The organism is Kosakonia sp. S42, from assembly GCF_016624785.1.
Lineage (GTDB): Bacteria > Pseudomonadota > Gammaproteobacteria > Enterobacterales > Enterobacteriaceae > Kosakonia > Kosakonia cowanii.
The window spans coordinates 230,687-286,236 of the sequence record NZ_JACVTW010000004.1 but is presented as its reverse complement, the minus strand read 5'-3'; the positions used below and the strand labels follow the sequence as shown (position 1 = coordinate 286,236).

General features: G+C 55.6%; 58 protein-coding genes, 1 tRNA gene and 1 pseudogene (2 of these 60 running past the window's edge). 32 read left to right on the top strand and 28 right to left on the bottom strand.

Annotated features, from left to right (window positions below):
- Position 1, top strand: a tRNA-Ala gene (locus tag IAE50_RS08550); it begins 75 nt to the left of the window's first position.
- Positions 2 to 178: 177 nt separating this feature from the next.
- Positions 179 to 2,350, top strand: coding sequence for an EAL domain-containing protein (locus IAE50_RS08545; protein WP_200580039.1), 2,172 nt, complete (start codon positions 179 to 181; stop codon positions 2,348 to 2,350).
- 43 nt (positions 2,351 to 2,393) lie between these two features.
- On the opposite strand, the gene IAE50_RS08540 is transcribed toward IAE50_RS08545, so the two are convergent.
- Positions 2,394 to 3,581 (bottom strand): NupC/NupG family nucleoside CNT transporter, encoded by a 1,188-nt coding sequence (locus IAE50_RS08540; protein ID WP_023479798.1) that lies wholly within the window; start codon positions 3,579 to 3,581, stop codon positions 2,394 to 2,396.
- A 353-nt stretch (positions 3,582 to 3,934) separates the two neighbouring features.
- Between IAE50_RS08540 and IAE50_RS08535 the strand changes: the two genes are divergently transcribed.
- Entirely contained in the window at positions 3,935 to 5,182 is a 1,248-nt protein-coding gene (locus IAE50_RS08535) for an Nramp family divalent metal transporter (RefSeq protein ID WP_200133442.1), read from the top strand.
- A 316-nt stretch (positions 5,183 to 5,498) separates the two neighbouring features.
- Here the strand turns inward: IAE50_RS08535 and IAE50_RS08530 are convergent, their stop codons facing one another.
- Both IAE50_RS08530 and mgrA read right to left on the bottom strand, forming a co-directional pair.
- Entirely contained in the window at positions 5,499 to 5,846 is a 348-nt protein-coding gene (locus IAE50_RS08530; RefSeq protein WP_023479767.1) for a DUF2502 domain-containing protein, read from the bottom strand.
- 124 nt (positions 5,847 to 5,970) lie between these two features.
- On the bottom strand, positions 5,971 to 6,969 hold the full coding sequence (gene mgrA, locus IAE50_RS08525; RefSeq protein WP_200580038.1) for an L-glyceraldehyde 3-phosphate reductase: 999 nt from the start codon (positions 6,967 to 6,969) through the stop codon (positions 5,971 to 5,973).
- 267 nt (positions 6,970 to 7,236) lie between these two features.
- Here mgrA and glk point away from each other — a divergent pair, with 267 nt between their 5' ends.
- A complete protein-coding gene (gene glk / locus IAE50_RS08520) occupies positions 7,237 to 8,202 on the top strand; it encodes a glucokinase (RefSeq protein WP_023479899.1) in 966 nt (321 codons plus the stop codon).
- Here glk and IAE50_RS08515 read toward each other — a convergent pair.
- Both IAE50_RS08515 and IAE50_RS08510 read right to left on the bottom strand, forming a co-directional pair.
- Positions 8,199 to 8,927 carry a LytTR family DNA-binding domain-containing protein gene (locus tag IAE50_RS08515; protein ID WP_200580037.1) on the bottom strand — a complete coding sequence of 243 codons (729 nt, stop codon included), beginning with the start codon at positions 8,925 to 8,927 and terminating at the stop codon, positions 8,199 to 8,201. The genes glk and IAE50_RS08515 overlap by 4 nt on opposite strands.
- Before the next feature lie 11 nt (positions 8,928 to 8,938).
- Positions 8,939 to 10,624 carry a sensor histidine kinase gene (locus tag IAE50_RS08510; RefSeq protein ID WP_094421427.1) on the bottom strand — a complete coding sequence of 562 codons (1,686 nt, stop codon included), beginning with the start codon at positions 10,622 to 10,624 and terminating at the stop codon, positions 8,939 to 8,941.
- Positions 10,625 to 11,010: 386 nt separating this feature from the next.
- Between IAE50_RS08510 and alaC the strand changes: the two genes are divergently transcribed.
- Positions 11,011 to 12,252 (top strand): alanine transaminase, encoded by a 1,242-nt coding sequence (gene alaC / locus IAE50_RS08505; protein ID WP_042716508.1) that lies wholly within the window; start codon positions 11,011 to 11,013, stop codon positions 12,250 to 12,252.
- Between the two features lie 61 nt (positions 12,253 to 12,313).
- Here alaC and ypdK read toward each other — a convergent pair whose 3' ends face one another.
- On the bottom strand, positions 12,314 to 12,385 hold the full coding sequence (ypdK, locus tag IAE50_RS08500; RefSeq protein ID WP_099458783.1) for a membrane protein YpdK: 72 nt from the start codon (positions 12,383 to 12,385) through the stop codon (positions 12,314 to 12,316).
- A 462-nt stretch (positions 12,386 to 12,847) separates the two neighbouring features.
- On the opposite strand from ypdK, the gene hutI reads away from it, so the two are divergent.
- From hutI to IAE50_RS08450, 10 genes are all read left to right on the top strand, one after another.
- A complete protein-coding gene (hutI, locus tag IAE50_RS08495) occupies positions 12,848 to 14,074 on the top strand; it encodes an imidazolonepropionase (protein ID WP_200133440.1) in 1,227 nt (408 codons plus the stop codon).
- Positions 14,071 to 15,027 (top strand): formimidoylglutamase, encoded by a 957-nt coding sequence (hutG, locus tag IAE50_RS08490; RefSeq protein WP_200133439.1) that lies wholly within the window; start codon positions 14,071 to 14,073, stop codon positions 15,025 to 15,027. The genes hutI and hutG overlap by 4 nt, the downstream gene beginning before the upstream one ends.
- Before the next feature lie 40 nt (positions 15,028 to 15,067).
- A complete protein-coding gene (locus tag IAE50_RS08485) occupies positions 15,068 to 15,805 on the top strand; it encodes a histidine utilization repressor (protein ID WP_200580036.1) in 738 nt (245 codons plus the stop codon).
- A gap of 139 nt (positions 15,806 to 15,944) precedes the next feature.
- Complete coding sequence (gene hutU / locus IAE50_RS08480) at positions 15,945 to 17,630, top strand: urocanate hydratase (protein ID WP_200580035.1); 1,686 nt, start codon at positions 15,945 to 15,947, stop codon at positions 17,628 to 17,630.
- Positions 17,627 to 19,162 carry a histidine ammonia-lyase gene (gene hutH, locus IAE50_RS08475; RefSeq protein WP_200580034.1) on the top strand — a complete coding sequence of 512 codons (1,536 nt, stop codon included), beginning with the start codon at positions 17,627 to 17,629 and terminating at the stop codon, positions 19,160 to 19,162. The genes hutU and hutH overlap by 4 nt, the downstream gene beginning before the upstream one ends.
- Positions 19,163 to 19,261: 99 nt before the next feature.
- Entirely contained in the window at positions 19,262 to 19,618 is a 357-nt protein-coding gene (locus tag IAE50_RS08470; RefSeq protein WP_375286721.1) for a putative T6SS immunity periplasmic lipoprotein, read from the top strand.
- Positions 19,619 to 19,713: 95 nt separating this feature from the next.
- Complete coding sequence (locus tag IAE50_RS08465) at positions 19,714 to 20,346, top strand: DNA-binding protein (RefSeq protein ID WP_200580033.1); 633 nt, start codon at positions 19,714 to 19,716, stop codon at positions 20,344 to 20,346.
- Positions 20,347 to 20,537: 191 nt separating this feature from the next.
- Entirely contained in the window at positions 20,538 to 23,753 is a 3,216-nt protein-coding gene (locus tag IAE50_RS08460) for a molybdopterin cofactor-binding domain-containing protein (protein WP_200580032.1), read from the top strand.
- 11 nt (positions 23,754 to 23,764) lie between these two features.
- On the top strand, positions 23,765 to 24,229 hold the full coding sequence (locus tag IAE50_RS08455) for a (2Fe-2S)-binding protein (RefSeq protein ID WP_042716525.1): 465 nt from the start codon (positions 23,765 to 23,767) through the stop codon (positions 24,227 to 24,229).
- A 13-nt stretch (positions 24,230 to 24,242) separates the two neighbouring features.
- On the top strand, positions 24,243 to 24,875 hold the full coding sequence (locus tag IAE50_RS08450) for an NTP transferase domain-containing protein (protein ID WP_200580031.1): 633 nt from the start codon (positions 24,243 to 24,245) through the stop codon (positions 24,873 to 24,875).
- A 6-nt stretch (positions 24,876 to 24,881) separates the two neighbouring features.
- Here the strand turns inward: IAE50_RS08450 and IAE50_RS08445 are convergent, their stop codons facing one another.
- Positions 24,882 to 25,757: a LysR family transcriptional regulator gene (locus IAE50_RS08445; protein ID WP_200580030.1), complete on the bottom strand. Its 876-nt coding sequence runs from the start codon at positions 25,755 to 25,757 to the stop codon at positions 24,882 to 24,884.
- Between the two features lie 115 nt (positions 25,758 to 25,872).
- On the opposite strand from IAE50_RS08445, the gene IAE50_RS08440 reads away from it, so the two are divergent.
- A complete protein-coding gene (locus IAE50_RS08440) occupies positions 25,873 to 27,102 on the top strand; it encodes an alpha/beta fold hydrolase (RefSeq protein WP_200580029.1) in 1,230 nt (409 codons plus the stop codon).
- A 53-nt stretch (positions 27,103 to 27,155) separates the two neighbouring features.
- Here the strand turns inward: IAE50_RS08440 and IAE50_RS08435 are convergent, their stop codons facing one another.
- The 3 genes and pseudogenes from IAE50_RS08435 to IAE50_RS25955 form a co-directional block, all read right to left on the bottom strand.
- Entirely contained in the window at positions 27,156 to 28,094 is a 939-nt protein-coding gene (locus IAE50_RS08435) for an omptin family outer membrane protease (protein ID WP_042716531.1), read from the bottom strand.
- Between the two features lie 230 nt (positions 28,095 to 28,324).
- On the bottom strand, positions 28,325 to 29,050 hold the full coding sequence (locus IAE50_RS25960; protein WP_375286744.1) for a mechanosensitive ion channel family protein: 726 nt from the start codon (positions 29,048 to 29,050) through the stop codon (positions 28,325 to 28,327).
- 107 nt (positions 29,051 to 29,157) lie between these two features.
- Positions 29,158 to 29,578: pseudogene (locus IAE50_RS25955) on the bottom strand (hypothetical protein).
- Between the two features lie 214 nt (positions 29,579 to 29,792).
- On the opposite strand from IAE50_RS25955, the gene IAE50_RS08425 reads away from it, so the two are divergent.
- Positions 29,793 to 30,806 (top strand): NAD(P)-dependent alcohol dehydrogenase, encoded by a 1,014-nt coding sequence (locus tag IAE50_RS08425; RefSeq protein WP_200580059.1) that lies wholly within the window; start codon positions 29,793 to 29,795, stop codon positions 30,804 to 30,806.
- 62 nt (positions 30,807 to 30,868) lie between these two features.
- Here the strand turns inward: IAE50_RS08425 and IAE50_RS08420 are convergent, their stop codons facing one another.
- Positions 30,869 to 31,771 (bottom strand): pyridoxal-phosphate dependent enzyme, encoded by a 903-nt coding sequence (locus IAE50_RS08420; protein WP_200580027.1) that lies wholly within the window; start codon positions 31,769 to 31,771, stop codon positions 30,869 to 30,871.
- A gap of 86 nt (positions 31,772 to 31,857) precedes the next feature.
- Positions 31,858 to 32,268 (bottom strand): VOC family protein, encoded by a 411-nt coding sequence (locus IAE50_RS08415; RefSeq protein WP_200580026.1) that lies wholly within the window; start codon positions 32,266 to 32,268, stop codon positions 31,858 to 31,860.
- 281 nt (positions 32,269 to 32,549) lie between these two features.
- On the opposite strand from IAE50_RS08415, the gene IAE50_RS08410 reads away from it, so the two are divergent.
- Entirely contained in the window at positions 32,550 to 33,254 is a 705-nt protein-coding gene (locus IAE50_RS08410) for a hypothetical protein (protein WP_200133464.1), read from the top strand.
- Complete coding sequence (locus IAE50_RS08405; RefSeq protein WP_200133424.1) at positions 33,251 to 33,652, top strand: hypothetical protein; 402 nt, start codon at positions 33,251 to 33,253, stop codon at positions 33,650 to 33,652. Before IAE50_RS08410 ends, IAE50_RS08405 begins: the two co-directional genes overlap by 4 nt.
- Positions 33,653 to 33,736: 84 nt before the next feature.
- Here the strand turns inward: IAE50_RS08405 and IAE50_RS08400 are convergent, their stop codons facing one another.
- Together IAE50_RS08400 and IAE50_RS08395 are read right to left on the bottom strand one after the other, a co-directional pair.
- Positions 33,737 to 34,225 (bottom strand): DinB family protein, encoded by a 489-nt coding sequence (locus IAE50_RS08400; protein WP_094421397.1) that lies wholly within the window; start codon positions 34,223 to 34,225, stop codon positions 33,737 to 33,739.
- A gap of 196 nt (positions 34,226 to 34,421) precedes the next feature.
- Positions 34,422 to 34,568, bottom strand: coding sequence for a hypothetical protein (locus IAE50_RS08395; protein ID WP_157737680.1), 147 nt, complete (start codon positions 34,566 to 34,568; stop codon positions 34,422 to 34,424).
- A 176-nt stretch (positions 34,569 to 34,744) separates the two neighbouring features.
- On the opposite strand from IAE50_RS08395, the gene IAE50_RS08390 reads away from it, so the two are divergent.
- Positions 34,745 to 34,960 (top strand): hypothetical protein, encoded by a 216-nt coding sequence (locus IAE50_RS08390; RefSeq protein WP_094421395.1) that lies wholly within the window; start codon positions 34,745 to 34,747, stop codon positions 34,958 to 34,960.
- A 39-nt stretch (positions 34,961 to 34,999) separates the two neighbouring features.
- On the opposite strand, the gene IAE50_RS08385 is transcribed toward IAE50_RS08390, so the two are convergent.
- Positions 35,000 to 35,875, bottom strand: a complete 876-nt coding sequence (locus IAE50_RS08385) for a LysR family transcriptional regulator (protein ID WP_200580025.1) — start codon at positions 35,873 to 35,875, stop codon at positions 35,000 to 35,002.
- A 108-nt stretch (positions 35,876 to 35,983) separates the two neighbouring features.
- On the opposite strand from IAE50_RS08385, the gene IAE50_RS08380 reads away from it, so the two are divergent.
- Positions 35,984 to 36,850, top strand: a complete 867-nt coding sequence (locus IAE50_RS08380) for an SDR family oxidoreductase (protein ID WP_200580024.1) — start codon at positions 35,984 to 35,986, stop codon at positions 36,848 to 36,850.
- A gap of 45 nt (positions 36,851 to 36,895) precedes the next feature.
- Here the strand turns inward: IAE50_RS08380 and IAE50_RS08375 are convergent, their stop codons facing one another.
- A complete protein-coding gene (locus tag IAE50_RS08375) occupies positions 36,896 to 37,207 on the bottom strand; it encodes an EthD family reductase (RefSeq protein ID WP_023479732.1) in 312 nt (103 codons plus the stop codon).
- A gap of 115 nt (positions 37,208 to 37,322) precedes the next feature.
- On the opposite strand from IAE50_RS08375, the gene IAE50_RS08370 reads away from it, so the two are divergent.
- Together IAE50_RS08370 and IAE50_RS08365 are read left to right on the top strand one after the other, a co-directional pair.
- Complete coding sequence (locus IAE50_RS08370) at positions 37,323 to 37,766, top strand: acetyltransferase (RefSeq protein ID WP_200580058.1); 444 nt, start codon at positions 37,323 to 37,325, stop codon at positions 37,764 to 37,766.
- Between the two features lie 153 nt (positions 37,767 to 37,919).
- Positions 37,920 to 38,693, top strand: coding sequence for a hypothetical protein (locus tag IAE50_RS08365; RefSeq protein WP_200133420.1), 774 nt, complete (start codon positions 37,920 to 37,922; stop codon positions 38,691 to 38,693).
- Positions 38,694 to 38,754: 61 nt separating this feature from the next.
- On the opposite strand, the gene IAE50_RS08360 is transcribed toward IAE50_RS08365, so the two are convergent.
- Entirely contained in the window at positions 38,755 to 39,498 is a 744-nt protein-coding gene (locus IAE50_RS08360; protein ID WP_200580023.1) for an alpha/beta fold hydrolase, read from the bottom strand.
- A 138-nt stretch (positions 39,499 to 39,636) separates the two neighbouring features.
- Here IAE50_RS08360 and IAE50_RS08355 point away from each other — a divergent pair, with 138 nt between their 5' ends.
- On the top strand, positions 39,637 to 40,101 hold the full coding sequence (locus tag IAE50_RS08355) for a hypothetical protein (protein WP_200580022.1): 465 nt from the start codon (positions 39,637 to 39,639) through the stop codon (positions 40,099 to 40,101).
- A gap of 16 nt (positions 40,102 to 40,117) precedes the next feature.
- Here IAE50_RS08355 and IAE50_RS08350 read toward each other — a convergent pair whose 3' ends face one another.
- Positions 40,118 to 40,522 carry a helix-turn-helix domain-containing protein gene (locus IAE50_RS08350; protein ID WP_042716556.1) on the bottom strand — a complete coding sequence of 135 codons (405 nt, stop codon included), beginning with the start codon at positions 40,520 to 40,522 and terminating at the stop codon, positions 40,118 to 40,120.
- A 72-nt stretch (positions 40,523 to 40,594) separates the two neighbouring features.
- Here IAE50_RS08350 and IAE50_RS08345 point away from each other — a divergent pair, with 72 nt between their 5' ends.
- Positions 40,595 to 41,080, top strand: a complete 486-nt coding sequence (locus IAE50_RS08345) for a DUF2938 domain-containing protein (RefSeq protein WP_200580021.1) — start codon at positions 40,595 to 40,597, stop codon at positions 41,078 to 41,080.
- A gap of 18 nt (positions 41,081 to 41,098) precedes the next feature.
- Here IAE50_RS08345 and IAE50_RS08340 read toward each other — a convergent pair whose 3' ends face one another.
- Both IAE50_RS08340 and hprR read right to left on the bottom strand, forming a co-directional pair.
- Positions 41,099 to 42,454, bottom strand: coding sequence for a heavy metal sensor histidine kinase (locus IAE50_RS08340; RefSeq protein WP_200580020.1), 1,356 nt, complete (start codon positions 42,452 to 42,454; stop codon positions 41,099 to 41,101).
- Positions 42,447 to 43,127, bottom strand: a complete 681-nt coding sequence (hprR, locus tag IAE50_RS08335; RefSeq protein WP_200133415.1) for a response regulator transcription factor HprR — start codon at positions 43,125 to 43,127, stop codon at positions 42,447 to 42,449. The genes IAE50_RS08340 and hprR overlap by 8 nt, the downstream gene beginning before the upstream one ends.
- 135 nt (positions 43,128 to 43,262) lie before the next feature.
- Here hprR and uraH point away from each other — a divergent pair, with 135 nt between their 5' ends.
- Both uraH and IAE50_RS08325 read left to right on the top strand, forming a co-directional pair.
- Entirely contained in the window at positions 43,263 to 43,673 is a 411-nt protein-coding gene (gene uraH, locus IAE50_RS08330) for a hydroxyisourate hydrolase (RefSeq protein WP_042713806.1), read from the top strand.
- A 6-nt stretch (positions 43,674 to 43,679) separates the two neighbouring features.
- Complete coding sequence (locus IAE50_RS08325) at positions 43,680 to 44,210, top strand: heme-binding protein (RefSeq protein ID WP_200580019.1); 531 nt, start codon at positions 43,680 to 43,682, stop codon at positions 44,208 to 44,210.
- 142 nt (positions 44,211 to 44,352) lie between these two features.
- Here IAE50_RS08325 and IAE50_RS08320 read toward each other — a convergent pair whose 3' ends face one another.
- The 3 genes from IAE50_RS08320 to IAE50_RS08310 form a co-directional block, all read right to left on the bottom strand.
- Entirely contained in the window at positions 44,353 to 45,384 is a 1,032-nt protein-coding gene (locus IAE50_RS08320) for a methionine synthase (RefSeq protein ID WP_200580018.1), read from the bottom strand.
- Between the two features lie 26 nt (positions 45,385 to 45,410).
- Entirely contained in the window at positions 45,411 to 46,388 is a 978-nt protein-coding gene (locus tag IAE50_RS08315) for a DUF1852 domain-containing protein (protein ID WP_200580056.1), read from the bottom strand.
- Between the two features lie 460 nt (positions 46,389 to 46,848).
- Positions 46,849 to 47,232, bottom strand: a complete 384-nt coding sequence (locus IAE50_RS08310; RefSeq protein WP_042713800.1) for a helix-turn-helix domain-containing protein — start codon at positions 47,230 to 47,232, stop codon at positions 46,849 to 46,851.
- A gap of 99 nt (positions 47,233 to 47,331) precedes the next feature.
- Here IAE50_RS08310 and IAE50_RS08305 point away from each other — a divergent pair, with 99 nt between their 5' ends.
- Positions 47,332 to 48,060, top strand: a complete 729-nt coding sequence (locus tag IAE50_RS08305) for an SDR family NAD(P)-dependent oxidoreductase (protein WP_200580017.1) — start codon at positions 47,332 to 47,334, stop codon at positions 48,058 to 48,060.
- A 254-nt stretch (positions 48,061 to 48,314) separates the two neighbouring features.
- Positions 48,315 to 48,554 (top strand): biofilm development regulator YmgB/AriR family protein, encoded by a 240-nt coding sequence (locus tag IAE50_RS08300; RefSeq protein ID WP_200580016.1) that lies wholly within the window; start codon positions 48,315 to 48,317, stop codon positions 48,552 to 48,554.
- A gap of 20 nt (positions 48,555 to 48,574) precedes the next feature.
- On the opposite strand, the gene IAE50_RS08295 is transcribed toward IAE50_RS08300, so the two are convergent.
- Positions 48,575 to 48,847 carry a hypothetical protein gene (locus tag IAE50_RS08295; RefSeq protein WP_200580015.1) on the bottom strand — a complete coding sequence of 91 codons (273 nt, stop codon included), beginning with the start codon at positions 48,845 to 48,847 and terminating at the stop codon, positions 48,575 to 48,577.
- A gap of 127 nt (positions 48,848 to 48,974) precedes the next feature.
- Between IAE50_RS08295 and IAE50_RS08290 the strand changes: the two genes are divergently transcribed.
- Positions 48,975 to 49,445: a GNAT family N-acetyltransferase gene (locus IAE50_RS08290; RefSeq protein WP_042716214.1), complete on the top strand. Its 471-nt coding sequence runs from the start codon at positions 48,975 to 48,977 to the stop codon at positions 49,443 to 49,445.
- 87 nt (positions 49,446 to 49,532) lie between these two features.
- On the opposite strand, the gene IAE50_RS08285 is transcribed toward IAE50_RS08290, so the two are convergent.
- The 4 genes from IAE50_RS08285 to IAE50_RS08270 form a co-directional block, all read right to left on the bottom strand.
- Positions 49,533 to 51,773 carry an immunoglobulin domain-containing protein gene (locus IAE50_RS08285; protein ID WP_200580014.1) on the bottom strand — a complete coding sequence of 747 codons (2,241 nt, stop codon included), beginning with the start codon at positions 51,771 to 51,773 and terminating at the stop codon, positions 49,533 to 49,535.
- Positions 51,774 to 52,271: 498 nt separating this feature from the next.
- A complete protein-coding gene (locus IAE50_RS08280; protein ID WP_200580013.1) occupies positions 52,272 to 53,099 on the bottom strand; it encodes an MBL fold metallo-hydrolase in 828 nt (275 codons plus the stop codon).
- 13 nt (positions 53,100 to 53,112) lie between these two features.
- Positions 53,113 to 53,439: a hypothetical protein gene (locus IAE50_RS08275; RefSeq protein ID WP_200580012.1), complete on the bottom strand. Its 327-nt coding sequence runs from the start codon at positions 53,437 to 53,439 to the stop codon at positions 53,113 to 53,115.
- Positions 53,440 to 53,443: 4 nt separating this feature from the next.
- Positions 53,444 to 53,977, bottom strand: coding sequence for a sugar ABC transporter (locus IAE50_RS08270; RefSeq protein WP_200580011.1), 534 nt, complete (start codon positions 53,975 to 53,977; stop codon positions 53,444 to 53,446).
- 153 nt (positions 53,978 to 54,130) lie between these two features.
- On the opposite strand from IAE50_RS08270, the gene IAE50_RS08265 reads away from it, so the two are divergent.
- On the top strand, positions 54,131 to 55,030 hold the full coding sequence (locus IAE50_RS08265; RefSeq protein WP_200580010.1) for a LysR substrate-binding domain-containing protein: 900 nt from the start codon (positions 54,131 to 54,133) through the stop codon (positions 55,028 to 55,030).
- A 96-nt stretch (positions 55,031 to 55,126) separates the two neighbouring features.
- A protein-coding gene (locus IAE50_RS08260) for a hypothetical protein (protein WP_232045304.1) crosses the window boundary here: on the top strand, positions 55,127 to 55,550 show its 5' portion. Its footprint extends 26 nt past the window's final position; the window shows 424 of its 450 coding nt (coding positions 1-424); its start codon is at positions 55,127 to 55,129; the stop codon falls past the right edge of the window.

The following is a 55,550-nucleotide window of genomic DNA, read 5'->3' as shown; positions in this document are numbered from 1 at the left end:
AAAATTTGAACCCTCGCGTTTACGCGGGGGTTTTTTGTTTCAGGTTTTCTCTACGCTGTTGTCTGATAAAGATGCATCTCTGCTATTTTCTCGCCCATTTCCCTTGCTTGCTTCACTCTTTCAATAAACCTATTATTCATGGTAATTATTTTTTAACCACCAGAGCCGACATTATTTTATGAAATCCGGTTACGTGAAGCCGTTTCTTCTGGCGTTAATGATGTGCTTGGTGGCCATTCCCGTAGCCCGTTATATTTCGCCGAAAACGGTCGTTGATGGCGGCAATATTTATCTCGCCTGGTTACCCTTAAGCGTTACGCTGGCGCTGCTGCTGTTATTTGGTCGTCACGCCATTGCGCCGCTCATTATCGGCTCCGCCATCATTAATGAGATTGCTTTTCATCTGCCTTTCGACGAAGCGGCAGTGCTGCTCTTCTGCCAGCTGTTTATTCTCTTTATCGTGTGCGGCATTGTTCGCTGGCAGCTTGGTTCGCGCTGGCGTTACGGTATTCCCAATAAAAATATGGGGGTACGCATTTTATGGCTGGGATTTATTGCGCCCGTCGGGATAAAAGTATCGATGTATCTTGCCGGGGAGTGGCTTAATTATCCGGTCTATCTCTCCAATTATTTCGGCAGCGGTTCGTTAATATTCTCAATAATCGATATTCAGAGTTTGATGTGTTCGGCGTTGATTTTCACCATGATTGTTTATTATCCGATGCGCATGATCCTCAATCCGCGCTTCGAAAAAGTGTGGTGGCGTCGTAGCGTTATTCCCTGTTTTAGCAAAAGAAAACGTTTATTTAGCCTGGGCTGGCTGGCGACATTAATCACCGTTGTGGCGCTTCTATGCGCACCCTATAAATCAGATCTGATTGCCGGTTATCTGGTACCGGTGATCTTTATTATCTTCAACTTTGGCTGTAGCCGCCTGCCGGGCACGTTTCTGACGCTGAGCTGGTCCATTTCGGCTTTCCTGTTACTGGCCTATAACAACAACTTCTTTCATGGCGTACGAGCGGATTACTCGCTGGCATTTGTCATGTCAGTGCTGATCTGTTTCACCGTCTGCCTGCTCTATAACATCCGCGTTTTCAACCGCAGCCTGTGGCTAAAGCGGCGCTGGCAGGCGCAAGCGATGAGCGATCCCCTCACCGGGTTGCCCAATCTGCGCGCGCTGGAAAGAGAAGTGGAGCGCCAGCCGGGCAGTATCGTCTGCTGCCTGCATATGAAAAATCTCGATTTCCTCAGCCGCCACTTTGGCATGATGATGCGCGTACATGTGAAGCGCAGCGTCACCCGCACGCTGCAACCCTGGCTGCGTGAAGGAGAGCATTTCTTTCAGCTGCCCGGTAATGAATTACTCCTGCTACTCAGTGGGCCAGAAACCCTGGCGCGCCTGCACTCGATGCTGGATCGCCTTAACAGCCAGCGCATCTGCTGGAATAAGAACCCGCTGGAGATTGAGTTCGGTGCCTCGTGGGGCGAACTGCAGGGCAACCGGGAGGCGTTGCAGCAGACGCTCGGCCAGCTGAGCTGGCTGTCAGAGCAGACGGACAGCGAAAATCGTGTGCTGGCGCTCACTAACAGCCTGGCGGAAGTGAATACCCAGACCACTGAGCGCGTGCTGCAACTGGAGAGGGTGAAACGGGCGCTGGAGGAGAGCGGGATTACGCTCTATGCCCAGCCCATCGTCGATGCCAATGGCGAGGGCTATCACGAGATCCTCTCAAGGCTGGTCAGCGATGGCCATATCATCATGCCCGACCAGTTTATTCCGGTGATTGCCCAGTTTGATCTCGGTTCGCGCTTCGATATGCAGGTCGTCGAAACGCTGCTGAAATGGATGCAGGCGCATCCGCAGCCCGCTGCAAAGGCGCGTTTCTCCCTCAATCTGATGCCGCTGACCCTGATGCAGCAATCCTTCGCTACCCAGTTTCTTGCACTGTTTGCGCGCTACGGCATCGCCGCGCAGGCGGTGATTATTGAAATTACCGAGGAGCAGGCTTTTTCCCACTCGGAAGTGAGCATCCGTAATATCACGCGCTTACGCGAGGCGGGGTTTAAGATCGCTATTGATGACTTCGGCACCGGCTACGCCAACTTCGAGCGTTTAAAGCGCATCAAGGCGGATATCATCAAAATCGACGGCTGTTTTGTGCGCGATATCCTCACTGATCCGCAGGATGCGATGATCGTGAAAGCGATATGCGATCTGGCAAAGGCCAAAGGTCTGACGGTGGTGGCCGAGTACGTGGAGAGTGAGGCGCAGCGCGAGCTGCTGCTCAATGCGGGCGTCGACTATTTGCAGGGCTATCTGCTCGGCAAGCCGCAGCAGCTGGCATAAAAAAACCGGGGCATGCCCCGGTTTTTGTTAAAGCATATTCGAATCAGATAACCAGCGCCGCGATCGCCGCAGAGAGCACGCTCACCAGCGTCGAACCGTAAACCAGCTTCAGACCAAAGCGGGAAACCACGTTGCCCTGCTCTTCGTTCAGGCCTTTGATCGCGCCTGCGATAATGCCGATAGAGGAGAAGTTAGCAAAGGATACCAGGAAGACCGAGAGGATACCTTCCGAACGCGGAGAGAGGGTGGAGGCAATTTTCTGCAGATCCATCATCGCCACGAATTCGTTGGAGACCAGTTTAGTCGCCATGATACTCGCTACCTGCAACGCTTCATGAGCCGGTACGCCCAGCACCCAGGCAACCGGGTAGAAGATGTACCCCAGAATGCCCTGGAAGGAGATGCCCAGCACGGCTGCGAAGAGGGCGTTCAGGCCGGAAATCAGCGCGATAAAGCCAATCAGCATCGCCGCAACGATAATCGCCACTTTGAAACCTGCCAGAATGTATTCACCCAGCATCTCAAAGAAGCTCTGACCTTCGTGCAGTTTCGCCATCTGCAGGTTCTCTTCGCTCTCATCCACGCGGTACGGGTTGAGCAGCGAGAGCACGATAAAGGTACTGAACATGTTCAGCACCAGCGCCGCGACGACATATTTCGGCTGCAGCATGGTCATGTAGGCACCCACAATTGACATCGAAACTGTCGACATTGCTGTCGCGGCCATGGTGTACATGCGGTTGCGTGACATTTTGCCGAGGATATCTTTATAAGCAATAAAGTTCTCAGATTGACCCAGAATCAGGGAGCTGACCGCGTTAAACGATTCCAGTTTACCCATGCCGTTCACTTTCGACAGCACCGTACCGATGGCGCGAATCACAATCGGCAGGACGCGAATGTGCTGCAAAATACCAATCAGCGCAGAGATAAAGACGATCGGGCAGAGCACTTTCAGGAAGAAGAAGGCCAGGCCTTCGTCATTCATTTTGCCGAAGACGAAGTTGGTGCCTTCGTTGGCAAAGCCGAGCAGTTTTTCAAACATCTCGGAGAAGCCTTTTACGAAGCCAAGGCCGACATCAGAGTTGAGGAAGAACCAGGCCAGCACAACTTCAATCACCAGCAGTTGAATAACAAAGCGGATGCGGATCTTTTTGCGATCGCTGCTCACGAGCAAGGCAAGCAGCGCCACAACAGCAAGCGCCAGGACAAAGTGCAGAACGCGGGACATATTTGCTCCAAATATGAGACGGGTAGGAATTTCGTGCACATTCTATGTAACAAGACAAAAGAAAACGAGATCAAAGGCACACTATATTAATGTCCTGTGACCAGACTCAAAATTAGTGATCAAACATACAATTCAGGTATGTTAATAAAGGCCGTGAAAAGTTGCGTCACGCTGCTAGACTCATAACATAACGCTGCGGTAAATGTTGTCGCCGCCGTCACCATCCTTGGCATTCAACCCTTCTATTGTTTCAGGCTATCAGAGAAATCAAGTAAACCCATCCTAACGATCTTGATAATCATTCTCATTTTGGTAGCATCAAACATAGCAAAGGCTATATTTAGGGGCAATAAATGAGCAGTAGTCGCGTGGAGAGCAGTAACGGACGGGCAGCACGCAAACTCCGGTTTGCGCTGATGGGGCCTGCATTTATCGCTGCTATTGGTTACATCGATCCGGGTAACTTTGCCACCAATATTCAGGCGGGCGCGACCTTCGGCTACCAGCTTTTATGGGTAGTGGTGTGGGCGAACCTGATGGCGATGCTCATTCAGCTGCTTTCTGCCAAGCTCGGTATTGCGACCGGCAAAAATCTCGCGGAGCAGATCCGCGATCACTATCCGCGCCCGCTGGTGTGGTTTTACTGGGTGCAGGCGGAAATTATCGCCATGGCGACGGACCTCGCGGAGTTTATCGGCGCGGCGATTGGCTTCAAGCTGATCCTCGGCGTGTCGCTGATGCAGGGCGCGGTGCTGACCGGGATCGCCACCTTCCTGATCCTGATGCTGCAAAAGCGCGGGCAGAAACCGCTGGAAAAGGTGATTGGCGGCCTGCTGCTGTTTGTCGCGGCGGCCTATATCGTTGAGCTAATTTTCTCGCAGCCGAAGCTGGCGGCGCTGGCAAAAGGGATTGTTATTCCTACGCTTTCAGGCACTGATGCGGTGTTCCTTGCCGCCGGGGTACTGGGCGCGACCATTATGCCGCACGTCATCTATCTGCACTCCTCCCTGACGCAAAACCTGCATGACGGTACGCGCCGGGAGCGTTATTCCGCCACCAAATGGGATGTCGGGCTGGCAATGACCATTGCCGGATTTGTTAACCTGGCGATGATGGCGACAGCTGCGGCGGCATTTCACTTTAATGGACACACCGGGGTGGCCGATCTCGACCAGGCCTATTTAACGCTGGAGCCACTGTTAAGCCATGCCGCGGCGACTATTTTCGGCCTCAGTCTGGTGGCTGCGGGTCTCTCTTCGACTGTCGTTGGTACGCTGGCCGGGCAGGTGGTGATGCAGGGGTTTGTCCGGTTCCATATTCCGCTGTGGGTACGCCGTACCATCACTATGATGCCATCGTTTATTGTTATCTGGCTGGGGCTGGACCCGACGCGAATCCTGGTGATGAGCCAGGTGCTGCTGAGCTTTGGTATCGCGCTGGCGCTGGTGCCGCTGCTGGTGTTTACCAGTAATGCAAAATTGATGGGCGAACTGGTGAATACCGTGCTGGTAAGACGCACTGGCTGGGTGATTGTCGCGCTGGTGGTGTGCCTGAATGGCTGGCTGCTGGTGGGAACGCTTGCCGAGTTGATGGGTAAATAACGCCCGGTGGCAATGGGCGTATCGTTTCTGCGGCTTGAATGCCCGATGGCGCTGCGCTTATCGGGCCTACGAATCTTGTGCGGTTTGAAGGTTCGGTGTTGAATGCCCGATGGCGCTACGCTTATCGGGCCTACGAATCTGGTGCGGTTTGACGGTTTGATGCTGAATGCCCGATGGCGCTACGCTTATCGGGCCTACAAAAATTTATCGGCGCACAAAACTTTTCGGGGGCTGGATCGCGTAGGCCGGATAAGGCGTTAGCCGCCATCCGGCACTTTACGTTTCACCGGGTAATCAAACTACCTGCGAAACACAATTAATGGTGGTGTCCATGCCCGTGACCGCGACCCGGTCCACGGCGATCGTCACGATCGTTCCAGCCTTCGCGATAGCCGCGCTCATAGGCGTCACGCTTGTCCCAACCACGTTTATCCCAGCCACGATGCCAGCCGCGGTCATGTTTATGCCAGCGGTGATCGCGCCACTCATAATTATTGTTCCAGTAATTGCGGTCGCGCCAGCGGCCGCCGTCCCAGTAGTTACCATAATTATCGCGATCGCCGATCTGCAATTTAACCGACGGCAACAGGGTGATTTCTCCAGCATTGGCGGCCAGCGGCGCAAAAGCCAGTAATACTGCTGCCAGAATCAGTGACCTGAACATACTCTTCTCCTTCACGATCGGGCCGGGGAGGCCTGTGGCGGCAATATTACGGGGCGCGCAAACCCCGTATTAGTGGCGGAACTCCTAAATCATCGTTAAGAGCACGTTTTGCTAAATCGCTCGCTTACTGCGTGCCGGCGAGAATGGCGTCAATCTCCTCGCACTCCTGGGCGCTAAATGTCCGGTTCTCCAGCATCCCCACCGCATCGTCAAGCTGGCTGGTCTTACTGGCACCAATCAGCACCGACGTCACTTTCCCGCCGCGCAGCACCCACGCCAGCGCCATCTGCGAGAGCTTCTGCCCGCGGCGCCCGGCCACGGCATTTAGCGCCCGCACCGTCGCCAGTTTCTCTTCGGTGAGTTGATCCGGGTTGAGGAAGCGGCTGCCGCTCGCCGCGCGCGAATCCGCCGGGATCCCTTGCAGATAGCGGTCGGTCAACTGCCCACCAGCCAGCGGCGAAAACGCGATACTGCCAACGCCTTTTTCCTGCAACAGATCCAGCAGCTCGCTCTCGACCCAGCGTTCAAACAGCGAGTATTTCGGCTGATGGATCAGGCACGGCGTGCCGAGATCGTTAAGGATCTCGATCGCTTCCCGCGCCTGTGCCGCCGGGTAGTTCGACAGCCCGACATAGAGCGCCTTGCCCTGGCGCACCAGGTGATCGAGTGCGCGCATTGTCTCTTTCAGCGGTGTCTCGGGATCCGGGCGGTGATGATAGAAAATATCGACATACTCAATGCCCATGCGCCGCAGGCTCTGATCGAGGCTGGCAACCAGATATTTGCGCGATCCCCAGTCGCCATAAGGGCCGTCCCACATGGTGTAACCGGCTTTGCTGGAGATAATCAGCTCATCACGATAGGGGCGGAAATCCTCCTGCATGATGCGCCCAAAGTTGCTCTCGGCCGAGCCGGGCGGTGGTCCGTAGTTATTCGCCAGATCGAAATGGGTGATGCCGAGGTCAAAGGCGTGGCGCAGCAGCTGTCGGCTGGTCTCAAGCAGTGTGGCATCGCCAAAGTTATGCCACAGCCCGAGCGACACCAAAGGCAATTTGAGCCCGCTCTCGCCGCAACGGTTATAGGCCATTTTTTCATAACGTGCGGGGTCCGCCAGGTAAATCATGCAAATACTCCTGATAAAAGGGGAAGCGATAAATTCCAGGCACAAAAGCGCGCCATGTTGCGCACTATTTCAGCGCACAAACGCACTCCAGGTATCTCCTTGTAACGCACTGCGGCAATAAGGCAGTAATCAGTCTGAAAGCTTAGGGCTAATCTGTGATGTAGATCGATAATAAAGGGGCACTCGTGATATGGTCGTTGTCGTTACAGCGCCTTGAATTTACAGTGTGCCAAAGATTTATTCTGACTTTAGCGGAGCCGTAGAAGAATGAAAAAATATGCTTTAGTGGGAGACGTGGGCGGCACCAACGCGCGCTTAGCGTTGTGTGATGTCGAGACCGGCGACATTTCCCGGGCGAAGACCTATTCAGGTCTTGATTACCCGAGCCTGGAAGCGGTCGTTCGCGTTTACCTCGAAGAGCACGAGGTGAGTGTGGAAGATGGCTGTATCGCCATCGCTTGCCCCATCACCGGCGACTGGGTGGCGATGACCAACCACACCTGGGCCTTCTCCATTGACGAAATGAGGCAAAACCTCGGCTTCGCGCATCTGGAGATCATCAACGATTTCACCGCCGTTTCAATGGCCATCCCGATGCTGAAAGCGGAACACCTGATTCAGTTTGGCGGCAACGCGCCGGTTGAAGGCAAACCGATTGCCGTTTACGGTGCCGGCACCGGTCTTGGCGTCGCGCATCTGGTGCATGTGGATAAGCGCTGGGTGAGTCTGCCGGGCGAAGGCGGCCACGTCGATTTTGCACCGAACAGCGAAGAGGAGGGAATTATCCTTGAGGAGCTGCGGGCTGAAATTGGCCACGTCTCCGCCGAGCGCGTGCTCTCCGGCCCCGGGCTTATCAACCTCTACCGCGCGATTGTCAAATCAGACGGTCGCCTGCCGGAAAACCTGCAACCAAAAGATATTACCGAGCGTGCATTGTCGGACAGCTGCACCGACTGTCGCCGCGCGCTGTCGCTGTTTTGCGTGATTATGGGCCGTTTTGGCGGCAACCTGGCGCTCAATCTCGGCACGTTTGGCGGCGTTTACATCGCGGGTGGCATCGTGCCGCGCTTCCTTGATTTCTTCACCGCCTCCGGTTTTCGCGGCGGCTTCGAAGATAAAGGGCGCTTCAAAGCCTATGTGCAGGATATTCCGGTCTACCTGATTGTTCACGATAACCCAGGCCTGCTGGGCTCCGGCGCACATCTGCGCCAGACGCTGGGTTATGTCCTCTAAAGATTCATCAGTTGCCTGAATTCTTTTACCTTGCTGCGGCTGACGGGCACCTGAAAATCGAGGTCCCGCAGCCGCAGAATATAGGTGTTGTTAAACCAGGGTTCGATCTCGCGGATCTTGTCCAGATTAACGCAGTATGAGCGGTGGCAGCGGAAGAAGTGCGCCGTTGGCAGCTTGCTGCAAAACTCGGTAATATTCATCGGCATCACGTACGATTCCCGCCTGGTATAGACAAACGTCATCTTCTCGTGCGCTTCTGCGTAATAGATGTCGTGAATACTGGTGACAATAATCCGCTCATCTTTTACCAGGTTAATGGTGGCGTTTTCCCGCGATTGCGGGCTGCTCGCGGTACCAGCCTGCTGCTGCCAGGCGCTCTCCAGCTTCTGCAACATATTGACGATGCGTGACTCCTGATAGGGTTTCAGGATGTAGTCGAACGCTTCCAGTTCAAACGCCTCGACCGCATGCTCTTTCCACGCGGTGATAAAGACAATAAAGGGTTTATGAGCGAACTGGCTGATATTCTGCGCCAGCAACACGCCATCCAGCGACGGGATGTTGATATCGAGAAAAATGACGTCCACGCGGTTGTGCTGTAAGTACTTCAGCACGTCGAGACCATCATCGAACGTGCCGACAATCTCCATCTGGCTGTGTTCGCGAATAAGCCAGCTTAGCTCCTGCTGCGCCAGGAATTCATCTTCTACAATGATGACTTTCATCTTCTCTCCGGTCAGGGCAACAGCGTCGCGCGCGACGTCTGGCGGGGCACATAAAAGGCGATTTCGGTGCCCGGCGTCAGGCGGCGAATATGCAGCCCTTCGCCATACAGTAGTTTCACCCGCTGATGAACATTCAGCAGACCAATTTTATTCCCCGGCATTTCGTCTGCTTCGACGCGAGCGATCATTTCTGGGGCAATGCCATTGCCGGTATCGCGCACCGCAATGCGCACCCTGTTGCCGCACTCTTCCACGCTAATGGTGACCACGCCTTTGCCTTTGCAGGGCTGAATACCGTGGACAATCGCATTCTCTACCAGCGGCTGGATCAGCAGGCTCGGGATCACGCAGCTCACCTCTTCATCGATATCATAGATAACCGTCAGCTTATCGCCGAAGCGCGCCTGCTCAATGGCGATATAGTCCTTGATTTGGTAAAGCTCTTTTTTAATGTCGATCTGCTCATCATCTTTTAATTCAATGTTATAGCGCAGATAGCGCGACAGATTGTAGATCAGCTGGCGCGCGGTATCGGGATTGAGGCGAATGGATGAGGAGATGGCATTCAGGGCGTTAAAGAGAAAGTGGGGGTTAATTTTACTTTGCAGTGCGCGCAGCTCCGCTTTATTGGCCATCTCGCGCAGCTGTTCGGCGCGGGAGACTTCTAACTGCGTTGAGATAATCTGCGATAAGCCGACCGCCATATCCTGTAACGCGGAGGTAATCTGATGTGCATGGCAGTAGTAAATTTTCAGCGTTCCGGTGACGATGCCCTGTTCGCGCAGCGGGATCACCAGCATGGAGTGGATCTCCGGCGTGCGGTGCGCTTCATCATTGTTTTTAATGATAATTTCACCGGTGGTAATCGCCTGCTGGGTGGTCGGGCTAATAATATCATCGTTGTCGAGGTAGTTATTTTCGCCCACCCCGACATAAGCCAGCACGTGATCAACGTTGGTGATCGCCACCGCATCGGCGTCAATATCGCGGCGAATGATGTCGCACACCTGGCGCAATGACTCGCTGTTCACATTGCGAAATAGCGGCAGCGTTTTATTGGCAATATCCAGCGCCAGCCGCGCCTGCCGCCCGGCAATTGCCTCTTTTTCCCCCTCAACGCTCTGCACCAGCAGCACAATAAAGCCGATACAGACGGTGCCGAAGATCATCGGCGCGCCGATTTTCGCCACAATATCCAGCCCCAGCGCGGTAGAGGGCGCCCAGATCACCACCAGCAGCATGGTCAGGCTTTCGCAAATCATCCCGCCGATGATCCCGGCGCGCCAGTGCTGGGCTTTGGGAAACTTTCGGTTAATCAGCCCCGACATCACGCCAGCGATAATACTGGTGATAAAACAGGGCACGGCGGTCACCCCGCCGATATCAATCAGGTAACGGTGCGTCCCGGCGATAATGCCGGTAATAATGCCGACCCACGGGCCAAACAGGATGCCGCCGGACATCACGGCAATAATGCGCACGTTGACCAGCGATCCCTCCACCGGCACGCCGGACCAGGTGCTGAACAGCGCAAACAGAGAGAAGATCGCTGTTACGCCGAGCAGCTCTTTCGGTGAGTGGGCGGTTTTATGCAGCAGCTCGCGAAACAGGCGGATGCGGATCAGAAAGAAGAGGCAGATCAGCATCAACGCCGCGCGGTCAAAAACCGCCAGCAACATGTCGAATATTTCGTGCACGGGGGACTCATGTGATAGAGGTCAAAGGGCTATGATAAAAAACCCGGCGGCAGATCACCAGTTAACCATTGATTAGATGAATGGGGAAAAACCATTTTTTAAAAAGGGGCTTAAAAGATATCCGACGCAGGGCCGGAATTACGATAACCCGGCTGGGTGTAAGGTAATTTTCTTTTTATCATCTTGTTAATGAAAAGCTACTCTCATGCTTTTAAGCGGCAATCACTTTTCGGTTGCTCAAATGACGTTTCCTCTTTTTCGCTCCCGCACTATTTTTTCGTTTCCCTCTCGACAGCGGGAATTTAATCAGGCTATGTTCTGAACAGGCTGCACATGCAGCGACGTCGCTCGGACGGTCCGGGCGCTAACGTAACTTCGAGGAATCTATGGCTGACTCCAGTCCTGAACGCCGTTTCACGCGTATCGATCGTCTTCCCCCCTATGTGTTTAATATCACTGCTGAACTGAAAATGGCTGCGCGACGCCGCGGCGAGGACATTATCGATTTCAGTATGGGCAACCCGGATGGCGCCACTCCGCCGCATATCGTGGAAAAACTCTGCACCGTGGCGCAGCGCCCCGATACGCACGGGTACTCCACCTCGCGCGGTATTCCGCGTCTGCGGCGGGCTATTTCACGCTGGTATCAGGATCGCTACCAGGTGGATATCGACCCGGAAACGGAGGCGATTGTCACCATCGGTTCGAAAGAGGGGCTGGCGCACCTGATGCTGGCAACGCTGGATCACGGCGATACCGTGCTGGTGCCGAACCCGAGCTATCCGATCCATATCTACGGCGCGGTGATCGCCGGTGCGCAGGTGCGATCGGTGCCGCTGGTAGAAGGGGTCGACTTCTTTAACGAGCTGGAGCGGGCGATCCGCGAAAGTTACCCGAAGCCGAAGATGATGATTTTAGGCTTCCCGTCGAACCCGACCGCGCAGTGCGTGGAGCTGGAGTTCTTCGAGAAAGTGGTGGCGCTGGCGAAGCGTTACGATGTGCTGGTGGTGCACGATCTGGCCTACGCCGATATCGTGTTTGATGGCTGGAAAGCGCCGTCCATTATGCAGGTACCCGGTGCGCGCGATGTCGCCGTTGAGTTCTTCACCCTGTCGAAAAGTTACAATATGGCGGGCTGGCGCATTGGCTTTATGGTCGGTAACCCGACGCTGGTCAACGCGCTGGCGCGTATCAAAAGCTACCACGATTACGGCACCTTCACGCCGCTACAGGTTGCGGCAATTGCCGCGCTGGAAGGGGATCAGCAGTGCGTGCGCGATATCGCCGCGCAGTATAAGCGCCGCCGTGATGTGCTGGTCAAAGGGCTGCATGAAGCGGGCTGGATGGTGGAGATGCCGAAAGCATCGATGTACGTCTGGGCGAAAATCCCGGAGCAGTATGCGGCGATGGGCTCGCTGGAGTTTGCGAAAAAGCTGCTGAAAGAGGCGAAAGTGTGCGTCTCGCCCGGCGTCGGCTTTGGTGATTATGGCGATACCCATGTGCGCTTTGCGCTGATTGAGAACCGCGATCGTATCCGCCAGGCGGTGCGCGGCATCAAAGCGATGTTCCGCGCTGACGGCCTGCTTCCCGTAACGCCAAAAGGGGCAGCGGAAGAGACCCAGCCATAACAATCAGCCATAAAAAAAGGAGCCGCATGGCTCCTTATTTTTTTCTGCGCTATGGCTCAGGCTAGATCATCAGGGCGAATGTGCCGGCCCACACGATAACCATCACCGATATGCCCATAAAGAAATATTTCACGTTCATCGCTCCGCACACAAAGTATGCATTAATGATCTGTCAGGACTGAGTATAGAGAGGTGAAACTACGCCAAAACGAAAATGAGAATTTTCTCCCTTTCGGCCACAGCGCCATCTCAGAATTTCGGGTGATTTCATCACCAAACGGGGGCTAATGTACGCTTAATTTTTTGCCCTTACAAGAGCCTTTTTTCTATTTAATTTTAGCAACTTACAGAGTGTCGGGCTTTGGCGACACAATACTTTCACTGCTAAATAAATTGCCCTTGGGCGACGATTTTTTTGCCCTGCTGAAACGCTTCATTTGCGGTTGAAATATAAGGCGAATTTTATGTGGTGCGTCACAGTTTGCTGCTTGCAGCCATGTTATTGGCGGCACTGCCCGCAGCAAACGCGCCGCAGAGTTGACAAGCGAATCATTATGCAAATAAATGTCTATACAACACATGACAAGAGAACCATATGATTGAGCTGACCTCTGACGATCGTCTGTGGCGTAACGCAACGCTTGCGACCATGGATCCCACGCGAGCAGAACCCTATGGCCTGCTTGAGCGCCATGCCATCGTGGTGCGCAACGGGCAGATCCGGGCAATCGTGCCGGAGAGTGAATTGCCCGCGCACGCGCCGCAGAGCAGCGATCTGCAGGGCCGTCTGGTGACGCCCGGTTTAATCGACTGTCATACTCATCTTGTTTTTGCCGGAAACCGCGCCCAGGAGTGGGAGCAGCGGTTAAACGGTGTTTCGTATCAACAGATTAGCGCCGAAGGCGGCGGGATCAGCTCAACCGTGCGGGCGACGCGAGAGTGTCACGAAGACGAACTGCTTAATCTTGCGCAGTCACGGCTTGTGCGGCTGATGCGCGAAGGCGTCACCACGATTGAGATCAAATCGGGCTACGGGCTGGATGTCGCCAGCGAAGAGAAGATGCTGCGCGTGGCCGGTACGCTGGCGCAAAACAACGCGGTGGAGGTGAGCCGCACGCTGCTCGCCGCGCACGCTGCGCCGCCGGAGTATAAAACGGACCCGCAGGCCTACATTGATTTGGTCTGCAACACCATTTTGCCCACCCTGGCGGACAAAGGGCTGTTTGAAGCGGTAGATGCGTTTTGTGAAAACGTCGGCTTTACTCCGTCGCAAACCGAGCAGGTGTTTCGCGCCGCGCAGGCGCTCGGTATTCCGGTGAAAGGTCATGTTGAGCAGCTCTCCTCGTTGGGCGGCGCGGAGCTGGTCAGCCGCTTTAAGGGCTTATCTGCCGATCATATTGAGTACCTGAGCGAATCGGGCGTGATGGCGATGCGCGCCAGCGGCACCGTTGCTGTTCTGCTGCCCGGTGCCTTCTATTTTCTTAATGAAACGCAAAAACCGCCGGTCGCCCTGCTGCGCCAGCAGGGGGTGCCGATGGCGGTGGCGACGGATTTCAACCCTGGCACCAGCCCGTTTGCCAGCCTGCATCTGGCGATGAATATGGCCTGCGTGAAGTTTGGCCTGACGCCGGAAGAGGCCTGGGCGGGCGTCACGCGTCATGCCGCGCAGGCGCTTGGTCGTAAGCAAACCCATGGTCAGTTGGCCGCCGGGTTTGTCGCCAATTTTGTCGTATGGGACGCTAATCATCCGGTGGAGATGATCTACGAACCGGGACGTAATCCGCTTTATCAACGTATTTTCCGTGGCGAGGTCACTGCATGAATTTATGGAAGCCGGTAGCGCCTGCGTGCTGGCAGGGCAGGGATGACAGCGGCGAAGCGGCAAATGCCCTGCGCCTGTTTCAGACCGTCACTCAGGCGGCGATGTTTGCGCCCGAGCAGCACTGCGGCAAGACGGCGCTGCTCGGCTTTGCCTGTGATGAGGGCGTGAAGCGCAATCAGGGACGCGCGGGGGCCGCGAAGGGGCCGTTTGCCCTGCGTACAGCACTGGCGAATATGGCCAGCCACGCCGGGCATCAACATCTTGTTGATCTGGGGAATATTGTCGCCAGGCCGGAGGCGCTGGAGCAGGCGCAGCAGGCGCTGCATGATGCGGTACTCGCCTGCCAGCAGGCGCAGATGCGCACGCTGGTGTTTGGCGGCGGGCATGAAACGGCGTTTGGTCACGGCTCGGCAATCCTTGATGCTTTCCCCGATGAGCAGGTTGCGATTATCAATCTCGATGCGCACCTCGATTTACGCCACGCGGCGCGCGCCAGCTCCGGCACGCCGTTTCGCCAGCTGGCCCAGCAGTGCGACACTCAGCAGCGCGGCTTTCACTACACCTGTTTCGGTGCCAGCCTGGCGGCCAATACCCAGGCGCTGTGGGATGAGGCAACGCGCCGTAACGTGACGGTAGTTGAGGATCTGGCGCTGTTAAACGCCTTTGAAACCGAAGCGCTACCCGAAATTAAACGCATCATTGAGCAGTATGACAGGATCTATCTGACCATCGATCTCGACGTGCTGCCCGCCTGGGAGATGCCCGCCGTCTCTGCGCCAGCGGCGCTGGGTGTGCCGATGCATCTGCTGCTGCGCATTATCGAGCCGCTGTGTCGCAGCGGCAAAGTGCAGGCGGTGGATTTAGTGGAGTTTAATCCGACATTTGATCACGCAGGGCAGGGCGCGAAAGCCGCTGCCCGGCTGGCCTGGCAAATCCTGCACTGGTGGCAGTGATATACTCGCCTGACACATAACAATAAGGAATTGCCGCGCTATGTATTCCCCCCGCCCCCGGGTGGCTCCGGCCACCGCGCCCGTGCCCTTTTACGAGAAGGTTAAGCAGGCCATCAGCGAGAAGATCGCCGCCGGTATCTGGCGTCCGCACGATCGCATCCCCTCTGAAGCGGAGCTGGTGGCGCAGTTTGGTTTTAGCCGCATGACCATCAACCGCGCGGTGCGCGCGCTGACCGATGAGGGGTTACTGGTACGCTTGCAAGGCGTCGGCACCTTTGTTGCCGAGCCGAAAGGGCAATCGGCGCTGTTCGAAGTGCGCAGCATTGCCGATGAGATTGCCGATCGCCAGCATCAGCACCGCTGCGAATTGCTGCTGCTGGAGGCGCGTGCCGCCGACACAACCCAGGCCGCGGCGTTAAACGTGGCGGAAGGGACACGCATTTTTCACTCGCGCATGGTGCATTTTGAGAATGGCACCCCGGTGCAGATTGAGGAGCGCTGGGTCAATGCCGATGTGGTGCCGGAGTATCTGCAACAGGATTACACGCAGACCACCGCTCATGCTTATCTGTCGCTGATTGCGCCGCTCACTGAAGGGGAGCACATTGTGGAAGCCGTGCACGCATCGGCTGAAGAGTGCCGCTTGTTGCAGATCCAGGAGCACGATCCCTGCCTGTTGATCCGCCGCCGCACCTGGTCGACATCGCAGATTGTCTCCCACGCCAGCCTGCTTTACCCCGGCTCCCGCTACCGTTTACAGGGCCATTTCGGCTCCTGAGCGCTGTCAGCAGCAAAAGCGTGATTGTTAGCGCACTATCAGAAAAATGTATCTTAAGTGTTAAATCCTGCCTTGCGCGCAATTGTATAGACAAGTATATGTGTTTACACACTCATCGCGTGATTTCAGGAGAACAACGATGTCGCATACCCCCTCTCGCCCGCAGGCGATCAGCGCCCCGCGAGGCACGACGCTGACGGCCAAAAGCTGGCTGACCGAAGCGCCGCTGCGCATGTTAATGAACAACCTCGACCCGGAGGTGGCGGAAAACCCGCAGGCGCTGGTGGTGTATGGCGGTATCGGGCGCGCGGCGCGCAACTGGGAGTGCTACGACGCCATCGTTCAGGCGCTGACGAATCTGGAGAATGATGAAACGCTGCTGGTGCAGTCCGGCAAGCCGGTCGGCGTGTTTAAAACCCATGAAAATGCACCGCGCGTATTGATTGCCAACTCTAACCTCGTGCCGCACTGGGCCACCTGGGAGCACTTTAACGAGCTGGATGCGAAAGGGCTGGCGATGTATGGCCAGATGACGGCCGGGAGCTGGATCTATATCGGCAGCCAGGGGATCATCCAGGGCACCTATGAAACCTTTGTTGAAGCCGGGCGTCAGCACTACGGCGGTGATTTAACCGGGCGCTGGGTGTTAACCGCCGGGCTGGGCGGTATGGGCGGCGCACAGCCGCTGGCGGCGACGCTGGCCGGTGCCTGCTCGCTGGTGATTGAGTGCCAGCAGAGCCGCATCGATTTCCGCCTGCGCACCCGCTATATCGACGAGCAGGCCAGCTCCCTCGACGACGCGCTGGCGAGAATTAAACGCTACACCGCCGAGGGCAGGGCGGTTTCCGTGGCGCTCTGCGCCAACGCCGCCGACGTGTTGCCGCAGCTGGCGCAGCGCGGCGTGCGCCCGGACATGGTCACCGATCAAACCAGCGCCCACGACCCGCTGCATGGCTACCTGCCAAAGGGCTGGTCATGGGAACAGTATCAACGCAAAGCCGAATCCGATCCGCAGCAGACCGTGCAGGCAGCAAAAGCGAGCATGGCGGAACACGTCAACGCGATGCTGGCGTTTCAGCAGATGGGCGTACCGACTTTTGATTACGGCAATAACATTCGCCAGATGGCGAAAGAGATGGGCGTCACCAACGCCTTTGATTTCCCCGGATTTGTCCCGGCGTATATTCGCCCGCTCTTTTGCCGCGGCATTGGCCCGTTCCGCTGGGTGGCGCTCTCCGGCGATGCAGAAGATATCTACAAAACCGATGCCAAAGTGAAAGCGATGATCGACGATCCGCACCTGCACCGCTGGCTCGATATGGCGCGCGAGCGCATCAGCTTCCAGGGCTTACCGGCGCGCATCTGCTGGGTGGGGCTGGAGTGGCGGCAAAAACTGGGTCTGGCGTTTAACGAAATGGTGCGTAGCGGCGAGGTCTCCGCGCCGATTGTGATTGGCCGTGACCACCTTGATTCCGGCTCGGTTGCCAGCCCGAACCGCGAAACCGAAGCGATGCGCGACGGCTCTGATGCCGTCTCTGACTGGCCGCTGCTCAACGCGCTTCTTAACACCGCCAGCGGTGCCACCTGGGTCTCGCTGCACCACGGCGGTGGCGTCGGCATGGGCTTTTCACAGCATGCGGGGATGGTGATTGTCTGCGACGGCAGCGATGAAGCCGCGGCGCGAATTGCCCGCGTACTGCATAACGATCCGGCCACCGGCGTAATGCGCCACGCCGATGCCGGGTATGAGAGCGCCATTGAGTGCGCGGTTGAACAGGGGCTTAACTTACCGATGGTGGCCGCCACCCAGGGGAAACGTTCATGAACATCACGCTACACCTTATTCCCGGCCAGTTGACGCTGGCGCAGCTGCGCGACGCCTGGTGTCAGCCGCTGCACGTCACCCTGGATGAAAGCGCTTTTGCTGATATTGCGCAGAGCGTCGCCTGCGTAAACGCCATTATGGCTGAGGGGCGCACGGCCTACGGTATCAACACCGGCTTTGGCCTGCTGGCGCAGACGCGTATCGCCACCGAAGACCTGGAAAACCTGCAACGCTCGCTGGTGCTCTCCCATGCCGCGGGCGTTGGCGAGCCGCTGGATGAGGCGATGGTGCGCCTGATAATGCTGCTGAAAATCAACAGCCTCGCGCGCGGCTTCTCTGGCATCCGTTTGCGGGTGATCCAACTGCTTATAGATATGCTCAACGCCGGTGTTTATCCGTGGATCCCGGCGAAAGGCTCCGTGGGTGCCTCCGGCGATCTCGCGCCGCTGGCGCATCTCTCCCTGACGCTGCTCGGCGAAGGTAAAGCGCGGTTCCAGGGGGAATGGCTGCCCTCCAGCGAGGCGCTGAACCGCGCCGGTCTGGTGCCGCTGAAGCTGGCGGCAAAAGAGGGGCTTGCCCTGCTGAACGGCACGCAAACGTCGACCGCTTTTGCGCTGCGCGGGCTGTTTGAAGCCGAAGATCTCTTCGCTTCGGCGGTAGTATGCGGTGCGCTGACCACCGAAGCGGCGCTCGGCTCCCGTCGCCCTTTCGATGCGCGTATTCACGACGTGCGCGGGCAGCGCGGGCAGATAGACGCCGCTGCGCTCTACCGCCATCTACTTACCGATGACAGTGCGATTGCGCAGTCCCATCACAACTGTAACAAGGTGCAGGATCCCTACTCATTACGCTGCCAGCCGCAGGTGATGGGCGCCTGTTTAACGCAACTGCGCTTTGCCGCTGAAGTGCTGTTAACTGAAGCAAATGCCGTTTCCGATAATCCGCTGGTCTTCGCTGCACAAAATGACGTTATCTCCGGCGGCAACTTCCATGCCGAGCCGGTAGCGATGGCGGCCGATAATCTCGCGCTGGCGATTGCCGAAATTGGTGCGCTGGCGGAGCGGCGCATCGCCCTGCTGATGGACAGCCATATGTCGCAACTGCCGCCCTTCCTGGTGAAAAACGGCGGCGTCAACTCCGGCTTTATGATTGCTCAGGTGACGGCGGCAGCGCTGGCAAGTGAAAACAAAGCGCTGGCGCACCCGCACAGCGTCGACAGCCTGCCGACCTCCGCCAATCAGGAGGATCACGTCTCGATGGCACCCGCCGCCGGTCGCCGCCTGTGGGAGATGGCAGCCAATACCCGCGGCGTGATTGCCGTCGAGTGGCTGGCCGCCTGCCAGGGGCTGGATCTGCGCGAAGGCTTAACCACCAGCCCGCTGCTGGAGCAGGCCCGCAGCCTGCTGCGCGAGCAGGTCACGCACTATGCGCAGGACCGCTTCTTCGCCCCCGATATCGAGGCCGCCATGACGCTGCTCAGCGCAGGCCATCTGCGGCAATTGCTGCCGGAAATACTTTCACCTGCAAACTAAATACCCAGCCCGGCACAGAAGCCGGGCTTTTTGTTTATTGTCGCTCTATGAGAAAAGCGTTTAACTGATAACTACGATTTCTTATGGACAAGAAAAACCATGAACAAAACGCTACTGTTAATCCCTCTGTTTCTTCTCGCTGGTTGCCCTGGTCCTGGCGATCGTATGGTTAAGAAAATACCGGCTGAGGTAACGACAAAGGAGAATCATCTTTGTATTACCTATGCGGTAAAGCCGGGCGATCGCATCACCTCCCTGCAAATTGGCAGTGAAACCGGGGAGACATGGTATGAGGTATTTAATGACAAGCCGGTGCTGCCGCGCAGCGGCGAATGTTTGCCGACCTGGAATTATCCTTTCGCTAAGAGTAAAACCTATACGCTATTTTATGGCCTGAGCAATGACAGCCAACCCCATAAACAGCTTATCCAGGCTTCATTCACCTTCGCGCCATGACGGCTATCACGGCGCGGCGATAGCCGCTTCCGGTTAGGTCACGGAGTTGGTAAATTGAGCCACGGAGAGTGACTTCATACAGAAGGGAAGGCCGGGTGAGCGGGAAAATTGATTATCAGATTGAGAAATACAGCTTTGCCGACGTCGCCGGTACGCCGCGTCTGGCGCAGCAGTGGCGTGATGTGCTGGATGAGTGCCGCCAGCTCAACGCCGGAGCCGAAGAGCGGCTGCGCATCGCGCTGCTCAATGTTGATTATGTCACCAGCTTTGAGCTTCCCTTCCGTTTACTCCTGACCCGCGCGCCGCAGCTGATTGCCGCGCTGCGCGACGAATTCAGTCTGGCGCAGAAAAATGTCGTGTTTAATGGCAAGCGTTTTGGCTGCGTCTACAGCCTGAAAACCGATTTACACGCCATTCCCGATACCTTCCAGTACCGTCTTGCGACGCGTATCCGGCGCATCGATCCGAGCGGTGCGACGGCCACGCCCTACCAGCAGATCGCCAAAGAGATAAAAGCCCCGCGCGAGCGGCTGAAACAGGCGCTGGAGTCTGGTTTGCAGGTCACCGCGCTGGATGGGCTGTTCTGGTTTGGGCTACAACGCATAGCGGCAGATGTGCTGCGGCTGCGCAAAAGCGGGATGGCGATCGCCACCGCTGAAACCGAGGTGTTCGACGATCTCACCGGCACCACGCGGCTGATGCCCATTTACCGCCTCGTCGATAAATAGCCGCCGTCGGCGATGAATTTATCAAAGTGATACTCCTTTTCCCGGCTTGATAAGGGCCGGGCGCGCATCTGCCTGCTTTTTATCCGTTATTGCCGCTTTTCGCCCTGTTTCGTCTGTTTTTTACCCAAATTGAAAGTGGCATAGCCATTGCTTATAGCAATCATCCTTTTGCTAGTGGAGAGCGCATAACAATGGAGACGGTGCTGGTTGGCAGTGAAGTAGCCCGCGTAGACGGGCTGGCCAAAGTCAGGGGAACAGCGATTTATGGCGACGATATCCGGCTGAAAAACATGCTTTACGGCGTCTGTCGCTATGTTGATATCGCTGCGGGACGCGTTGATTCAGTCGATATCAGTGAAGCGGAAAAAGTGCCTGGCGTGGTGCGTATCGCCACCTGGAAGGATATCCCCGGTCAGCGCAAGCTGGGGGTGATCATCCCCGATTACCCGCCGATTATCGACAATGAGGTGGCCTATCGCGGCGACGTGATTGCCGTTGTGGCCGCCGAGAGCTATCAGGCCGCCTGCCTGGCGGTAGACAAAATTAAGCTTACCTACTCGCCCTGCGAGCCGATCACCTCCCCGGAAGAGGCCCTGAAACCGGGCGCGCGGCTGATCCACAGCGCGCTTGAGAGCAATGTGATCAACCGCCATCACACGGTAAAAGGGGATATTGAGGCCGGGTTTGCCGCCTCGACGAAGATCATTGAGCGTGACTATGAGGTGGGGTTCCAGGAGCACGCCTATATCGAGCCGGAGTCGATCACCGCATGGCTGGATGATGACCAGCAGATTATGACCATCGCCGGATCGATTCAGAATGCCCACCGTATTCGCGGCATCGTCGCCAAATACCTCGATCTGCCGCAGAGCAAGGTGAATGTGAAACGCTCGGTGCTCGGCGGCTCGTTTGGCGGCAAAGATGACATTATTGATAATCTCGCCTGCCGCGCGGCGCTACTGGTACAGCTGACGGGGCGTCCGGTCAAGATGACCTATAACCGCGAGCAGTCGATGCGCGAGAGCTACAAACGCCACCCCTATAAATTGCATTACCGCATTGGCCTTGATGATGATGCCCGCATTCAGGCGATGCAGATCAATATCATCGCCGATGGCGGCAGCTACGCCGGGCAGACGATGTTTGTCACCTGGCGCAGCTCGGTGCAGGCGGCGGGCCCCTATAACATTCCCAACGTGCGCGTCGATATCACCGGCGTCTACACCAACAATAACTACACCTCGGCTTATCGCGGTTACGGCGCGCCGCAAATCATCTTCGCCAATGAATCCCTGATGGATGAAGTAGCAGAGATAATGGGGCTTTCGCCGGTGGAGCTGCGGCTGCGCAATATTCTGCGCCAGGGCGATACCAGCATGGCTGGTCAGCGGATGTGCGATCACACCGTCTCGGCGCAGGAGGTGCTGGAAACCTCGGTGCTGAAAGCCGAGTTTGAGGCGCGGCGGGCGCACTATCAGCAGCTGAATGCCGAGGGTGGCCCGGTGCGTTACGGTATCGGCCTGGCGCTCAGCCACCGCGGCTGCTCGCTCGGTGCGGAGGGGCTGGATGCGTCATCCGCGCTGATGCAGGTTAATACCGACGGCAGTATTAACATCTCCACTTCAGTCTCGGAGAACGGGCAGGGATTGCAGACCACCATGTCGTTGCTGGCGGCGGAAGCTTTCGGCATTCCGCTTGCGCACGTCACCTTTAGCGAACCGGCGACGGCGATGATTGCCGATGGCGGCTCTACCGTCGCCTCGCGCGGCACGTTGATGGGCGGGCAGGCGATCCTCAGCGCCGCCAACACCATTAAAAATCGCATGGCCGCCGCCATCCTGGCAACCCTGCACGCCAGTGAGATAGCGGATCTGGTATGGCGCGATGGGCACGTATTCAACCGTCATCAGCCGCAACGCCGTCTCACCTTTCAGCAGGTGGTCGATATGACCCGCGCCACTGGCGCGAACTTATCCGCCTACGGCTGGCATGTGGCACCGCCGATTCACTGGGATGAGGAGAAGGGGAGCGGCAGCCCCTATTTCACCTGGGTCTATGGCTGCCAGATTGCCGATGTGGCAGTCGATCTGCGCACCGGCAAAGTGACGGTTAACAGCGTGGTTGCGACCCACGATGTCGGCAAAGTGATCAACCCGGTCGGCTTTAATGGCCAGGTTTATGGCGGCGTGCTGCAAGGGATGATTGGCTACGGCATGCTGGAGGACTTCAATACCGAGCAAGGGGTGGTGAAGTCGGAGAATTTCGACACCTATCTGTTACCGACCATCAAAGATATGCCGCCAATTATCATCAACGCCATCGAAAATGCCGATAAAGCAGGCCCAATGGGAGGGAAAGTGATCGGCGAGCCGGTGCTTGAACTTGGTGCCGCGGCGCTCAATAACGCGGTCAGTTTCGCCATCGGCCGCTTTAACCGCATGCTACCGCTGACTCTTGAGCAGGTCAGGCTCGGTTATAACCTGAAAAAACCGGCGCGCCAGAGCGAGCGGCTGTTCGATTGCGGCCCTAAAAAAGAGGTTCACCGGCTCAATACGGTGTCGCTGAAAGTGGCGCACACGCTAAAAGAAGCGTTAACCCTGATGGCAGAAAACGCAGCGCAGCCGATTGCCGGCGGCACAGATGTGCTGGTGCAGGCGCGCCTGCGCTGTGACGCGGTGCCGCTGGTCAATATTGCCGGGCTGGCTGAACTGAAAGAGATCTTCGATCTCGACGGCGGGCTGTCGATTGGTGCCGGGGTCTGCTTCAGCGATTTGATTAAACATCCGCTGGTGCAGCAGCGCTATCCCTTGCTTATCACTGCCTGCAGAACCATCGGCTCGTTACAGCTTCGCAACCGCGCCACGCTCGGCGGCAATGTGGTCAATGCGGCGCCCTGCGCCGACTCCCTGCCGCCGCTGATTATCTATGACGCGCAGGTGGAGCTGCGCAGCCTGCGCGGTACGCGCCGCTTGCCGGTGAGCGAGTTTGTCACCGATGGCTATTGCACCGGTATCGCTGCCGATGAACTGGTCACGCGCTTTATTCTGCCGGTGCCAATGACCCAGCCGCTGGTGGAGTGCTACCTGCAACTGGGGCGGCGCAATGCGCTCAACATCACCAGGCAAAGCCTGAGCGGACAATTTCATGTCGATAGGCGAGGCACCATCCGCATCTGTCGGCTGGTCGACGGCGCGCTGATGCGTAAACCGCAGCGCCTAAGCCCGGTAGAAGAGGCCTTAGTCGGCCAGCCGCTGAACGCAGCCTCGATTGATAAAGCGGCGCAGGTGCTGAAAGGGATGGTTGATGAAGCCATCGGCGGGCGCTGGTCTGCACCGTACAAAATCCCGGTATTTGTCGATATGTTCCGCCTGATGATGCAGGACGTAATAACCGAGCAGAGCAACTAAGGAGCGCGAAGATGCACCCAATCGAACTGAAAGTGAATGGCATCCGTATTCGCCGCGAGGTGGACGATAACCTGCGGCTTATCGATCTGCTGCGCGACGATTTACGCCTGACCGGCACCAAAGAGGGGTGTTCCGTGGGTGAGTGCGGTGCCTGTACCGTAATGCTTGATGGCAAGGCGGTCTGCTCATGCCTGCTGCTCGCCGCCCAGTGTCACGGTGCGGAGGTGACCACTATCGAAGCTCTGCATCACGACCCGGTGGGCAAACGGCTGCAAAATGCCTTTGTGCGCCACGGCGGCGTCCAGTGCGGCTTCTGCACGCCGGGCGTGTTGATGAGCACTAAAGCACTTTTAGCGGTGAACCCCACGCCGGATGACGACGCGCTGAAAGAGGCGCTGGAGGGGAATTTGTGCCGCTGTACCGGCTATCAGCCGATCATCACCTCCATCAAAGCGGTGCTGAAGGGCGAGGCGTGAAGAGGGGCAAGCGATGAGTGAAAAGGCGTTGATTGAGTGCGTAATGCTGGCGGCCGGGTTATCCAGCCGGATGGGTGACTGGAAAATGATGCTGCCCTGGGGGGCGGGCACGCTGCTCGACAGTGCGCTTCGCAGCGCCTTCTCGCTCTGCGACCGGGTGATCCTGGTTACCGGGCATCGTGGCGATGAGCTGGCGCGCTACTATCACGGTCAGCCCGCCATTACGCTTGTCCACAACCCTGATTACGCCTCAGGGATGTTCTCATCAGTAAAGTGTGGTGCGGCAGCGGTCACCTCGCGGCGTTTTTTTCTGGCGCTGGGCGATATGCCAGAAGTGTCGCCCGCGGTTTACAGCGCGTTATGGCAACATCCGGATCATGACCACTGCCTGGTGCCCGGTTATGACCAGGGCTGCGGCCATCCGGTGCTGCTCCCGGCGCAGGCGCTTGCGCTTATCAGCAACGCGCCCGCCAACAGCAGCTTAAAGACGATTGTTCGCCAGATCGGCACCTGCACGGTTGCCGTCGATGAGCCGGGGATCCATTGCGATATCGACACGCCAGCGCATTATCGCCAGCGAACCGAGCTTAACCGCTTGCTTGATACGCTGCCGCGGCGGCGCATAAACCCGCGTGGCGGCGGGTAATGTTCGTCAGGCCATGTTTGCCCGGGCGAGGATGGTCATTAAAAATTCCGCCACCGCTTTGATGCGTGCCGAGGCGATAAGATCGGCATGGGTCACCAGCCAGAGATCTTCGCTCAGCACCTGGTCGGGTGGGATCACTTCAACTAATCCAGGCTGCTGCGCGGCGATAAAGCAGGGCAGCACTGCCAGCCCAAGCCCGGCGTTGACGGCAGAGAGCTGGGTCACCAGGCTGGTGGTGGCAAGCGCAGAGGTTTTATCTTCAACTTGCTCATTAAACCAACGGGCAGCGGGAAGATGGCTGAACGAACTGTCCCAGGTAATAAAGCGCCGCCCGCGTAAGGGCGCATCTTCCGGCGCGGGGTGAGCGTGCAGATAGCGCTCTGCTGCGTAGACCGCCGAGGCCATCACCCCGGCTTTGCGGATCTTCAGCGTGTTTTGCTCCGGGCGCACAAGGCGCAGCGCGATATCGGCATCGTTTCGTACCACCGAGACGGTGTTGACCCCGGTAATCAGCTCGAGGCGGATCGCCGGGTAATCGGCCTGGAACTGCGGCAGGGCCGGGATAATCAGGTGGTTGGCCAGCGTCTGTGCCGTCGCCAGGCGCACGGTTCCCGCCGCTTCGCCATCGCCTCCGGCAAAGGCGTGCTCCAGCGCGCCGATTCGGCTCTCCACCTCTTCGGCATAACTCAGCAGCGCCTGCCCGGCATCGGTAAGAAAGTAGCCGGTTTGATGATGCAGAAACAGGCTGGTCCGCAGGCTACTCTCCAGCGCGCTAATTCTGCGCGACACCGTCGACTGGCTCACTTTTAGCGTGGCCGCCGTTTTGGTCAGGCTGCTGGTGCGCGCAACGGCCAAAAAGAAGCGTAAATCATTCCAGTCCATCGTCTCTGTTTTCTGTTTGTGAAAAATGATTCACCGATTTTATCCGTAGTTTTCAAAATATGGAAAAAATAGACTTCTGTTACGGCATTACTATTCGAAAAACAGGAGTGAGCAGATGGAAGTCACAGCGAATCAGACCCCCGCCAGCGCGGTCGTGGAAACCTACCTTGCAGCTTTTGCTGCGGGCAGAGTCGATGAGATTGTCAGCCTGCTGGCCGACGATGTGGTGTGGCATATCGACGGCGAACCAGGCGTCTCGACAGTTGGATTGTTGCAGGGGCCTGAGCAGGTTCGGCGCTGGTTACTGGCCTTCCCGCAGAATTTCAGGCCACGGGAATTTGTCATTAATGAGATTATCGCGCAGCACGATAGCGTGCTGGTACTGGGTCGTTTTCGCCACACGGTGGTTAGCACGCAGCACACCGTCGGCAGCGATATGATCATTCACTTTACGGTCACCAACGGCAAGATTCGCCGTTATCAAATCTTTGAAGATTCGGCGCTGCTGGCAAGAGCTTTTGACGCGGATGATGAGTGGTCGCTGCAGCAGGTGCGCATCAATGGCACGCTCTATCGTTACCGCGATATCGGCGAAGGGCCGACGCTGCTTTTTGCCCACGGGCTTTTCGCCAGCCATCACATTTTCGCCGCACAGGTTCAGGCCCTGAGCCACGCTTATCGCTGCATCGTTGTTGATATGCCGGGACACGGGCTGAGCGGGTACGATCCCACCGGCTGGACGCTTGATGATCTGAGCCGCGACCTGGCGCTGATAATTGAGGAACTGGCGCTCGGCAAGGTCACCATCGTTGGGCAGAGCCAGGGCGCGATGGTGGCGCTGCGGCTGGCAGCGAATTACCCGAAGCTGCTGGCAGGCCTTGTGCTAATTGGCACCAGCGCGCGTGCGGAGTTGCCTGAACGGCTGGAGATGTGGCGCAGGCAGCGTGAAACACTGCTCAGTGGTTCCGATGCGGCGCGGGAGGCGCTTTTTACCACCCTTCAGGCCTATGTAAACAGCGCGGAATGGCCGCAAAACCACCCTCATGAGGCCGCCGAAGAGCGTGCCATGATGCATGCTCACAACCGCGAAGGGTTAGCGCTGGCGCTGGATGCCGCCGTGTTTGACCGGGGCGATATCACCCACCTTTTGCCGACGATCGCTGCGCCGACGCTGGTGATTGTCGGGGAAGAGGACAGGGCAACCCCGGTTGAGTTAAGCAAAGAGATCGCCGCGCTTCTGCCCAATGCTCAACTGCTCACGCTGGCAAAAACTGGCCACCATCCGCCAACGGAAGCCGCCGATGCGGTGACGGCGGCGATTGCCGGGTTTATTGCAGCTAAATAGCGGAGATAAAAAAGCCCCATCAGGGGCTTTTTATGCGGTGTCATATCGCGGGTTTAGAAGCGATATTGCAGACCAGCGGTGATGGTGTAGTTTTTGTTGGCAATACCCGCAGCATCGCCACCGATGAATTCCGATCCGCCGTTGGTGGTATCAATAACCTGCGTCCCGCCTTTGCCCTCTTTATATTTGCTGTAAGTGAACTCAGCAAACACTTTCGCGTGTGGCGTAACGTAGTAGCCGGCATCAAGTGACGCGCCGTAATAGCGCGAGTTGCTGGTCTTCTCACGGAAGGTGAGGTCGCGCATATAGTGCTCATCGTTATCATGCGCGCGCACCCAGTCACTGAACTTCAGCAGCGCATTGAATTCGAAGTTATCAATGCGGTACTGACCCGCCAGCCCAACATAGGGCATGGTGAAGCGCTGGCTGTAACCAATCCCGCGTTCGCCTGCCGGGAAGTTACCCACTGAGGCGCCGTTGTCATAATCGTAAGCGCCGCCGAGCGCCGTCCAGCTGAAGCGCGTCTCCTGATAGCCTGCCACCACGCCCGCTTTATAATTCTCGTTCTGGAAAATCCAGCCTTTCAGGTTGAGATCGAATTCATTGGCGTAATTGACATCCGAGTCAGGATGGGTGGAGTGATCGGTCCAGCCTGACTGGCTGGCATTCTGCCAGTCGTAATCATCCATATGGCCTGCCCCGGAGGCGAGTGACGTCCAGCCGCGGGCGTTAAGGGTTAAAAAGGAGTAGGGGTTCCAGGAGAGATCGCCTTTCACAATGGCGACATTCTTTATCTTCCAGTTAAGCTGGCTGATTTTTCTCCCTGTTATTTCGTCATAGACTAGCTCATTCGATTTACCGCTCAGCATCCCGGCAGAGGCGGAGACGGAAAAACTTTCGGGAGAAAAATCGGGGATTAACTGCTCTGAGTCTGCGTACGCGGTACCGGAAATAGCGCTTATCATCATCACTACAATACGAGTTTTTTTCATTTTTCTTTGCTCATATCACAACGGTAATAATGATTTTGCCGCGGGTATGGAATTCTACAATAAGGGGATTGAATTTCATTTTTATTTTTTGATAAACATCTTAACTATGAAATATATCCTTTTGATCGCTTTTTTTTTTACGTTTATCAATTACCGCTATACCGCACAGTTCGCCAGGGCAAGGTGCGGGAGGGGGATCCGACCCGCACTACTGTAAGCCGTTAAGCCTGTTACCCTTCCCCTGGCGGCGCGCTTTTCGCTATCGCGTGCTGCTGCGATAAACGCCAGAAATCGTGGCCGGCGGGATACTGATATAAGCGCAGGGAGAATTGTCCTGCTACCGCGGTGATATATTCAAATATCGCCGATTGCGTATTTTCATAATCTGCCCACAGGGTCGACGAGGTGAAGCAGTAAATTTCCAGCGGAATACCGGCCGGTGACGGCTTTAATGTCCTGACGACAATGTACATCTCTTTGACAATATCCTGCCGCTCGGCGAGATAAGCCATTAAGTAGTGGCGGAAAAGCGTCAAATTCGTCAGGCCATTATCAATAAACCAGCTGTCCGCCACGCCCATCGGATCGCGGCCATCAAGCAGTTTTGACAGTGGTTCACTCACGCCGCGTATCGCCAGCATCGGTGCCAGCATCTCCTGCGAGAGAAAGGTCACCGAGTGCTGATCGATATTGGTGCTGCGCATAATGCGGCGCGCGCCGGAGGAGAACATCGCCTGCCAGTTGGTATAGGTTTCGGTAAGGAAGTTTTTCGTCGGAATACGGGAGATGGTGTTATCCCAGTTCCGGATAGTAATGGTGTGCAGCGCGATATCGGTCACTTCACCGCTGAGGTTTTTATCCGGCATCTCAATCCAGTCTCCGAGTTGCAGGACATCATTTGAGGAGACCTGCACATTGGCGACCAGCGAAAGCAGCGTGTGTTGAAACACTAACATTAGCACTGCCGCCACGGCACCGAGGCTGGAGATAATAATCGCTGGCGATTTGTTCGACATCACCGCGAGGATCATGATCGCGGCAATAACGTGAATTAAGATTTTACCTATCTGGATATAGCCCTTAATCGAGTGATTTTTACGCTTGGTCTTGCGCAGATAGGAGCTATTAACGATATCCAGCATCTCGTTGAAAAATACTGACAGGAAAATAAAGAACAAAATACCGCACATGGTATTTATTGCCGTTACCAGCGAGGCTGGCATATTTTCCATAAACTGCAGCAGGTAATAGACCGTAAGAACCGGTACGAAATTGGATAATTTTTCAGCGATACGGCGATCTTTTTCCAGCGGCACATCTTTTTTATGGCTGGCAAAGAAGACTTTACGCACCACCTTAATCAGCAGGAATTTGCACATCAGGTGCGCGAACATGCCAGAGACGATCAGCAGAATAATATTTAAAACAATGGCCAGCGCCGGCCTGCCTTCGATAAACGTCAATAAAGAATTCAAATACGCCATTACTTATCGCCTGAACGAGTATGCCATCTGTATAAGCCCTGGCTGGCGGGCATATATACAAAAATTTAACCAATTAGCATCATGGCATAACAAGGGGATATAAGTCCACGCCGGGGCCGGTGTGTGCCGGGTCACAAAAACGCTCAACTTTAACAAAGTGATCCTATGATTTAGGCTGGTTAACGCAAATTTACGCTGTAACAGGAGAAGCATGATGAAAGCAGTCACACTTAACGCGCCGGGCGGCCTGGAAAACATTACCGTCTCAGATATCGCCGATCCGGGCAGACCCGGCAAGGGCGAAATTCGGGTTGCGATTAAAGCCAGCTCGCTGAACTTTCATGATTTGATTGTTGCCAGCGGCCAGTTCCCGACTGAGGATGGCCGTATTCTGCTCTCCGATGGCGCGGGCGTGGTCGAAGAGGTAGGCGAGGGCGTTGAGGATTTTGCCGTCGGCGATAACGTAGTCTCTACCTTTTTCCCCATCTGGCTGGCAGGTAAGCCTGGCCCCGAGGTGAGCGGCTTTGCTCATACCCCCGGTGACGGCGTTGACGGCATGGCGAGTGAGTACGTTGTGCGTTCGCAAAATGCCTTTACCCATGCCCCGCAGGGATGGAGCCACAAAGAGGCCGCGACCATCACTACCTCAGCACTGACCGCCTGGCGGGCGCTGGTGGTGGATGGCAACCTGAAAGCGGGCGAAACGGTGCTGGTCCAGGGCACTGGCGGTGTCTCCATCGCGGCGCTGCAAATTGCGAAAGCGATGGGCGCGAAAGTCATCGCCACCTCCTCTTCCGATAAGAAGCTCGAGGTTGTGCGCGAGCTGGGCGCGGATGAGACCATCAACTACAAAACCACGCCCGAATGGGGAGATAAAGTGCTTGAACTGACCCAGGGGTTCGGCGTCGATCACGTGGTGGAGGTGGGCGGCCCGGCTACCCTGAAAGAGTCGCTGAAAGCGGTGAAAGTCGGCGGGCATATCGCGCAGATTGGTATCCTGTCTGGCGATGAAGCCAGCGTATCGGTGCTCTCCCTGCTGGCGAAACAGGTGCAGATCAAAGGGGTGATTGTGGCAAGCCGCCAGGATCAGATCGATTTTGTGAAAGCGCTGGAAGTGATGAAGCAGAAGCCAATCATCGATCGCACCTTCAGCTATGAGGCGCTGAGCGAGGCCTTTGCGCACCTGCAAAGTGGTTCCCACCTGGGGAAAATCTGCGTCGAGTGGTAACAGGACGGCGGTAGGAGCGTGCGCCCTTACCGCCACGTTTTAACGCGCTGTGGCGCTTTCCTTCAGCCGAGCAGGCTTTCCAGCGTCACCGATGCTCCGCCGCAGACAATCACCAGCACGTTATCGCTGGGGGCAAAGCGGAGTTTATTGTCATAGAGCAGCGAGAGCGACACGCCGCAGGCAGGCTCGGTCAGCACGCGATGATCGTCCAGCAACAGGCGGCAGGCGCGCACGGCCTCAGCGTCAGACACAACCTGGCTTCTCACCTCAAAACGGCTGGCGACGTTAAACGCATTTTCACACACCTGGCTTGCGGCAAGGGTCGTTGCGATACCGCTCACCTTCTCCAGACGCACCAGTTTACCGGCATTAACCGAGGCATTCAGCGACGCGGTGCCCTCGGTTTCAACGGCATAGATCGGGATATGGCTCAGGTGATGTTTTTCCAACCCCTGAGCGATGCCGGAGAGCAGGCTGCCGCCGCCGATCGAGAGGATCACGGCATCCGGGGTCACCCCTGCGGCGATCACCTCATCCACCAGCGTGCTGATGCCCGCCCACAGCAGCGGATTATCAAAGGGGTGAATATAAATGACCTCATCGGTGGCTAAAGAGAGGGCATAGTCGTTCGCCTCGCTCCAGACGTTGCCGTGCACCACAAGGGTGGCTCCCTCCTGCTCAATCAGCTCTCTCGCCCGCAGGGAGGTGGTTTCAGGCACTACGACGGTGACCGGCAGGCCGAGTTTGCGACAGCTGTGCGCCACCGCGATGCCCGCATTGCCGCCCGACGAACTGATAAAGCCTTTTGCGCCCTGTTCTGCATAATAGCGGCAGGCATGTGCCGCGCTGCGAAGTTTGAACGAGCCGGTGGGCTGGGCAGACTCCATTTTCAGCCACACATTGCATCCGCTGCGCTGGCTTAGCGGCAGTGAGTGCAGCAGTGGAGTCTGAATGCTGATTTCCATGACATCGAATCCTTATGCATAAGCCCTTGCGATAAAGGCCGTTCTGGACAAGTTTTTAAGCCTGACCAGTAATAACACAAGAACTATCAGGCTGGGTTATCTATTTCCGGGTGCCACGGATGGCATACGCAGGCCAGCTTGTGCCCCTGTGGATCCCGCAAATAGGCGACATAGAAATCCGGCCCGTAGGCTTCTCTGAGACCAGGCGCACCCTCATCGCTGCCGCCATTTTCCAGCCCTGCGGCATGAAATTGCCTTACCTGCTCTGCGCTGCTTGCCCGGAAGGAGAACATCGTCCCGTTACCCGGCGTCGCCCTTTTTTTATCGAACGGCGGGCAGATGCAAAAACTGAATCCCTGGTCTGGCGGCTCGCCCCACATCGCCCAGGACTCACTCCACGCAGGAGTGCGCGGCACGCCCAGCACCGTGAAAATCGCGTCATAGAAACGCGTCATCGACGGTAAATCGTTGCTGCCTATGGTGGTGTACATCAGCATGGTTTGGCTCCTTAAATGCTCGATATTGTATGGATCTGCCTTGAAATGCGAACCTAATACATCAGCCTTAACTATTAGTCAGTTTCTCTCTTCTACATCTCCATAGGAACACACCGCTTTTAATCCGCAGGGCGTTTTTCTGATTTTATTTTCCTTCCGGGAGGGCGCGCAGTTTGCCTCTTCGTGAACGGTATTATGCAGGGATCGTTTTAAATATCGCGGTGACGATATTGGCTGAGCAACATGTTAACAATCACGAGTACAAGATTAGGCGAAAGATTATGAGCAAACGGACTGACATAATTGATCCTGCAACAGAACTGAGCGCACCTGTTGGTTTGGTCTATTCGCAAATATTGGGTTGGATAGATCTGGGGCATGCTCTGGGTCGGGATATCAAAAGGATTCTGGAACAGATGGCTGAGGGGGAAAAGGGGAGTGCACCTTACTATGAGGTGGTTTATTCACAATCGATGTACCAGCGAAACCATACGCTAGGCACCGGCGTCTATCTTCTTTGGATGGTAAAAAAGGGAACCCCTCTGCATGTCAGGCATAGTATCGTATTGGCGATGATGATGATTACAGCTGGCCGTTTTGAAAGCCGGCAGGCGTCGGTACCTTTTTCATGGGCTACCAACAGTGGATTTAGCGCAGAGGATCTTGTATCAGATTTGCTTGGTTTCTACCGGGTGATACGTCCTATGAATTACTTCGCTCAGCTAAAACTCGTTAGTAAGGCGGAGGCGCTTAAACGATGGGATCACTACGGGGAAATTGGGCGCTACAAAAATCGGCTATTCCAGCCGCTTCTGTTCCCTGATCCTGATAAGAATAAAGGTGCCCGCCCCTGGTACGGTGAACTGCCGGGCTTTATGAAGTGTGTTCAGCCCTGGAGTGATTTTTCGCGTGATACCGTGCGGGTAATTTCAAACAATGGTGTGCTTATGAATGTTGGTCGAAAGCCTCAGGACAAATTCCGATGAGCAGAGTGACTAAATATGCATTGGTATTGATCGTTCTGCTGTTGTCAGCCGTTTGTTATAAATTCGCGTCGGTCTATATGTCTGACAGTGTGGATTACACGTCATCAGACTGGCTGGCATACCGACTGTTGACCCCTGATGAGATAAAAAATGCCCCTCATTTCGGTAAAGTGGTCATGCTCCATTTCAGAGCGGCAGACGGTCCGGCACCTCAGACAAATCAGATTGAGTACGATGGGCAGGCTGATGTTGATGCTATCAAGCATTATCTGGTCTCGCTTGGCTATCGCGAAGCCACCGACCCTGTAATGGGCAAAATGTGGATCGAGGATAACAGTGGCAGAGGTGCTTTTATCACCCACTCTGACGATGCTACTAAGCTGACTTTTGTAGAGTAAAACCCTTTCAGGAGTACGCGCAGGTCGCTGCGCGTACTTATTATGCTTAATGGCGGCTGAATGCCCTGCAAACCTTCAGACAAGTTAGTGATTATGATCGCGCAGAAAAACCGTCAGCACATCCTTCGGCGCGACGCTGCCGCACTCTGAAATCATCCAGCCGACCGCGCCGCGATGATAGGTGCCATGAAACAGTACATGGTTGAGCATATCGATGGCGCGCATCTCGCCGTGACCACCGTCGACAAAACGGAAGGTGATGACTTTTTCCAGATCGCTCGAGGAGAGGGCGTCAACATGCTGGATATACCACGCGGCGCAGTCGGCCATCTTCACTTCAAGCTCTTCAAGCGTAGGTGTTTCCGGGGTATTTAGCGCGGTGTAACCATGCTGCTGACCGGTGAGATTGGCTCTGAAAATCATGTCGACGACATAAATATGGTTCATCAACCTTATCATCAGGTGGCGCTTTTGCGGGTGCGCCGGTTCGTCGATCGCCTTGATGGCTTTCAGGGTTTCGCCATCCATCCAACGCTTAAATTTCACCAGGGTAACCAGTGTATCCTTATCCATCTTCTGCTCCGCATGTGACTGAAGCGATATCATACCTCGCGTCGGCTGTTTAGCTGAGTAGATCCTTAAGCAAAAACCAGGGGGGTGGCATCGGCATATTTCAGCGAGCGGCGCTGGTTAACATCTCGAAAAAGGCCGGGGCGTTAAGGTTTTTCTAAGCTTTCTCCGTCACACTGGGATTATAAAGCGCACAAGGTTACGGTGCCGTTGTCGGATTATAGTCGGCAGGAGATGATGTCCCCTGCCACTTTTTTAACGTCTGATGGCCCGCCAGATTATTTTCATAAAACCCCTTTTCATTTTTTATTGTCATAAAACCTTCAGCAGTATCAATATCTAACATCTTCTTTAAAATCGAAAAAATATTTAACTCACCTTCAGACAATCCTCATAAAACAGTGATGATTTTGCGGGTAAATTACTTTATAAATATATCGGACAACATCGACATACCTTGCTCACTTAACTGCTCGGGCAGCGAGTAATTACGGGTGTGGCATCTACGCGGGAGGGAAGTGAATGGATATCATAAGTTCAGAACGTGTAAGTGAAGTCTATATGGTTATCGGGCATGCGGTCTCCTCGTTAATTACAGCGGGAAAACGCGTTGAAAAAGAGGGGATTCTCGAGCAGTTGAAAAAGGGGAAAGCGCAGGCGGTGGATGGGATGAACGAAGTTTATGAATCCGCTATCAGCCTCGTTGCGCGTGAGGGCGTTGCCGTCAGCGAGCAGTAACTGGCGCCAATGCTTCTTTCCTCACATTTCCCGCTCGCCTCAGGTAGAGAACCAGCCAGCGGGATAGTATTCGCAGATAAACTCTACAAAGGCCTTCACTTTAGGGCTCTGAAGCCGACGTGAGGTGTGCAGCACCCACAGCCCGGTAAGCGTATCGGCCTCTCCCCAGCTCATCAGTTCCCCACTCGCAAGATAAGCGCTGACGATTGACTTCGGCACCATCGCCGCACCAGCACCGGACAACACCGCATCGCGGACGGTCAGCAGTGAGGAGAGGCGCATCACCGGCTGCGGAGTAAAGCGGCGCTGCCCCTTATCTACGATCCAGTCACTCCCTTCGATATGCGTTGACATCACTACCGCCGGGATCGACGGCACGCTTTGCCCATCCACTTCGGGCAGGATGACAGAAGGCGCGGCGACCAGCACCAGCTTGTCCCTGGCGAAGCATCGGCCCACCAGCGAACTGTTTGCCTGCGGGTTTATGCGGATCGCCACATCAAAGTGCTCTTCCACCAGATCGCTCATGCGGTTTTCAGAAACCACCTCAATGTGGATCTGCGGAAAGCGCTGGCGAAATTCCGCCATCAGCCGCCCCAGCGCCAGCTGCGAAAAGAGCAGCGGGGCAGCAACGCGCAGCCACCCTGCGGGCGCGGCGTTATCTTCCCGCGCCGCTTCAGCCGCTTCATCAATTTCACGGATGGCACCCAGCGTGCGCGCCAATAGACGTTCGCCCGCTTCGGTAATCTTCAGCTTCTGGCCGCCGCGCTCCACCAGCCGCACGCCCAGCGCCTCTTCGAGATCGGTCAGCCTGCGAGAAAGAGTGGCTTTAGGTTTACCGCTGGCACGGCTGGCAGCACCAATCCCGCCCGCTGCCGCGATAAGGTGAAACTCTCTTAAAGCGTTGATATCCATTAGCTGTCTCATTTTTGGAACGGAGTGTGCAAATAATAGCCTCTTCCGGGCAAAAATGGATCGGCATAGTCTCTGGTTACACCCACCAGAAAGTACGGAGTAAACATCATGACCATTCTTGTTACCGGAGCGACCGGCCGCGTTGGCCGCCACGTTGTTGACCAGCTGCTTCGCCGCGGCGCTGATGTCCGCGTATTGACCCGCGATCCCGCAAAAGCCGGTTTTGCTGACAATGTGGAGGTAGTTAAGGGCGATCTGCTGGATATCGACGCCCTGCGCGCTGCTTTTAGCGGCATCAGGACCCTGTTTTTACTCAATGCGGTTGCCGCCGATGAATTTACCCAGACGCTGATTACGCTCAACATCGCACGGGAAGCGGGCGTTGAGCGCGTGGTTTATCTCTCGGTTTTTGGCGCGGATGCCGCCGTCAATGTGCCGCATTTCGCGGTTAAATATGGTGCCGAGCGCATGCTTACCGCGATGAACTTCAGCGCCACCATTCTGCGCCCTACCTACTTTATCGATAATGAGGCGATGATTAAGGAGGTGGTCGTTAACCACGGCGTTTACCCGATGCCGATTGGCAGCCGCGGGCTGGCGATGGTGGATACGCGTGATATCGCCGAGGTGGCGGCTATTGAGCTGCTTCGGCGCGACCAGGCGAGCGAGAAGCTGCCCGTCGAGACCATTAATCTCGTTGGCCCCGATACGCTGACGGGTAATGATGCGGCGGCAATCTGGCGCGATGTGCTCGGGCGCGAGGTGATGTATGGCGGTGACAGCCCGGACACCTTTGAAGCTGGCATGACGGAATTTATGCCGAAATGGATGGCCTATGAAATGCGCCTGATGGCCGAGCGCTACGTCAGCCACGGCATGATCCCAAATGAGGGCGACCGGGAGCGGCTGGTGGCACTGCTTGGCCGCCCGCTGCACACCTACCGCGACTTTGTGGCGGCACTTGTCGCACAGTAAAAATGAGAAGGCCGGTGCATCAGCACCGGCCTTATTGTTTAGCGCTTAAAGCGCAACGGCGCGCAACAGGCTCGGCGTCAGATCGGTAAAGTGCGGCACATCGCCCGTCACTTCCGGCGCTTCTGGCGAGTTAAACGCCGCTTTCATCGCCTCCTCATCGCGGAAAACGCACTCGGCGATGGCGACGGTTCCCGTCTGCTCAACGGCCGGGAAGAGGGCGGCTGCGCTGAGCAGGCCATAGGGCTGGAACGCTTTGATCACCAGCGGAATATGACTGTTGACGTAATAGTCCCGGTCAAAACGGCTCTGCGGATCGCCGTAATAGGTGACGTATAGCGTGAAGGTTGAAGTGCTCATTGTGTGACCTCTTTAATAACTGGTTTCTATTCGTTTAAGCCGCTGAAAGTGTAGCTGGCATTCGAGGCTGCTAATATGCATTCCGCGCTGTTAAGCCATTACAGAGAGGAAGATGATGATAACGATTGAAGCGGGCAGGCCCGCTCACTACCCGACATTACTGGACATCTGGGAGTCATCGGTGCGTGCCACCCACGATTTCTTACCGGAGGAGGATATTGAGGCGCTGCGCCCGCTGTTAGAAAATCTCTATTTCCCGGCCGTCACGCTGTCGATTGCCCGGCTGGTTGAAGATGGCTCCATCGTCGGCTTTGTCGGCGTCAGCGACAACAGGATTGAGATGCTGTTTGTCGATGCCGCCCGGCGCGGAAAAGGCACCGGCAAAGTGCTCCTGCAACACGCCATCGCGCAGGGCGCGGATGAGCTGGACGTCAATGAACAGAATCCGCAAGCGGTGGGATTTTATCAACAGCAGGGCTTTGAGGTGGTGGGCCGCTCTGAGCATGATGGCCAGGGGCGGCCCTATCCGCTTTTGCATATGAAATTGCAGAAAACCTGATGCTGCCCATTTTTATATTTACGCCAGGGATCGAGCCCTGGCTGTCGCGCAAAATTTCTGCAATTTATCGGCGTTACTTAATCCTCGCTTAAGAATACTCCGATAATGTAAGTGCTACGCTAGCCCATCCCGGGCTATTCCGGAGCCTCTCCTATGCAAAATAAGTCCGCACATCAAACCGTCGCCAGCAAAGTTCCCGCTGTGACGCTGACGTTCTGGTTAACCAAGATTGCTGCGACAACGCTGGGTGAGACCGGTGGTGATGCAGTGACCATGTCGATGAATCTGGGCTACCTCACCGGGACGCTGATTTTCGCCATCATCTTTTTGATTGCCGTGGTGGTGCAGATTGAACGCCACAGCTTTAATAAGTGGATCTACTGGTTTACGGTAGTTGCCACCACGACAGTTGGCACTACACTTGCGGACTTTGCCGATCGCTCACTCGGGATAGGTTATCTGGGCGGCACGCTGCTGCTGAGTTCGCTGCTGTTGCTTTCACTGCTTGTCTGGCGCCTGACCTGCGGCACCATCGCTGTCAGCTCAGTCAACAATGGCGTCACGGAGAGCTTTTACTGGGTCACCATTATGTTTTCACAGACTCTCGGCACCGCGCTGGGTGACTGGACCGCAGACAGCGAAGGGCTGGGCTATGATGGCGGCATCCTGCTGTTTGTCGGCGCGCTGGCGATTATCTGGGCCGCCAGCCGCTTTACCTCCCTGTCGCGCACCGCACTCTTCTGGGCCGCGTTTATTCTGACTCGCCCACTGGGTGCGGTAGTCGGTGATTTCCTCGATAAACCTGTCGCAGATGGCGGCCTTGCGTTGAGCCGCTATAGCGCGTCACTGACGCTGGCGCTGATTATCATGGCGTTTCTCTGGCTACTGCCGCAGCGCCCGGCAATGAAAGTTGCGGTGACGAACTAAGCGTGTGGTAACCACAAAGGGGGAGCAGGCCAGGCGTGGCTGCTCCCTCTCGCTGCAGAAGTTATGCCCGCCCGGACGCTTGAGGGTTACTGACAAAATTCAGGATCGCACTCAGGGTGGCACGCGTTGGATGGTTCACTTCACTCAGGTGATCGCCTTTACCGGCGAAAAGCGGTATGTCATAGCGCGTGGCTAACGCAGCCATTGCGGCGTAATAGGGGTCATCAGCGCCCGCCCAAAACCGCAGCGGGACAGGGCTGGGGAAAAAGCCCTCCGCGTCCTGAGCATGTTTTCTCAGTTCATTGAAAAAGTGCTCCGCCCCTTTTTCATCCTCAGGGGTGAGTGAGGCGGTGAGTTCCGGCGCGACTTGCCGGGCATAAGCGATAAACATCTCAAACGTCAGCTTGCCAACAGGCGTTTCAGGCAGGCCAGCTTCACAATCCCATCCCCCCAACACCACAGAGTGCAGGCGATCTGCGTGAGCATTTACCAGCTCCATCGCCAGCCAGGCACCGGCAGAGTAGCCGATGATATGCGCTTTTTCATACCCCAGTTCATCCATCAGATTGACGATGGCCAATGCCTGGCGCTGTTGGGTGTAGGCGTCCTGATTATCAGGTTTATCGCTCGCCCCGTGGCCGGGCAGATCCGGACACACCACCTGAAAATGGGGACTCAACGCAGAGATGAAGCCGTTATCCACCCAGCATCTGCTATCCATCAGCAGACCATGAAGCATGATGACTAACGGACCTTCTCCCTGCGTGCGGTAAAAGAGGCGCGGCGTTGCTGATGTATATGGCATAGCGATTCCTGTAATGTGCGCGTGTATATTCATAAAGACTAACGCCATGTTCTAACATGGATAATCCTTTGAAAGGCAACAACAGGTGCGTAACCCCTAATATTGGCGAGGCCGTTGATCTGCAAACAGGGAGTAATGATGGCAAGACGACGTGAGCTTAAAGGCATCGCTAACGCGCTCAATTCGAGCTTTGTGAGCCGCAATAATGATTTTCATGGCTACTGGTCTCTGGGGCTGCTAAAGCACTTTGCGATTAGGCACCGATTCACCTCCGTAGGGATTGCATTGCCCGAAACCCGGATCGAGGCGAGCGAGGCATTGATAAATCATCTGGTGCGCTATTACACGAGTATGCTGACAAAGCTGCTGAACAAACAGCGTATTCGACCGGACTGGGTGAGTAACGTCGAGATCATCGTCGATTTTAGTCCCCGGGGAGTCGATACGGCATTAATTGAAGGCGCTGCCTCCGTTGAGCCTTTTGCCTGCCACTGCAAGATTACTGACGATCGCGGTCGCCACTACGCGTCAACCCTCTATGGCCGCTGCTGGATGCACTCGGCGAAGAAGGAGAGTCGCTCGACCCGCTATCATGATGAGTAATGCATTTGCGTTGACGTTATTTGCGCGCGATCAGCCGCAGCCCTCTGCTCACCAGTTTTTTGAACGACGCACACTCGGTATGCTCCGGCGCCGGGCAGCGGGCGGCATGCTTCAGCCCTTCGCTGAATAACTGCAGTTTGCAAATCGTCTCGTCAATTGCCTGCGCGCGCTGCTGAAGTTGCTCGCGGTTGATAGCGACCTTGCCCTGCGGGTTTAACATTGCCGCCATCTCATCGAGCGAGAAGCCTGCCGCCTGGCCGAGGGCGATCAGCTGCAATTTACTCAGTACGCTTTGCGGATACTGCCTTCGCAGCCCGTTACGGCCAATCGGTTTGATTAAGCCCCTCTTTTCGTAAAACCGCAGCGCGGAGGGCTTTATGCCGCTAAGTGCCGCCACTTCCCCAATATCCAGCTCTTTCACCGTTGACTTAAACCTCACTTCACGTTGCACACTCGTCAACACCTTAGCATCTCTTTATCAGGGGAAGGAAAATTGGATAACGCTCTTGTGCTTCACATCATCGTCACCGGCATTGGCGCAACGCTGCTGATGGATGGCTGGTCGATGTGTCAGAAAAAGCTGCTTCGCGTGCCGCCGCTTAATTATGGGCTGGTGGGGCGCTGGTTGTTGTGGCTTGCGCGGGGAAAGGGGCGGCATAACACCATTCTCTCCACGCCTTGCATCAAAGGGGAAAGTTTTACCGGTTGGGCATTTCATTACCTCACCGGCATCCTGTTTGCGGCGATCCCACTTTTGTTGCAGGGTTCGTCATGGCTGCGCGAACCGCTTCTGCTGACGGGGGTGCTGACAGGCGTGTTTACGCTGCCTGCACCCTGGCTGATTATGCAGCCGGCGCTGGGTTTTGGCATTGCGGCCTCGCGCACGCCCAGGCCATGGCGGGCGCGGGTATTCAGCCTGCTGACGCATCTGGCCTATGGCCTCGGGCTGTATGGCGCGGCGCTGCTTTACCCTGTTTAATGCTATTTGCGCGACGGGTCAGGCGGGCAAACGCAGGCCGAAAATGTTCTTGCCCTGCGCGTGGCGATAATAGGCGCTGCCGCCGTGTAGCGCGGCGATGGCGCTCACCAGCGATAACCCCAGCCCGCTGCCGGCGGTGTGACGGACATTATCTCCCCGCCAGAAGCGCTCGAAGGCTTTCTCCGGCTCGGCAAGCGGCTCCCCGTCGTTCGCCACTTCAATTTCAACCGAGTTACCGCCCTGAATTGTGCTGACGGCAATGGTGCCGTTTCCTGGCGCATAGCGAATGGCGTTGGTCAGCAGGTTGGTTATCGCCCGCTGAAACAACATTTTATCGGCGGTGAGGCTGCCCTGCGCATTCAGCTCGATCGCCATTTCACGCTCTTCCGCCAGCGGTTCGAGAAAATCGACCACCATCTCCAGCGCCTCACTGAGCGAGAAGGTTTCCTGATTGAGCCTGATATTGTGATGCGTGGCGCGCGCAAGGAAGAGAATGTTTTCCGTCAGCCGCGACAGCGCTTCCAGCTCCTCAATGTTCCCTTCGAGCAGCGCCTGGTACTCGGCAACGGAACGCTGATGACCCAGCGCCACCTGATTCTGGCCTAACATAACGTTGATCGGGGTGCGGATCTCATGGGCCAGATCGTCAGCAAACTGGGTGAGGCGGATAAAGTCTGTCGACAGGCTCTGACGCATAGCGTTAAGCGCCTTGCCAAGGGGGAGCAACTCCTGCGGGATCGCCTGCAATGGCACCGGCTGATTTAACCGGTCACTGGCGGTCTCGGCCACAATCTGGCTTAAGCGGCCAATGGCCCGCAGCCCACGGCGAATCAGCAGCGGGCTAAGGGCGGCGCAGAGCAGAATGGCCGCCAGTGACACCAGAATGCTTTGCTGGCGGTAGCGCTCAAGCATCATCGCCCGCTCGCGCGCCACACGGGCAAGCGTGACAGTGACCGGCCCGTGCGGCGAGTTGGCCTGCAGGCTGAGCGCTGAGGCGTCCATATCATCCGCGCTGCGCCAGCGGTGCAGCTGCTGCGCGCTGGGCGGAGTGTTAACCGGGATTGGTGCGATATTCGGCAACGCGACGCCGGTATGGTTAATGGTGACGTTTTGCGCCTGCTGCGGGCGGATGCTGAGAATATCCTGGCGAATATCGACCATACGGTTGAAGTAGAGCGGCAGCGACTCCGGCTGAGCGCCATCTTGCAGCAGCTGGCGCAGCTGCGCGGCGCGGTTGATCAGCGTCTGGTCGTCGCGCCACACCAGCTCACTGCGCAGGGCGTTATAGAGGATCAGGCTGATGCCGCCGCAGGCCAGCGCCATGATCAGCGTAAAAATCGCCGTCAGCCTTAGCGTCAGGGAGGGGCTATGCATCGCCTGGCTCCTGCACGGAGAGGCAGTACCCCATGCCCCGGACGGTGGTGATCAGCTTTTGCGCAAATGGATCGTCGACTTTGCGGCGCAGGCGGCGGATGGCGACATCAACAATGTTGGTTTCGCTGTCGAAATTGACACCCCAAATCTCACTTGCCAGCAGCGTGCGCGGCAGGATCTCGCCGTGACGGCTGGCGAGCAGCCACAGCAGCATAAACTCTTTGCGCGTCAGCGCGATGGGCATGCCATCTCGTGTCACCTGAAAACGCGCCGAATCCATCACCAGATCGGCGACACGTAGCGTCGTGCTGTGCGGCTGGTGCTGACGAAGCTGATTCTTGACGCGCGCCAGCAGTTCGGCAAAGGAGAAGGGTTTGACCAGGTAATCGTTCGCACCCAGCTCCAGCCCTTTAACCCGATCCTCTACCGAGTCGCGGGCGGTAAGGCAGATCACCGGCATCTGGCTTGCGGTACGCAGGGTTTTCAACACCTGCCAGCCATCCATGCCCGGCAGCATAATATCGAGGATCACCAGGCTATACGGGTGCGCCAGCGCCAGATGCAGGCCATCGCGCCCGTCCGCTGCGTAATCGACGATATAGCCCGCCTCTTCAAGCCCTTTGCGCACCCAGGCGCTGGCTTTCAGGTTGTCTTCAATCAGTAACAGTTTCATCGGCGCAGTGTGCCACGAAATATTGAGACGCCCCAGCCTTTCAGCGCCAGATGACAATATGGTCATCTTTCTGACAGGCAATTGCGGCAAGCGTGAAGGTATAAATACCGGGTCATCAACACAGGAGAATCCAACATGAAAAAGTCTATCGCTGCGTTAACCCTGGCTGCACTGCTTGCCGCGCCCGCTCTCACTTTCGCGGCCGATAAAAACCCGCTGAGCGTCCATGTGCTGAATCAGCAAACCGGGCTGCCGGCCGCCAATGTTACGGTGACGCTTGAGCAGAAGCAGGGGGATAACTGGACGGTGCTCAACACCGCCAGCACCAATCAGGACGGGCGCATCAGTGCTCTGTGGCCGGAAAAGCCGTTTGCCGCGGGCGACTATCGGGTGATCTTCAAAACCGGTAAATACTTCGCCGACCAGAAACAGCCGAGCTTCTTCCCGGAAATTCCGGTCGAGTTTCATATCGATAATACAAAGACCACCTATCACGTTCCTCTGCTGCTGAGCCAGTACGGCTACTCCACCTACCGTGGGAGCTAACAGCAGATGAAACGTCTTATGCTCGCGCTGCTGCTGGCGGCAGGTCCCGCGACGACGCTGGCTGCGACGCCCGCCACCGTTTATGAGATGACGCAGGCGCTTGCCACGCAGCTGGCAACCGAAGCGTTATCGGTTTGTCATGACATGCATCGCCAGGGCGTGGTGGCGGTGGTCGATCGCGGTGGCAACCTTGTCACGCTGATACGCGATGACAACATCGGGCCGCACAATACGCAGGCTGCCTGGCGCAAAGCGTTTACGGCGCTGTCGACCAAAACGCCGACCCGGCAGTTTGCGAAGCAAGCGCAGGCTTCGCCAGAGACCGCTAACCTCAACACGGTGCATGAGTTATTGCTGCTCGGCGGCGGCGTGCCGGTGAAGTATCGCGGTCAGTGGATCGGTGCTATCGGCATGGCGGGCACCGGCGGTGCAGAATCCGACGAACGTTGTGGGATGGAAGCGATCAATAAGCTTCCCGATCTCAGAACGACTAAAACAGCCTCAGATGAGGGGACAGGAAACATGCAGAGCCGTTGAAGTCGTCTGATGGCCGGATCGGCTCATGGCTGATTTAGCCGCCGCAAGCAGGAAACTACCTGTGGTTTTTACATACTGATTAAATGTCTGGCGAACGTCCCGGTCGCCAGACAGATTTTATTATTTTCGTCGTGCGTCAGATTTATTTATTCAGAATCTCGCGACGAATAATATCCGTGCCTGCGCTTAAAGCATTAAGCTTGCCGGTGGCGACCTGACGCGACAACGGAGCCATTCCGCAGTTGGTGGAGGGGTAGAGCTTATCGGCATCGACGAACTGCAGCGCCTTACGCAGCGTCTCAGCAACCTCCTCGGGGGTTTCAACCGTACTGGTCGCCACATCAATGGCACCGACCATCACTTTTTTGCCACGGATCAGTTCAAGGAGATCCATCGGTACACGGGAGTTATGGCACTCCAGCGAGATAATGTCGATACCGGAGGTTTGCAGTTTCGGGAACGCCTGTTCGTACTGACGCCATTCTGAACCCAGCGTCTTTTTCCAGTCGGTGTTGGCTTTGATCCCGTAGCCATAGCAGATGTGCACGGCGGTTTCGCACTTAAGCCCTTCGATAGCTCTTTCCAGAGCGGCAATACCCCAGTCGTTGACCTCATCGAAAAAGACATTAAACGCCGGTTCGTCAAACTGGATAATATCCACGCCTGCAGCCTCTAATTCACGGGCTTCTTGATTGAGAATTTTAGCAAACTCCCAGGCGAGCTTTTCACGGCTTTTATAGTGATTATCGTAAAGCGTATCGATCATCGTCATCGGTCCCGGTAGCGCCCATTTGATTGGCTGCTTCGTCAACTGACGTAAATAGCGGGCATCTTCAACAAATACCGGTTTCTGACGCTCCACGGCACCCACAACGGTCGGGACGCTGGCATCGTAACGGTTACGAATCCTGACGGTTTCGCGTTTCTCGAAATCGACGCCGCTCAGATGTTCGATAAAAGTGGTGACAAAGTGCTGACGGGTTTGCTCGCCGTCGCTGACAATATCGATTCCGGCCCGTAACTGTTCGTCGAGGGACAAGCGCAGCGCATCCTGTTTCCCGGCGATAAGTTCTGCGTCCTGCAGTTTCCACGGTGACCAGAGCGTCTCAGGCTGGGCCAGCCAGGATGGTTTAGGCAAGCTACCGGCGGTAGACGTGGGGAGCAAAGTTTTCATAGCAGGTGACCTTATATTTTAATAAATCAAAGCGGGTAGCGGGCAGACCATTGCTCAAGAATATCCCTGTAGGGTTCGATAAAATGTTTTTCCGTAAACTTCCCCTGCTCAATCGCCAGCTGGCTACGCTCTTCGCGATCGTAAATAATTTTGGTTAATGAGTGATCCTGATTATTCAGGTCGGGCTGATAATGCAGGCCCGCTGCGGCATTTGCGTTGTAAATCTCCGGGCGATAAATCTTCTGGAACGTCTCCATGGTGCTGATAGTGCTAATGAGTTCCAGATTGCTGTAATCACTCAGCAGATCGCCAATAAAAAAGAAGGCGAACGGCGCAACGCTACCTGACGGCATGAAGTACCGGACCTGCAGGCCCATTTTTTTGAAATAGGTTTCAGTCAGCGATGTGCCATCCTGCTGGTATTCGAATCCTAAAACAGGGTGCTGATTGCCGGTGCGATAATAGGCGTTTTTATTGGACACACTCAGGCAGATCACCGGTGGTTTTTTAAACGCATTTTTGTATTCATCGGAGCGGACAAAATGCTTAAAAATATTGCCGTGCAGTTCGCCAAAATCATCCGGAATAGTGAATGCTGACTGGTTTTTATTGTGGTCCAACAGACGCACGCTAAAGTCATAATCGCGCACGTATGAGGAGAAATTATTACCGGTAATTCCTGCGATGCGTCGATCGGTTTTTTTATCGATGATCGTGGTGTTTAATATTTCTATTGCCGGAAAGGCGTTACCACTGCCGTCGATATTCATCGTCACAGAAATAATATCCAGTTCAACGGCATAACGATCGCCTTGAGGGTTATCCCAGCAGGCTAAGCTGTTAAAACGATTGTTGATCATCGCCAGAGTATTACGCAGATTCTGCTGGCGGCTCTCACCTCTTGCCAGATTGGCAAAGTTAGTGGTGATACGCGTACTTTCGGAGGGGTTATAATGTTCGTCAAAACGCCCGCTCTTAATCGTGAAGGTAAATTGTGTAGTCATAGAAACCGCATCCGACGTCTGATATGAAATTTTATCGCCTCTGTACTCTACATAATTCGAGTTGCGCAAAGGCGGCAAGTAAGCGGATCCCCGGTGCGTACAGGAGTACGTGACCGGAGGGGAGCGAGCGCTGCCAATGTATGTGCAACCTGAAGTGTTACCGTTACAGTTCCGCTATAGTTTTGCCAGAAACGCGGAGCAAGAGGAAGTGACCATATCTCACGGTAATATGAATCCCTTTCATGATCGGGTGCAGTGCAGGTCAGACGTTGAGGTCTATCCATGTCGAACAGAATCTGATTAGCACTCTGGTCATGTTGTATGCGGCTGCGGATGATAAAGATACCCCCCAGACTTTTCGCTAGCGGTCAATCTCCGCTGTTCGTTCAACGCAGATCTTCTTTGAATTGTTATCTGCTTTCATTGCGTAAATCCTGCACCCGTTGTTTACGCGGGAAAATTACCCCTCTTCTTCCGTGGCACGCCGCGCATCGTAAACTTCCTGTGCCTGCTCAATCGCCACGCCGTATTGCCTCGCCCAGCTTACCAAGGCCACAAACGGGTCCTGTAAAGAGCGGCCCAGCGGCGTGATGGAGTATTCGACCGCCACTGGTGATGAGGCGATGACGCGGCGGTTAACCAACCCGTTACGCTCAAGGCGGCGCAGCGCCTCAGTCAATGCTTTATGGGTGATGGGATCGAGCCGGCGTTTAATGGCGTTAAAGCGCGAGGGTTCGCTGCACAGCACGGTCAGGATCAACACCGACCATTTATTGGCAACCTGTTCAAGGATCGGGCGTGTGCTGTTGATTTCAGCCAGCAGGGCAGGGATATCGGTCGACATAAGGTTACCTTCTCTATATCTGGTGTATATCAGGTGCGTAATTGACGGTAAATATACGAAATGTATCATCAGGCGTCCATCCCACGTTCTGGAGTAGCCATGTTGAAACTTGAAGGTAAGACCGCCCTGGTGACCGGCGGTAACAGCGGTATCGGCCTTGCGATTGCTCAGCGATTTGCGCAAGAGGGCGCCCATGTTTTCATCACCGGCCGACGCGAAGCGCAGCTGGCAGAAGCGGTGACGCGTATTGGCGGTAACGTTGAGGCGATTGCAGGGGACATCACTAATACCCAAGACCGCACCCGGCTGTTTGACGCCATTCATGCCAAAGCCGGAGGTCTCGACATCCTCGTCTACTCGTCAGGCGTTTCCGAACCTGCGAGCCTTGAGGAGAGCACGGAAGAGCATATCGACCGCGCTTTTGGCCTGAACGTGCGCGCGATGGTGCTCACGGTGCAGCAGGCCATCACACAGATGGGTGAGGGCGGCACTGTCGTGCTGCTCGGCTCGATTGCCGGCAGCATGGCGGTTTCCGGGTATGGCACTTACGCCGCCAGCAAAGCCGCGGTGCGATCTTATGCGCGAACCTGGACCAGCGAGCTGGCTCCGCGCGGCATCCGGGTCAACACCCTCAGCCCAGGGCCCACGGATACGCCGATGTTCAGCCAGGCGAGCGATGAGGTCAGGCAGACGCTGAGCGCGCAAATTCCGGCGAAGCGGCTGGGACATCCTGATGAAGTGGCGGCTGCGGCGTTGTTCCTCGCCTCGGACGAAAGCAGTTACGTCAGCGGTGCTGAACTGGTGATTGATGGCGGCATGTCTGCATAAGCGGCGTTTTTAATATCACCCGGCGCTGGCACGAACGGTGACCGGGTGCGTGCTTTTCGCTCACAGGAAAGAAAAACGCCTTATAACAACTCATTGCGTAGTGAATTATTTCAGGTGTGACATTGCAGTTCTGAATGAGTGGCACTATAGTAGCAACTTGTACAAGTTTGCATGGGTAAGTTGTACAACTTACCTCGCTATCAGGCTGCCGGCCCAACCATGCGTAATCCGGGCCCACTTAATGAGTGAATAAAATGAATAATCCGACCGCAACACTCCCGCAGACCCTCCAGTCAGTTTTTTCGGTCTTTGAGGCAGAAAAAGAGATCATTGACGAAGTGACTCGTGAGCTTCAGGCCGTGAAAGCGACGGTAGCGAATAAAGACATCATGCTGGCGCTTATCGCCCGCGTAGAGATTGAAACGGATGTGATCCGTAAAGATGTCCTGCGTAACGCCCTTGAACTGGTGGTGCTTCGCACGCTGGACGTCTAATTTTTTGCCAGCGCCTCTGCTTAGCCACAGGCGCTTGTATTGCTCAAATCAGGGACAAGCGCGCCTCGTTCAACCCATGACGCCGCCATAAAACTCGCTGCCATCCCAATGCCTGCGCCTGCCGCTACGGTGGTCAGCACACCTTCGCTGGCATCAACGACGATTGCGGCGGGGAGCACTAACTCAATCTCACGATCCCCTACATTGAACGGGCAGCGAAACAGCTGCCTGCTGCTTTTATAGCGCAGATTCACCGTCTCATGATCCACCCGTTCATCGGGATGCTGCGGCATGACGTGCTTGTCCAGGTAGTCAGGCGAGGCGTAACTTTTATGCTGACAGCGTTCACCAGGCGCTTTATTGTGAATGCCGATAACTCAGGGCGGCGATGCGTATCCCGCTTTAATAAAAGGAATACCGATGATTACATTGCGTCCCATGCGTGAGGATGAATACCCGGCTTATCTGGACTATTTCATTGCGGATTATGCACAAGAGATTGCCGCAAACTATCGCCTTTCTGAGGCAGAGGCGCAGGCCAGAGCCACCCAGGAGATCGCAGACGATCTCCCCGCAGGCGTTAATACGCCGGGCCACGTTCTGCTCTGCCTGCTGGCGGAGGGCGAGAAGCATGTCGGTTACCTCTGGTATAAACCCGATGCTTCGATGCAAACCGTCTTTATTTATGATTTTCATATCTTCGACGCCTGTCAGGGACAGGGCCTTGGTAAAGGCGCACTGCGGGCTTTTGAGGATGAGATGCGGGCGAAAGGCGTTGAGCAGATCCGCCTTCGCGTGGCGGGTGATAACGCGCGGGCGCGCCATGTTTATGAGGCCATCGGCTTTGGCGTGACCGGCATCAATATGAGTAAGAACTTAAAAGACGAGTAGGGGACGGTGCGTCAGCCGAAGGCAAAGAAAATCCACGCAAGCGCGTGGATTTTAGAGAGTGGCTTTTCTTCTATTTAGTCAGGCGTATCAGGCGGTTACTGTCACCACTGACGTGTTAGTTGTCACCTGGTTAGTCGTTACCGAGGAGTCCACTGCCCCAACTTGCCCTTTGATCACGCAGCGATACTGTCCTGCATCGCCTGCGGCAACACCATCCTTACTGTATGTCGCCTTGTTCGCACCGGAGATATTGCTCCAGCTGGTGCCGTTGGTGGATTTCTGCCACTGATAGCTGGCGGCATCATTGGCGTCCACGGTCAGGTTCAGCGTAGCGCCTGTGGCAACAGAAACGGTTGCCGCCGGCTGGGTCTTAATCTGCGGCGTAAAGGCGTAGTAAGGCATCGCATACTCAACGCCGTTGATATTTACCCGCATCCACTGGCGCGGCTTGGACTGCTCAACCGGTACGCTGGATGAGGCCTGCGAACGGGTACTGATTGCCGCGACATCACTTTGCGCACCAAAGCCCGCTTTACCGTTGTGCATCGAGGCGCGGGGTTCGGCATTCACGCCGTTCGGTGCTTCAGCCTGCACCTGACCATCCGGAGTAAAGATGGCCCACTCCCCTTGCTCCTTACGGGTTGTACCGGTGCCGCGGACGTGCACCGCATACTCCCCAAGGGTCGCCGGAAGTTTGACCCACAAGCCCGGCAGCAGCGTGTTGAAATCCTGAGCAATATACTTCACTTCGGTAATGCCCGGCGCTCCTTCCATCCAGTAGGTCACGGCCGGAACGTCTCCGCCACCGCGCGCAACGTGAATATGTAGCGTTCCCGCAGAGCGATCGTTATTTACCGGCATTGGGCCGCTTCCGCCCAGGCTGCCGTAAGTGCTGCGGCAATCGACCTCAATCTTCCAGTGGGTGCCGATTTCCGGCATCCGGAACGAGCCGATATTCAGCCACAGTTTTTTGCTGTCGATGGTGCCGCGCAGTACGCCGCTCAGCCACTTAGCGCGTAGCGGATTGTCCAGATAAGTGCCGCTATTTTGAAACAGCGACATGCCCATTTCAAAGCCGGAAAGCTTGGCGGTGATCGCACTGCCGTCCGGGTTTTTCGGGTAGCTGAACCACTTATCGCTGCCAGGCTCGGTGGTGCGGTCATAATTGACGCCGGTTGGGTTTGACCACTGCGACATCACCACGCGTGAGTTAAAGAACACGGCGTCATACGTCGATGATTCAATGCTCAGCGCCTCAATCAGCCACTGGCCGTTGTTGATATCCATCGGCACCGCGCTGTGCTCGATCCAGCCGTTGCGGATCAGCCCCTGGCCGTGACGCGGGATCCAGATTGCCGGTGCATAGCAGTACTGGAAGTTAAATTCAGAAAGCTCAATCGCCGTGGAGTGATCCCAGGAGCCTGCTTTGCGGTTACTCCAGCCAACTTTGATCACCGGGCCCGCCACCTTGCTGCAGTAGATCTGGTTAAATTTACTGTCGAGGCTGTCGAGATAGTAAATCGCCGCCTCGCCGGTATTGCTGGCCTTGAAATAAGAGACGTTAGCAAAGGTGCCGCCTACGCATTCGTTGGTAATAAACGGCTGCTTGTTGGAAGCGGTATCGTTGAACACCCCAAGCGTGGCGCCAATCAGCAGGTTACTCTTTTCATCCTGCTTGACGGTTTGCTGCCCCTCCCACTCAATGCCGTAAATGGAGAAATAACGGTGGTTGAGCGCCAGCACGGCTGAATTCGATTTATCGGAGACAATGCGGGTCGCAATCTGTTTACCGAAACTGGTGGTCACACCGCGCAGGACAAAGTCGCCCGCGGCAAAGTAACCGCTTGGGTTATAAGGCAGTTCAGCGTCGTCGGCTGCGATCTTCTTACCGTAACGGCGCATATCGAGCGGCTTAATCAGATAGGTGCCTGCACCGAAACGGACGCCAACTTTACTGGAAAGATCGTTGGTTGCGCCGCGGGCAAAAGCGCCGTTCATAAATTCGTACATCGCTTTGACGGCAGGAGCACAGTCAACGGTGCCGCCCGGTACGGCGCCAAAATCGTGAACGGTGAGTGCGTCAATATCCGCATCGCGTCGCCAGTGGTATGCCCCGCCGTTGCTGGCGATAAAACCGCCATCGTCACTGCCCGCCACCAGGTTTCCGATAAACCATCCGTCGCCATAATTGATGGATCGATCGGTGGCTGCCCGCGCATTCCATGAGGTCAGAAAAACACGTTCACCCTCGGTGGCAGGTTTACGTGCACGCAGTGCTGCAAAAGAGGCGACTTCCGTAATGGCGGTGCTGTTTTCATTAGTAGCCATGATATGTGATCTCCTTTAAGTGATGTTTAATACTGTATTTATATACAGTGTTTTTACTGTACGCCGACACCTCAGGCATTTCAATAGCGATTTTTACTTTTAAATCAGTTGCATTTTTGTAGTGGTTCGTACTAAGGAAATCGCGCTCCGCTCTTAGAATCATAAGAAAAATTAATCTATTTTTTGTTAATGGAGAAAGGTAAACGAAGCGGGTGTTAACGTCTGAGAGAGGCAGAAACGCGCCAACGGAACCGTGCGCGCGACATAAAAAATGGCAACGTTAGCTCACGGAAGTGACATTGAATTTGTCACTGAAAAGGCGGACATTCATAAGGCTGTCTCGTGATAGCTTTTTGCGAAAAGGTCGAGACAGGGAGTGATAAAAAAGAGAATGGGTAGCGAATTTTTATCCCTCGTTAGCTTCAGAGGGTGAGGAAGGAGAAGATAAATGCCTGGCGCAGCGGCATAACGTCCCTGCCCGCCAGCCAGGCAATCTACTTATTTTTCAGCGTAATCAATACGGTAGCCACTCCCATCCCGGAAAACGCGGGCAAACCCTGTCTGATTTAAATGCATACCTGCAATAAGCAGTTTCTCGCTGGCCGCTTGTTCCATTATTTTTTTCCGGGTTTCCTCGGCCTGCGCGGGATCGACGTCGAACAGAATAGAAACAGCCGGTTGCGCTGACTGAATATGCGGGTAATGGACAATATCGCCCCATATCAATAAGCATTCACTCTCTGAATCGATACGAAAACCGCTATGCCCGGGGGTATGGCCCGGCAACCATACTGGAAGAATGTCTTCAGCTATCTTCTCGCCGTTGAAAAAACGTGTTTTCGGGGCATAAGCATCTAAGGTTTGCCGCGCCAGCAAAAAATTACGCTGCCCGCGCTCATTCGCCATTTCGCGTTTTTGATCATCCCGCCAGTGCTGCGCTTCGAGAGGGTGCAGGATAATTTCAGCGCGTTTCAAAACCGGCTTTTGTTCCGCGTCGAGCAGGCCTCCAATATGATCCGGATGGCAGTGCGTTAATAAAACGGTATCGACCTCGTCAGGGCTGACACCCGCTGCGGCAAGATTGGCGGTGAGCTGTCCCGGCGCGCCTGCGCCAGCGTCGACCAGAATAACCCGCCCCCGGCCGCGAATAAGGTAACTGTTTATATGAATATCGCCGGGCTTATCGATGCCGGCACGGCACTGAATAGCATCCGCATCAGCGGTTTCAATACCTGATAACAGTTCCAGACTGGCTGACATTGTGCCGTCACTCAGCGCGGTTATCTGGAAATCGTCAATCTGGCGGAACGGAAAAGCGTGGCTCATCACGACCTCGGGGTTAGTTGCGGGCAAAAAGGTGTTCTGCGGGCGATCCAAAGCAGCGGATACGGGCCGTCAGACCAGAAGCCTGTTGCGTGGCAAGATCCAGTTCACACATAAACTTCTCCATCACTTCGGGGGTTCGCAATGGAGTGAGACGGAAAAATAGCTCGGCATAGACCGGTTGCCCGCAGCCCGGCTTTACATTGATAAAAATGATATGCACATTTTTACGTTCTGCGCCGAGGATGTCACAGCAGAGGGCGCTGCATCTGTCGGTTAACGCATCAAGGTTTTGAAACTTGTCAGCATGATTTTCAGAAAGATAAAAAGTCAGATTAGGCATGACGTTATGGCGTCCCTGTTTTAGTGCTCTGCAACTGCGGTGTAAGGGACTCGTAGAGCCAGACACCGGGCATGTCCGTAAACGGCGAAGCAACTTCAGCAGGCAAAACATAGGCAACGCGCCGGGCAGGGCTTTTATCCAGCGCCACCGCAGCCATTTTCAGGCCTTGATATCCCAGTTCTGATTCTAAAAAGCCGATTGGTGTTGCGCTCAATAGCAGAACTTCATTGGCAGAGAGCGCTGGCGCAAGACCCTCAGCGGCATACAGGTTACGGTGCCAGTCAGTAATGCAGGCCTGCCAACGGGAAAAATTACCGCCTCCTTTTAAACGATACTCCTCACTGCTGAGCACATCCGCATCATCGACAGTGTGAATGGCAAGATAAGCCGGGCAGCCAGATTGGAGAGCACGAAAGCGTTGAGAGGTAGTAAAGCCAGTAACAGATATTAACGCGGGTAGCTTTTGCTGGCTGTAAAACGCATTCCATTCAGCCTCGCTTTCAGCATCGGTATAGGAGCACTCCACGGTATAGAACATCAGCCCATCTCCACATGAGTCATAAACGCAAGCAAACAGGTTTGCTCAATGATTTTTCATCATGCTACAGGCTGGTTTAGCCGCTTAAAATCGATACTATGTCATGCATCAGTGACATTTAGTCATTAAAGGCGAGAGCAAGGAGCCTCTTCTATGCGCAGAAAAATACCCAGTAGTGCATCGCTGCAGGCTTTTGATGCCGCAGCGCGGCACGGAAATTTTGCCCGGGCGGCAGAGGAGCTATCGTTAACGGAAGGGGCGATTAGCCGTCAGATTGCGCGCCTTGAAGCGCTACTGAACTGTAAACTCTTTGACCGCGTGGGAAGCCGGGTAAAGCTTAATCCGGTCGGCACGCGCTACGCGCATCACGTACGCGAAATCCTCGATCGCCTCGAAAGAGACACGCAGTACATAATGGGTATGCCGCAAGGCAGTAAAAGCCTGGATATCGCTGTCCTGCCGACCTTTTCCAGCCGCTGGCTGATCCCCCGCCTGAACAGCTTCAACGCGTTGTTTCCGGATATCACTTTAAATATCGCCGCCAGAACGGATCCTTTTATTTTGCCCGGCAGCGGTTTTGACGCCGTTATTCATTTTGAACACTCCGCGTGGGCAGGCATGCGGATGCAGTTTCTGTTTCAGGAAAATCTGTTGCCGGTTTGTCATCCTGCACTCTTGACTCATGATGACGTCAATCAGCAGTTAAACGCACTTCCGCGTATTCACCGCCGACAGAATCCCGATGCATGGCATCGCTACGCGCAGGAGAGCGGAATAGACCTCGATAACCCGGCGCAGGGCGCACGCTACGATCTGCATGAAATGGCCATCGCGGCCGTGATGGCGGGGCAGGGCGTCGCATTGGTTCCGCGTATGTACATCGAGAATGAGTTGCGCTGCGGTACGCTTGTTTCACCGTGGCCTGCATCAGAAAGCCTGAGCAAAAGATTCTGTTTAGTAAAACCGACGGAGACGGGAATCAATGAAGCCGCGCTGGAGAGCTTTGAAGGCTGGTTGCTGGCGGAAATGAAGACGCTCGGCAGCAGCGATTGAAAGTGAACTGTGGCGTTACGTTTGTTGTTTTATTGGTATTAAATGCACTTTATATGTTCTGAGAAGGTTTGTACCACCGAAGTCCTGGAGAAGTATATGCAGCAAATTTTTGCTTTTTTTATGTTAATTGTTCCCGTCGCTCTGTTTTGGAGGCTAATGAGATCCTTCTATAAATCATTACGTCATCCGAAAAAAATCATTACGGAGAGCAACGGGCTAAGAAAAATTTCCACGCCACCGTCATTGTTCGGTTTATTCGCATCTCGCACGCTCTATTACTACGACGATGCGTTTTTTTATCAGATTAAGGAAACGGTGAAGCTTAAAGTTCCGCTTGCAAAAATAGTACGGGTGAAGCCCGGCTACATGAGAGTCAATAACAGACGAAACTGGGTGGTGACATGGCAGAGCGATGGCGCGGAAAAACAGGTCAGCTTTTATCACAACATTACCCTCTTCAACCATAATTTCGCTGATTTTTTACGCGCGGTTAAAGAAGCGAATCCTCAAGCAGAAGTGA

Coding starts and splice junctions, on each gene's coding strand:
- IAE50_RS08295 (WP_200580015.1), bottom strand. CDS start 48,847: ATGCCGCAGCATCCCGATGAACGGGTGGATCATGAGACGGTGAATCTG.
- IAE50_RS08460 (WP_200580032.1), top strand. CDS start 20,538: ATGGAGACGGTGCTGGTTGGCAGTGAAGTAGCCCGCGTAGACGGGCTG.
- IAE50_RS25960 (WP_375286744.1), bottom strand. CDS start 29,050: ATGTTAGTGTTTCAACACACGCTGCTTTCGCTGGTCGCCAATGTGCAG.
- IAE50_RS08375 (WP_023479732.1), bottom strand. CDS start 37,207: ATGAGCACTTCAACCTTCACGCTATACGTCACCTATTACGGCGATCCG.
- hprR (WP_200133415.1), bottom strand. CDS start 43,127: ATGAAACTGTTACTGATTGAAGACAACCTGAAAGCCAGCGCCTGGGTG.
- IAE50_RS08390 (WP_094421395.1), top strand. CDS start 34,745: ATGGATATCATAAGTTCAGAACGTGTAAGTGAAGTCTATATGGTTATC.
- IAE50_RS08470 (WP_375286721.1), top strand. CDS start 19,262: ATGAACAAAACGCTACTGTTAATCCCTCTGTTTCTTCTCGCTGGTTGC.
- IAE50_RS08530 (WP_023479767.1), bottom strand. CDS start 5,846: ATGTTCAGGTCACTGATTCTGGCAGCAGTATTACTGGCTTTTGCGCCG.
- IAE50_RS08265 (WP_200580010.1), top strand. CDS start 54,131: ATGCGCAGAAAAATACCCAGTAGTGCATCGCTGCAGGCTTTTGATGCC.
- IAE50_RS08445 (WP_200580030.1), bottom strand. CDS start 25,757: ATGGACTGGAATGATTTACGCTTCTTTTTGGCCGTTGCGCGCACCAGC.
- IAE50_RS08280 (WP_200580013.1), bottom strand. CDS start 53,099: ATGAGCCACGCTTTTCCGTTCCGCCAGATTGACGATTTCCAGATAACC.
- IAE50_RS08315 (WP_200580056.1), bottom strand. CDS start 46,388: ATGACTACACAATTTACCTTCACGATTAAGAGCGGGCGTTTTGACGAA.
- IAE50_RS08285 (WP_200580014.1), bottom strand. CDS start 51,773: ATGGCTACTAATGAAAACAGCACCGCCATTACGGAAGTCGCCTCTTTT.
- uraH (WP_042713806.1), top strand. CDS start 43,263: ATGAAAAAGTCTATCGCTGCGTTAACCCTGGCTGCACTGCTTGCCGCG.
- IAE50_RS08270 (WP_200580011.1), bottom strand. CDS start 53,977: ATGTTCTATACCGTGGAGTGCTCCTATACCGATGCTGAAAGCGAGGCT.
- IAE50_RS08415 (WP_200580026.1), bottom strand. CDS start 32,268: ATGCTGATGTACACCACCATAGGCAGCAACGATTTACCGTCGATGACG.
- IAE50_RS08485 (WP_200580036.1), top strand. CDS start 15,068: ATGTATTCCCCCCGCCCCCGGGTGGCTCCGGCCACCGCGCCCGTGCCC.
- IAE50_RS08535 (WP_200133442.1), top strand. CDS start 3,935: ATGAGCAGTAGTCGCGTGGAGAGCAGTAACGGACGGGCAGCACGCAAA.
- IAE50_RS08405 (WP_200133424.1), top strand. CDS start 33,251: ATGAGCAGAGTGACTAAATATGCATTGGTATTGATCGTTCTGCTGTTG.
- IAE50_RS08290 (WP_042716214.1), top strand. CDS start 48,975: ATGATTACATTGCGTCCCATGCGTGAGGATGAATACCCGGCTTATCTG.
- IAE50_RS08370 (WP_200580058.1), top strand. CDS start 37,323: ATGATAACGATTGAAGCGGGCAGGCCCGCTCACTACCCGACATTACTG.
- IAE50_RS08380 (WP_200580024.1), top strand. CDS start 35,984: ATGACCATTCTTGTTACCGGAGCGACCGGCCGCGTTGGCCGCCACGTT.
- IAE50_RS08310 (WP_042713800.1), bottom strand. CDS start 47,232: ATGTCGACCGATATCCCTGCCCTGCTGGCTGAAATCAACAGCACACGC.
- IAE50_RS08275 (WP_200580012.1), bottom strand. CDS start 53,439: ATGCCTAATCTGACTTTTTATCTTTCTGAAAATCATGCTGACAAGTTT.
- IAE50_RS08385 (WP_200580025.1), bottom strand. CDS start 35,875: ATGGATATCAACGCTTTAAGAGAGTTTCACCTTATCGCGGCAGCGGGC.
- hutU (WP_200580035.1), top strand. CDS start 15,945: ATGTCGCATACCCCCTCTCGCCCGCAGGCGATCAGCGCCCCGCGAGGC.
- IAE50_RS08540 (WP_023479798.1), bottom strand. CDS start 3,581: ATGTCCCGCGTTCTGCACTTTGTCCTGGCGCTTGCTGTTGTGGCGCTG.
- IAE50_RS08515 (WP_200580037.1), bottom strand. CDS start 8,927: ATGAAAGTCATCATTGTAGAAGATGAATTCCTGGCGCAGCAGGAGCTA.
- IAE50_RS08305 (WP_200580017.1), top strand. CDS start 47,332: ATGTTGAAACTTGAAGGTAAGACCGCCCTGGTGACCGGCGGTAACAGC.
- IAE50_RS08450 (WP_200580031.1), top strand. CDS start 24,243: ATGAGTGAAAAGGCGTTGATTGAGTGCGTAATGCTGGCGGCCGGGTTA.
- IAE50_RS08360 (WP_200580023.1), bottom strand. CDS start 39,498: ATGCCATATACATCAGCAACGCCGCGCCTCTTTTACCGCACGCAGGGA.
- IAE50_RS08400 (WP_094421397.1), bottom strand. CDS start 34,225: ATGGATAAGGATACACTGGTTACCCTGGTGAAATTTAAGCGTTGGATG.
- mgrA (WP_200580038.1), bottom strand. CDS start 6,969: ATGATTTACCTGGCGGACCCCGCACGTTATGAAAAAATGGCCTATAAC.
- alaC (WP_042716508.1), top strand. CDS start 11,011: ATGGCTGACTCCAGTCCTGAACGCCGTTTCACGCGTATCGATCGTCTT.
- IAE50_RS08455 (WP_042716525.1), top strand. CDS start 23,765: ATGCACCCAATCGAACTGAAAGTGAATGGCATCCGTATTCGCCGCGAG.
- IAE50_RS08425 (WP_200580059.1), top strand. CDS start 29,793: ATGAAAGCAGTCACACTTAACGCGCCGGGCGGCCTGGAAAACATTACC.
- IAE50_RS08395 (WP_157737680.1), bottom strand. CDS start 34,568: ATGTTAGATATTGATACTGCTGAAGGTTTTATGACAATAAAAAATGAA.
- IAE50_RS08320 (WP_200580018.1), bottom strand. CDS start 45,384: ATGAAAACTTTGCTCCCCACGTCTACCGCCGGTAGCTTGCCTAAACCA.
- hutG (WP_200133439.1), top strand. CDS start 14,071: ATGAATTTATGGAAGCCGGTAGCGCCTGCGTGCTGGCAGGGCAGGGAT.
- IAE50_RS08300 (WP_200580016.1), top strand. CDS start 48,315: ATGAATAATCCGACCGCAACACTCCCGCAGACCCTCCAGTCAGTTTTT.
- IAE50_RS08365 (WP_200133420.1), top strand. CDS start 37,920: ATGCAAAATAAGTCCGCACATCAAACCGTCGCCAGCAAAGTTCCCGCT.
- IAE50_RS08410 (WP_200133464.1), top strand. CDS start 32,550: ATGAGCAAACGGACTGACATAATTGATCCTGCAACAGAACTGAGCGCA.
- IAE50_RS08440 (WP_200580029.1), top strand. CDS start 25,873: ATGGAAGTCACAGCGAATCAGACCCCCGCCAGCGCGGTCGTGGAAACC.
- hutH (WP_200580034.1), top strand. CDS start 17,627: ATGAACATCACGCTACACCTTATTCCCGGCCAGTTGACGCTGGCGCAG.
- hutI (WP_200133440.1), top strand. CDS start 12,848: ATGATTGAGCTGACCTCTGACGATCGTCTGTGGCGTAACGCAACGCTT.
- IAE50_RS08435 (WP_042716531.1), bottom strand. CDS start 28,094: ATGAAAAAAACTCGTATTGTAGTGATGATGATAAGCGCTATTTCCGGT.
- IAE50_RS08355 (WP_200580022.1), top strand. CDS start 39,637: ATGGCAAGACGACGTGAGCTTAAAGGCATCGCTAACGCGCTCAATTCG.
- IAE50_RS08325 (WP_200580019.1), top strand. CDS start 43,680: ATGAAACGTCTTATGCTCGCGCTGCTGCTGGCGGCAGGTCCCGCGACG.
- IAE50_RS08340 (WP_200580020.1), bottom strand. CDS start 42,454: ATGCATAGCCCCTCCCTGACGCTAAGGCTGACGGCGATTTTTACGCTG.
- IAE50_RS08420 (WP_200580027.1), bottom strand. CDS start 31,771: ATGGAAATCAGCATTCAGACTCCACTGCTGCACTCACTGCCGCTAAGC.
- glk (WP_023479899.1), top strand. CDS start 7,237: ATGAAAAAATATGCTTTAGTGGGAGACGTGGGCGGCACCAACGCGCGC.
- IAE50_RS08545 (WP_200580039.1), top strand. CDS start 179: ATGAAATCCGGTTACGTGAAGCCGTTTCTTCTGGCGTTAATGATGTGC.